The sequence below is a fragment of the Duganella sp. 1411 genome, from assembly GCF_017833525.1.
Taxonomy (GTDB): Bacteria; Pseudomonadota; Gammaproteobacteria; order Burkholderiales; family Burkholderiaceae_D; genus Rugamonas.
In genome coordinates this window covers 115343-171034 of sequence record NZ_JAFICD010000003.1, presented here as the reverse complement: position 1 = coordinate 171034, position 55692 = coordinate 115343, and the positions used below count along the sequence as shown (strand labels likewise).

54 protein-coding genes and 1 riboswitch (2 of these 55 only partly in view) are annotated in these 55692 nt (G+C 65.7%); of the genes, 30 read left to right on the top strand and 24 right to left on the bottom strand.

All coding sequences use genetic code 11. The annotated features are described in order from the left end of the window. The 5 genes from JOD97_RS17815 to petA form a co-directional block, all read right to left on the bottom strand. On the bottom strand, positions 1-7 hold the beginning of the coding sequence (locus JOD97_RS17815; protein WP_209720923.1) for a ClpXP protease specificity-enhancing factor. It extends 476 nt beyond the left edge of the window; 7 of the gene's 483 nt are visible here — the first part of the coding sequence; it begins with the start codon at positions 5-7; the stop codon falls past the left edge of the window. Positions 8-107: 100 nt separating this feature from the next. Continuing rightward, complete coding sequence (locus JOD97_RS17810; protein WP_017877976.1) at positions 108-719, bottom strand: glutathione S-transferase N-terminal domain-containing protein; 612 nt, start codon at positions 717-719, stop codon at positions 108-110. 118 nt (positions 720-837) lie between these two features. Beyond that, positions 838-1602 carry a cytochrome c1 gene (locus tag JOD97_RS17805; RefSeq protein ID WP_209720920.1) on the bottom strand — a complete coding sequence of 255 codons (765 nt, stop codon included), beginning with the start codon at positions 1600-1602 and terminating at the stop codon, positions 838-840. A gap of 36 nt (positions 1603-1638) precedes the next feature. After that, complete coding sequence (locus tag JOD97_RS17800; RefSeq protein WP_209720918.1) at positions 1639-3051, bottom strand: cytochrome bc complex cytochrome b subunit; 1413 nt, start codon at positions 3049-3051, stop codon at positions 1639-1641. Positions 3052-3054: 3 nt separating this feature from the next. Continuing rightward, on the bottom strand, positions 3055-3663 hold the full coding sequence (petA, locus tag JOD97_RS17795; protein ID WP_209720915.1) for a ubiquinol-cytochrome c reductase iron-sulfur subunit: 609 nt from the start codon (positions 3661-3663) through the stop codon (positions 3055-3057). Positions 3664-4033: 370 nt separating this feature from the next. On the opposite strand from petA, the gene mscL reads away from it, so the two are divergent. From mscL to JOD97_RS17780, 3 genes are read left to right on the top strand one after another with little or no spacing between them, the layout of a single operon-like run. Further along, positions 4034-4456, top strand: a complete 423-nt coding sequence (gene mscL / locus JOD97_RS17790) for a large conductance mechanosensitive channel protein MscL (protein WP_209720912.1) — start codon at positions 4034-4036, stop codon at positions 4454-4456. A 40-nt stretch (positions 4457-4496) separates the two neighbouring features. Next, complete coding sequence (locus JOD97_RS17785; RefSeq protein ID WP_209720909.1) at positions 4497-5672, top strand: Do family serine endopeptidase; 1176 nt, start codon at positions 4497-4499, stop codon at positions 5670-5672. A gap of 10 nt (positions 5673-5682) precedes the next feature. Next, entirely contained in the window at positions 5683-6375 is a 693-nt protein-coding gene (locus tag JOD97_RS17780) for a DUF2461 domain-containing protein (RefSeq protein ID WP_209720906.1), read from the top strand. Positions 6376-6491: 116 nt separating this feature from the next. Here JOD97_RS17780 and JOD97_RS17775 read toward each other — a convergent pair whose 3' ends face one another. The 5 genes from JOD97_RS17775 to JOD97_RS17755 form a co-directional block, all read right to left on the bottom strand. Next, positions 6492-7535: an NAD(P)H-dependent glycerol-3-phosphate dehydrogenase gene (locus tag JOD97_RS17775; protein ID WP_209720903.1), complete on the bottom strand. Its 1044-nt coding sequence runs from the start codon at positions 7533-7535 to the stop codon at positions 6492-6494. A gap of 32 nt (positions 7536-7567) precedes the next feature. After that, positions 7568-8011: an SH3 domain-containing protein gene (locus tag JOD97_RS17770; RefSeq protein ID WP_209720900.1), complete on the bottom strand. Its 444-nt coding sequence runs from the start codon at positions 8009-8011 to the stop codon at positions 7568-7570. A gap of 107 nt (positions 8012-8118) precedes the next feature. Continuing rightward, complete coding sequence (gene secB / locus JOD97_RS17765) at positions 8119-8598, bottom strand: protein-export chaperone SecB (protein ID WP_209720897.1); 480 nt, start codon at positions 8596-8598, stop codon at positions 8119-8121. A 158-nt stretch (positions 8599-8756) separates the two neighbouring features. Continuing rightward, the gene (grxC, locus tag JOD97_RS17760) at positions 8757-9017 is read right to left on the bottom strand and encodes a glutaredoxin 3 (protein ID WP_209720894.1); all 261 of its coding nucleotides are present in this window, start codon (positions 9015-9017) and stop codon (positions 8757-8759) included. A gap of 15 nt (positions 9018-9032) precedes the next feature. Continuing rightward, complete coding sequence (locus JOD97_RS17755) at positions 9033-9467, bottom strand: rhodanese-like domain-containing protein (RefSeq protein WP_209720891.1); 435 nt, start codon at positions 9465-9467, stop codon at positions 9033-9035. A gap of 108 nt (positions 9468-9575) precedes the next feature. Between JOD97_RS17755 and gpmA the strand changes: the two genes are divergently transcribed. The 20 genes from gpmA to JOD97_RS17655 all read left to right on the top strand — a co-directional run bounded on the left by gpmA (position 9576) and on the right by JOD97_RS17655 (position 34773). Further along, positions 9576-10322 (top strand): 2,3-diphosphoglycerate-dependent phosphoglycerate mutase, encoded by a 747-nt coding sequence (gene gpmA, locus JOD97_RS17750; RefSeq protein ID WP_209720888.1) that lies wholly within the window; start codon positions 9576-9578, stop codon positions 10320-10322. 61 nt (positions 10323-10383) lie between these two features. After that, a complete protein-coding gene (locus JOD97_RS17745) occupies positions 10384-11868 on the top strand; it encodes a murein hydrolase activator EnvC (RefSeq protein ID WP_373999902.1) in 1485 nt (494 codons plus the stop codon). A gap of 14 nt (positions 11869-11882) precedes the next feature. After that, positions 11883-13493 carry a S41 family peptidase gene (locus JOD97_RS17740; protein ID WP_209720886.1) on the top strand — a complete coding sequence of 537 codons (1611 nt, stop codon included), beginning with the start codon at positions 11883-11885 and terminating at the stop codon, positions 13491-13493. 43 nt (positions 13494-13536) lie between these two features. Continuing rightward, on the top strand, positions 13537-14286 hold the full coding sequence (locus JOD97_RS17735) for a HesA/MoeB/ThiF family protein (RefSeq protein ID WP_209720883.1): 750 nt from the start codon (positions 13537-13539) through the stop codon (positions 14284-14286). 36 nt (positions 14287-14322) lie between these two features. Then, complete coding sequence (locus JOD97_RS17730; RefSeq protein ID WP_209720880.1) at positions 14323-16443, top strand: amidohydrolase family protein; 2121 nt, start codon at positions 14323-14325, stop codon at positions 16441-16443. A 198-nt stretch (positions 16444-16641) separates the two neighbouring features. Then, positions 16642-17085, top strand: coding sequence for a type II secretion system major pseudopilin GspG (gspG, locus tag JOD97_RS17725; protein WP_209720876.1), 444 nt, complete (start codon positions 16642-16644; stop codon positions 17083-17085). 20 nt (positions 17086-17105) lie between these two features. Continuing rightward, a complete protein-coding gene (locus JOD97_RS17720; RefSeq protein WP_209720873.1) occupies positions 17106-17579 on the top strand; it encodes a GspH/FimT family pseudopilin in 474 nt (157 codons plus the stop codon). Between the two features lie 11 nt (positions 17580-17590). Next, a complete protein-coding gene (gspI, locus tag JOD97_RS17715; RefSeq protein ID WP_209720870.1) occupies positions 17591-17962 on the top strand; it encodes a type II secretion system minor pseudopilin GspI in 372 nt (123 codons plus the stop codon). Beyond that, a complete protein-coding gene (locus tag JOD97_RS17710) occupies positions 17959-18585 on the top strand; it encodes a type II secretion system protein J (RefSeq protein WP_209720868.1) in 627 nt (208 codons plus the stop codon). Before gspI ends, JOD97_RS17710 begins: the two co-directional genes overlap by 4 nt. Beyond that, the gene (gene gspK, locus JOD97_RS17705) at positions 18582-19670 is read left to right on the top strand and encodes a type II secretion system minor pseudopilin GspK (RefSeq protein ID WP_209720865.1); all 1089 of its coding nucleotides are present in this window, start codon (positions 18582-18584) and stop codon (positions 19668-19670) included. The genes JOD97_RS17710 and gspK overlap by 4 nt, the downstream gene beginning before the upstream one ends. A gap of 47 nt (positions 19671-19717) precedes the next feature. After that, positions 19718-20962, top strand: a complete 1245-nt coding sequence (gene gspL, locus JOD97_RS17700; protein WP_209720862.1) for a type II secretion system protein GspL — start codon at positions 19718-19720, stop codon at positions 20960-20962. 34 nt (positions 20963-20996) lie between these two features. Then, complete coding sequence (gspM, locus tag JOD97_RS17695) at positions 20997-21509, top strand: type II secretion system protein GspM (protein WP_209720859.1); 513 nt, start codon at positions 20997-20999, stop codon at positions 21507-21509. 28 nt (positions 21510-21537) lie between these two features. After that, complete coding sequence (locus tag JOD97_RS17690) at positions 21538-22311, top strand: type II secretion system protein N (RefSeq protein ID WP_209720857.1); 774 nt, start codon at positions 21538-21540, stop codon at positions 22309-22311. 165 nt (positions 22312-22476) lie between these two features. Beyond that, complete coding sequence (gene gspD / locus JOD97_RS17685) at positions 22477-24756, top strand: type II secretion system secretin GspD (protein ID WP_209720855.1); 2280 nt, start codon at positions 22477-22479, stop codon at positions 24754-24756. Between the two features lie 22 nt (positions 24757-24778). Further along, positions 24779-26200: a type II secretion system ATPase GspE gene (gene gspE, locus JOD97_RS17680; protein ID WP_209720853.1), complete on the top strand. Its 1422-nt coding sequence runs from the start codon at positions 24779-24781 to the stop codon at positions 26198-26200. Positions 26201-26210: 10 nt separating this feature from the next. After that, positions 26211-27431: a type II secretion system inner membrane protein GspF gene (gene gspF / locus JOD97_RS17675; protein WP_209720852.1), complete on the top strand. Its 1221-nt coding sequence runs from the start codon at positions 26211-26213 to the stop codon at positions 27429-27431. Between the two features lie 26 nt (positions 27432-27457). Next, positions 27458-28093: a type II secretion system protein N gene (locus tag JOD97_RS17670; protein WP_209720849.1), complete on the top strand. Its 636-nt coding sequence runs from the start codon at positions 27458-27460 to the stop codon at positions 28091-28093. A 9-nt stretch (positions 28094-28102) separates the two neighbouring features. After that, positions 28103-30376 (top strand): patatin-like phospholipase family protein, encoded by a 2274-nt coding sequence (locus JOD97_RS17665; protein WP_209720846.1) that lies wholly within the window; start codon positions 28103-28105, stop codon positions 30374-30376. A gap of 420 nt (positions 30377-30796) precedes the next feature. Further along, positions 30797-31723 carry an alpha/beta hydrolase gene (locus JOD97_RS17660; RefSeq protein ID WP_209720843.1) on the top strand — a complete coding sequence of 309 codons (927 nt, stop codon included), beginning with the start codon at positions 30797-30799 and terminating at the stop codon, positions 31721-31723. Positions 31724-31812: 89 nt separating this feature from the next. Next, positions 31813-34773: a TonB-dependent receptor gene (locus tag JOD97_RS17655; protein ID WP_209720840.1), complete on the top strand. Its 2961-nt coding sequence runs from the start codon at positions 31813-31815 to the stop codon at positions 34771-34773. A 49-nt stretch (positions 34774-34822) separates the two neighbouring features. On the opposite strand, the gene JOD97_RS17650 is transcribed toward JOD97_RS17655, so the two are convergent. Further along, a complete protein-coding gene (locus tag JOD97_RS17650; RefSeq protein WP_209720837.1) occupies positions 34823-35569 on the bottom strand; it encodes a helix-turn-helix transcriptional regulator in 747 nt (248 codons plus the stop codon). Between the two features lie 167 nt (positions 35570-35736). On the opposite strand from JOD97_RS17650, the gene JOD97_RS17645 reads away from it, so the two are divergent. Continuing rightward, positions 35737-36342 carry an outer membrane beta-barrel protein gene (locus JOD97_RS17645; RefSeq protein WP_209720835.1) on the top strand — a complete coding sequence of 202 codons (606 nt, stop codon included), beginning with the start codon at positions 35737-35739 and terminating at the stop codon, positions 36340-36342. A 44-nt stretch (positions 36343-36386) separates the two neighbouring features. Here JOD97_RS17645 and JOD97_RS17640 read toward each other — a convergent pair whose 3' ends face one another. From JOD97_RS17640 to JOD97_RS17600, 9 genes are all read right to left on the bottom strand, one after another. After that, on the bottom strand, positions 36387-36593 hold the full coding sequence (locus JOD97_RS17640) for a hypothetical protein (protein WP_209720833.1): 207 nt from the start codon (positions 36591-36593) through the stop codon (positions 36387-36389). Positions 36594-36620: 27 nt separating this feature from the next. Beyond that, on the bottom strand, positions 36621-37961 hold the full coding sequence (hslU, locus tag JOD97_RS17635; protein WP_209720830.1) for an ATP-dependent protease ATPase subunit HslU: 1341 nt from the start codon (positions 37959-37961) through the stop codon (positions 36621-36623). Further along, complete coding sequence (gene hslV / locus JOD97_RS17630; RefSeq protein ID WP_209720826.1) at positions 37958-38500, bottom strand: ATP-dependent protease subunit HslV; 543 nt, start codon at positions 38498-38500, stop codon at positions 37958-37960. Before hslV ends, hslU begins: the two co-directional genes overlap by 4 nt. Before the next feature lie 80 nt (positions 38501-38580). After that, positions 38581-39903 carry a hypothetical protein gene (locus JOD97_RS17625; RefSeq protein ID WP_209720823.1) on the bottom strand — a complete coding sequence of 441 codons (1323 nt, stop codon included), beginning with the start codon at positions 39901-39903 and terminating at the stop codon, positions 38581-38583. Positions 39904-40074: 171 nt separating this feature from the next. Continuing rightward, positions 40075-40521 carry an RNA polymerase-binding protein DksA gene (gene dksA / locus JOD97_RS17620; RefSeq protein WP_209720820.1) on the bottom strand — a complete coding sequence of 149 codons (447 nt, stop codon included), beginning with the start codon at positions 40519-40521 and terminating at the stop codon, positions 40075-40077. 124 nt (positions 40522-40645) lie between these two features. Further along, positions 40646-41710 (bottom strand): GTP-binding protein, encoded by a 1065-nt coding sequence (locus tag JOD97_RS17615; RefSeq protein ID WP_209720816.1) that lies wholly within the window; start codon positions 41708-41710, stop codon positions 40646-40648. A gap of 164 nt (positions 41711-41874) precedes the next feature. After that, positions 41875-42810, bottom strand: a complete 936-nt coding sequence (locus JOD97_RS17610; protein WP_209720813.1) for a tyrosine recombinase XerC — start codon at positions 42808-42810, stop codon at positions 41875-41877. A 10-nt stretch (positions 42811-42820) separates the two neighbouring features. Beyond that, entirely contained in the window at positions 42821-43489 is a 669-nt protein-coding gene (locus tag JOD97_RS17605) for a DUF484 family protein (protein WP_209720810.1), read from the bottom strand. A gap of 165 nt (positions 43490-43654) precedes the next feature. Continuing rightward, positions 43655-44713 (bottom strand): porin, encoded by a 1059-nt coding sequence (locus JOD97_RS17600; protein WP_209722620.1) that lies wholly within the window; start codon positions 44711-44713, stop codon positions 43655-43657. 456 nt (positions 44714-45169) lie between these two features. Here JOD97_RS17600 and JOD97_RS17595 point away from each other — a divergent pair, with 456 nt between their 5' ends. Continuing rightward, on the top strand, positions 45170-46759 hold the full coding sequence (locus JOD97_RS17595) for a tetratricopeptide repeat protein (protein ID WP_209720806.1): 1590 nt from the start codon (positions 45170-45172) through the stop codon (positions 46757-46759). Between the two features lie 151 nt (positions 46760-46910). On the opposite strand, the gene dapF is transcribed toward JOD97_RS17595, so the two are convergent. Genes dapF through JOD97_RS17580 form a run of 3 tightly spaced genes read right to left on the bottom strand, consistent with a single transcriptional unit; the run spans position 46911 to position 49514 of the window. Further along, positions 46911-47774: a diaminopimelate epimerase gene (dapF, locus tag JOD97_RS17590; protein ID WP_209720803.1), complete on the bottom strand. Its 864-nt coding sequence runs from the start codon at positions 47772-47774 to the stop codon at positions 46911-46913. A gap of 10 nt (positions 47775-47784) precedes the next feature. Further along, complete coding sequence (locus JOD97_RS17585) at positions 47785-48663, bottom strand: lipid A biosynthesis acyltransferase (protein ID WP_209720800.1); 879 nt, start codon at positions 48661-48663, stop codon at positions 47785-47787. Then, entirely contained in the window at positions 48660-49514 is an 855-nt protein-coding gene (locus JOD97_RS17580) for a lysophospholipid acyltransferase family protein (protein WP_209720797.1), read from the bottom strand. Before JOD97_RS17580 ends, JOD97_RS17585 begins: the two co-directional genes overlap by 4 nt. A gap of 199 nt (positions 49515-49713) precedes the next feature. On the opposite strand from JOD97_RS17580, the gene metK reads away from it, so the two are divergent. The 4 genes from metK (at position 49714) to metF (ending at position 53835) form a co-directional block, all read left to right on the top strand. Then, positions 49714-50880: a methionine adenosyltransferase gene (gene metK / locus JOD97_RS17575; RefSeq protein ID WP_209720794.1), complete on the top strand. Its 1167-nt coding sequence runs from the start codon at positions 49714-49716 to the stop codon at positions 50878-50880. Between the two features lie 181 nt (positions 50881-51061). Next, positions 51062-51131: riboswitch (S-adenosyl-L-homocysteine riboswitch) on the top strand. 27 nt (positions 51132-51158) lie between these two features. Beyond that, positions 51159-52586, top strand: coding sequence for an adenosylhomocysteinase (ahcY, locus tag JOD97_RS17570; protein ID WP_209720791.1), 1428 nt, complete (start codon positions 51159-51161; stop codon positions 52584-52586). Between the two features lie 78 nt (positions 52587-52664). Continuing rightward, positions 52665-53015, top strand: coding sequence for a phage holin family protein (locus tag JOD97_RS17565; RefSeq protein ID WP_209720788.1), 351 nt, complete (start codon positions 52665-52667; stop codon positions 53013-53015). After that, the gene (gene metF / locus JOD97_RS17560) at positions 53008-53835 is read left to right on the top strand and encodes a methylenetetrahydrofolate reductase [NAD(P)H] (protein ID WP_209720784.1); all 828 of its coding nucleotides are present in this window, start codon (positions 53008-53010) and stop codon (positions 53833-53835) included. The genes JOD97_RS17565 and metF overlap by 8 nt, the downstream gene beginning before the upstream one ends. A gap of 82 nt (positions 53836-53917) precedes the next feature. Here metF and JOD97_RS17555 read toward each other — a convergent pair whose 3' ends face one another. Further along, complete coding sequence (locus JOD97_RS17555) at positions 53918-54487, bottom strand: 5-formyltetrahydrofolate cyclo-ligase (protein ID WP_209720781.1); 570 nt, start codon at positions 54485-54487, stop codon at positions 53918-53920. Between the two features lie 66 nt (positions 54488-54553). Here JOD97_RS17555 and JOD97_RS17550 point away from each other — a divergent pair, with 66 nt between their 5' ends. Beyond that, positions 54554-55692, top strand: the 5' portion of a protein-coding gene (locus JOD97_RS17550; RefSeq protein WP_209720778.1) for a lytic transglycosylase domain-containing protein. It continues 856 nt past the right edge of the window; the window shows 1139 of its 1995 coding nt (coding positions 1-1139); its start codon is at positions 54554-54556; its stop codon lies beyond the right edge, outside the window.

Below are 55692 nucleotides of genomic sequence, written 5' to 3'. Positions count from 1 at the left end.
CGGACATGGTATTCCAGACTACGGTAAAACACGGCACGCCCCCGCTTCAGAACGGTGGGCGCGCCGATAATTTCAACTAAACATCGGCGTTTCCGCGATCGAACCGATCAGCGGCGCATGACCTTTTCCGACGGCGTCAGCGCTTCGATGTAGGCCGGGCGCGAGAAGATGCGCTCGGCGTACTTCATCAGCGGGGCGGCGGTCTTCGACAGTTCGATGCCGTAGTGGTCCAGGCGCCACAGCAGCGGCGCGACGGCCACGTCGAGCATCGAGAATTCGTCGCCCAGCATGTACTTGTTCTTCAGGAACAGCGGCGCCAGCGTCGTCAGGCGGTCGCGGATTTCCGCGCGCGCCTTGTCGTGGCTCTTGTCGTTGCCCTTGGCGCGCTCGCTTTCGAGCACGTGCACGTGGACGAACAATTCCTTCTCGAAATTGAACAGCATCAGCCGCGCGCGCGCGCGCATCAGCGGGTCGGCCGGCATCAGTTGCGGATGCGGGAAGCGCTCGTCGATGTATTCGTTGATGATATTCGATTCGTACAGAATCAATTCACGCTCGACCAGAATCGGCACCTGACCATACGGATTCATGGTCGAGATATCTTCCGGCTTGTTGAACAAGTCGACGTCGCGCACTTCAAAGTCCATGCCTTTTTCGAACAGAACCAGACGGCAGCGCTGCGAAAATGGGCAGGTTGTACCCGAGTAGAGAACCATCATTTTTTGTAGTTCCTTAAAAACTAAGGGGGTGACGCCGCGAACGGATCACCCCGGATCGATCGCCCGCCGCTGACGGCGGGCATCGCAAAACAAGCGCCGGGCCAGCCGGCGCTCTCGATTATTTAACTTCTTTCCAGAACGACGCGTTCAGGCGCCATGCCAGCAAAGCGAACAGGGCCATGAACAATACCACCGCCACGCCCAGTTTTTTGCGGGTTTGCGCCGCCGGTTCCGCCATCCACTCCATGTAACCGACCAGGTCGGCCACGGCGGTGTCGAATTCCAGCTTGCTCATGGTGCCCGGCTTGACCTGCTCGAAGCCGGCGAACTGGTGCGTCATCTTGCCGTGTTCGTGCGGATCTTCCACCTCGACCGTCTTGATCGTCTGGATGCCCTGCAACTCCCACAGCACATGCGGCATGGCCACGTTTTCCAGCACGCGGTTGTTCCAGCCGGTCGGGCGGGTGTCGTCCTTGTAGAAGTTACGCAGGTAAGTATACAGGTAGTCGCCGCCGGTGCCGGCGCCCGACGATTTGGCGCGCGAAATGACCGACAGATCCGGCGGCACCACCCCGAACCAGGCCTTGGCGTCGGCCGGGCGCATGGTGGTGGTCATCATCTCGCCAACCTTTTCGCCGGTGAACAGCAGGTTGCTTTTGATCTGCTCCTCGGTCAGGCCCAGGTCCTTGAGGCGGTTGTAGCGCATCGACGAGGCGTTGTGGCAGTTCAGGCAATAGTTGACGAACAGCTTGGCGCCGTGTTGCAGCGCCGCCATGTTGTTCGACCGGTCCGGCGCCTTGTCGAGGGCGACACCGCCTTCGTTGGCGAACGCCAGGGCCGGCAGCAGGGCCAGCGCGGCAAGCAGTTTCTTTGCAAAATTCATGTCATGTCCTTTATCTACTTTAGCCAAGGTACGTAATCAGTGCGCGTGGAAGACGACGCGGTCGGGCACTTTTTTGAACGTGCCCATCGCGCTCCACCATGGCATGAACAGGAAGAAGCTAAAGTACAGCAGGGTGCACACTTGCGACACCAGGGTGCGGCCGTCGGTCGGCGCCAGGGTGCCGAGGTAGCCGAGGGTCAGGAACGACAGGAAGAACACGGCGTAGACATACTTGTGCCAGCTCGGACGGTAGCGGATCGACTTGACCGGCGACTTGTCCAGCCACGGCATGAAGGCCAGGATCACCACCGAGCCGCCGAAGAACACCACGCCCCAGAACTTGGCGTCGAGGATCTGCGGCAGCATGCCGATGATGGCCACCAGCGCGATGACGGCGATGGCGATCTTGACGAGTTGCGGCAGCTTCGACTTGAGCCAGACGAACACCACGTAGGCGGCCACGAAGAACATCAGCACCCACATGAAGTCGGCCGTGGTGGCGCGCAGCACCGAGTAGAACGCGGTGAAGTACCAGGTCGGGGCGATGTGCAGCGGCGTCTTGAGCGAGTCGCCCGGCAGGAAGTTGTTGTACTCGAGGAAGTAGCCGCCCATTTCCGGCGCGAAGAACACCACCGCGCTGAAGATCAGCAGGAACACCGATACGCCGAACAGGTCGTGCACCGTGTAGTACGGGTGCGACGGGATCGAGTCGACCGGGTGGCCGTCCGGGCCCAGGTTTTCTTTGACTTCGATGCCGTCCGGGTTGCTCGAGCCCACTTCGTGCAGCGCGATCAGGTGCGCCGCGACCAGGCCCAGCAGCACGAGCGGGATGGCGATCACGTGGAACGCGAAGAAGCGGTTCAGGGTGGCGTCGGAGACGACGTAGTCGCCGCGGATCCACAGCGACAGGTCCGGCCCGATCAGCGGGATGGCGCCGAACAGGTTGACGATCACCTGCGCGCCCCAGTACGACATCTGGCCCCATGGCAGCAGGTAGCCGAAGAAGGCCTCGGCCATCAGGCACAGGAAGATGGCAAAGCCGAACAGCCAGATCAGCTCGCGCGGCTTGCGGTACGAGCCGTACAGCAGCCCGCGCGTCATGTGCAGGTAGACGATGATGAAGAAGGCCGACGCGCCGGTCGAGTGCATGTAGCGCACCAGCCAGCCCCACGGCACTTCGCGCATGATGTATTCGACCGAGCCGAAGGCCAGGTTGGCGTCCGGCTTGTAGTGCATCGTCAGGAAGATGCCGGTGACGATCTGCAGCACCAGCACCAGCATCGCCAGCGAGCCGAAGATGTACCAGAAGTTGAAGTTTTTCGGGGCGTAGTACTTGCCCCATTGGTCATTCCACAGCTTGGTCAGCGGGAAGCGGTCGTCGACCCAGCCGAGTGCTTTTTGTGCGGCCGGAGCATCGGCCGGGAATTTTGTCTCTTTGAAAGCCGCCATGATTTACGCCTCGCCTTTCTCGTCTTTGCCAATGACCAGCTTGTTGTCGCTCAGGAACATGTAGCGCGGCACCTGCAGATTGTCCGGCGCCGGCTTGTTTTTGAAGACGCGGCCGGCCATGTCGAAGGTCGAGCCGTGGCACGGGCACAGGAAGCCGCCTTCCCAGTCGTCCGGCAGCGACGGCTGCGGACCGGGGGCGAACTTGGACGAGGGCGAGCAGCCGAGGTGGGTACAGATGCCGACCGCGACGAGGATGTCGGGCTTGCGCGAGCGCCATTCGTTGCGGGCGTATTCGGGCGTGAATTCGTCGGGATTGCGTTTGGATTCGGCGTCGGCGACCTTGCCGTCGGTTTTCTTCAGCGACGCGATCATTTCCGGCGTGCGCTTGATGATCCAGACCGGCTTGCCGCGCCATTCCACGGTTTTCATTTCCCCGGGGTTCAGCGCCGAGATGTCCACCTCGACCGGCGCGCCGGCGGCTTTCGCCCGCTCCGACGGCTGGAAGGTGCTCACCAGCGCCCCCGCGGTTGCCAGACCCACTACACCACCCGCCGCCCCTGTTGCGACGAGCAAACCGCGACGGCCGGAATCGACCTGCTTTTCGTTACTCATACAAACCCCAATCAGTCAAAGTGCGAACAAAATCTGGAAACCGCGTACCAACCTGAAATCTGAAAACTTGATGAAGCACGAATGTAGCTTCTAGCAACCTTAAATTATAAGGTAACCGTCTAGCGAATTAAAGCAAAAACGTTGCCGTAACCCCAATTGGGGCGATTTGCGCACCGTTTTGGGCTTGATTTTTGGCGGACTCTGCCCTATGAGGGGAGACCCGGGTTTCGCTAATTGATATAGGTCAAACTTATAACGTAAATCGCTGTCCAAATGCGCGAACGGCAAGCGTGTTTGGAATCTAATTGAAAAAATAGTATGATCCACCCGCGGTTTTGTTCACAAATGACCACACGTCGAGGATATAAAAATGGCAATGATGCAAGAATTTAAAGAATTCGCGATGAAGGGCAACGTGGTCGACCTCGCCGTCGGCGTGATCATCGGCGGCGCCTTCGGCAAGATTGTCGATTCGCTGGTGACCGACATCATCATGCCGCCGATCGGCAAGCTGTTCGGCGGCCTGGACTTCGCCAACTACTACATCCCGCTCAACGGCCAGGCCGCCAACCTGAGCCTGGTGGAAGCGAAGAAGCTGGGCGCGGTGTTCGCCTACGGTAACTTCTTCACGATCCTGCTCAATTTCATCATCCTGGCCTTCGTCATCTTCCAGATGGTGCGGCTGATGAACAAGGCGCGCAACCTGCACGAGCATCCGGTGGTGACGCCGCCGGCGCCGCCGGCCGAGGACATCGTGTTGCTGCGTGAAATCCGTGACGCCCTGAAGAAATAAACAGAAATGGACGCCGTCCGCCGGACGGCATGCTCAAGCTATGCGACGACTGTGGTTATTGTTTGCGCAAACGGTGACCGTCGTTTTGGCGCTGTATTTCGTGTATGCGGCCGTGGGGCCGCACGGCGCGGCGCCGGTGCGCCTGCAGCAGATGGGCAGCCCGGAGCGGCCGGCCGTCATGCTCGAGGCCGGGCCGGGCAAGGCGCCGGCGTCGGCCATCGGCTCGTACCGGGCGGCGGCCGGGCGCGCGATGCCGGCCGTGGTCAACATCATCACCAGCAAAAAGCCCAAGCGCGGCAAGCATCCGCTGCTGCGCGACCCGTTCTTTAAGAAATTCTTCGGCGACCGCGATCGCGACGGCGAAGGCGACGACGACGAGGCCAGCCTCGGCTCGGGCGTCATCGTCTCGGCCGAGGGCTATATCCTGACCAACAACCACGTGGTCGAGGCCGCCGACGAGATCGAGGTGGTGCTGGCCGACGCCCGCAAGGCCGCCGCCAAGGTGGTCGGCACCGATCCGGAGACCGACCTGGCGGTCATCAAGATCTCGCTCGACAAGCTGCCGGTGATCGTGCTGGGGCAGGCCGAGCAGGCGCAGGTGGGCGACGTCGTGCTGGCCATCGGCAATCCGTTCGGCGTCGGCCAGACGGTAACGATGGGCATCATCTCCGCGCTGGGGCGCAACAACCTGCACATCAACCACTTCGAAAACTTCATCCAGACCGACGCCGCGATCAACTTCGGCAACTCCGGCGGCGCGCTGGTCGACGCCAACGGCAACCTGCTGGGCATCAATTCGGCGATCTATTCGCAAAGCGGCGGCTCGGTCGGCATCGGCTTCGCGATTCCGGTGTCGACCGCCAAATCGGTGATGGAAGCGATCATCAAGTCGGGCCACGTGGTGCGCGGCTGGATCGGCGTGGAAACGCAGGAGATCACGCCGGAGATGGCCAGCAGCTTCGGCCTGAAGCGCCAGAGCGGCGCCATCATCGCCGGCGTGGTGCGCCACGGCCCGGCCGACAAGGGCGGCATCAAGCCGGGCGACATCCTGCTGACGGTCGACGACAAGCCGGTCACCGACACCAACGGCATGCTCAACCTCATCGCCCAACTGACTCCGGGCGAAAAAGCTAAAATGACGGTCTTGCGCAAGAACCGCGAAACGACGATCGATGTCACGGTCGGCAAGCGTCCGGCCAGCGCCAAAATAAAGTAAACCCCAGCCCATGCATTTACGCGACCTGACTCAATTCCTCAAAGAACTCGCCGACAACAACAACCGTCCGTGGTTCATCATGAACAAGCCGCGCTACGACATCCTGCGCGAAGAATTCCTGCAGGTGGTGACGGAGATGATCGCCGGGCTGGGCAAGTTCGATCCGGCGGTCAAGTTCAGCAATCCGAAGAAGGCGATGTTCCGCATCAACCGCGACGTGCGTTTCGCGCATGACAAGAGCCCGTACAAGACGCGTTTCTCGGCGGCGGTGGCGCCGAACGATATGCGCCGGCCGAGCCAGACGGGCGGGCCGACCTACTACATGCAGATCGACGGCCACGGCAAATTGCTGTTCGGCGCCGGCGAGTACATGCCGCCGGCGGGGCGCCTGAAGGCGTTGCGCCAGCACATGGTCGACGACGCGGCCGGGTTCAAGAAGGTACTCAAGAACAAGAAGCTGCGCTTGACGTTTGGCGATATCCGGGACGAGGGCAAGCTGATGCGGCCGCCGAAGGGCTTCGACGCCGATCACGAGCACATCGAGTACATCAAGCTGAAGAGTTTCTTCGTGTGGACCGAGATCGACGTGCCGATGAACCAGCCGGAGTTGCTGGTGCCGCTGATCGTCGGCGGCTTGAAGGACGCGTTCCCGCTGGTGCAGTGGATGCGCGAGGCGCAAGAGGAAGAGCACGCCGAAGAGTGAATACTCCGGGGTCAGGTCCACCATTTCTACACGACCTCGGCCGTCGGCGCCCTGTCGATGGGCGCACGGTTAAGCCCGTGTAGAATTGGTGGACCTGACCCCGGAGTTGCTTTTGCTTAGCGTTTGACTTGTTCGTCGCGCGGGTCGCGCGACAGCAACTTCGCCACCATCGCCTGCGGCTGGTCGCCGTCGAACAGCACGCCCGCCACGGCGTTGGTGATCGGCATGTCGACGCCCACCCTGGCCGCCAGCTCGCGCACCGCCTTCGAGCACGGCACGCCCTCGGCCACGTGCCCCAGCTCCTGCACGATGGTGTCCAGTGCCTTGCCCTGCGCCAGCCCCAGCCCGACCCGCCGGTTGCGCGACAAGTCGCCGGTGCACGTCAAAATCAGGTCGCCCATGCCCGTCAGGCCCATGAACGTTTCGGTCTGCCCGCCCAGCTTGGTGCCCAGGCGCGTGATCTCGGCCAGCCCGCGCGTGATCAGCGCGGCGCGCGCGTTCAAGCCCAGCCCCAGGCCGTCGGCCACGCCGGTGGCGATCGCCAGCACGTTCTTGACCGCGCCACCGACCTCCACACCGACCAGGTCCTCGCTGGAATACACGCGGATGTTGCCGCCATGGACGGCCGCCACCACGCAGTCGCGCAGCGCCGCCGAAGCCGAGGCGATGGTCAGCGCGCACGGCAAGCCGCGCGCCACTTCCTGTGCGAACGACGGCCCCGACAACGCGCCGCCGGCCACGCCGTCGCCCAGCACTTCGCGCACGATTTGATGCGGCAACAGGCCGGTGCCGTATTCGAAGCCCTTGCACAGCCAGACCACGTGCGACACCCCGTGCGGCTTCAATTGCTGCAGCAGCGGACGCAGGCCGGCCACCGGGCAGGCGGCGATCAGCAGGCCGTCCTTGCCGGCCGCGTGCGCCAGCGCGGCGTCGAAATCGGCGGCCACGCGCAAACGCTCGGGGAAGGGATAGCCGGGCAGGTAGTCGGCGTTTTCGCGGGCGGCGCCCATCGCTTGCAGCGCGGCCCCGTTGCGGCCCCACAGCAGCACGTCGTGGCGCTGCGCCAGCGCGATGGCGACGGCGGTGCCCCAGGCGCCCGCGCCGAGCACGCTCACCTTGCGCGTGCCGGGCGCCGCTTGTTTGGTTTGATTATCTGGCATGGGACTCCGGGCCCGTGGTTCAGATGCTGGGATTATAGTCCCCAGATCTCGGCATTCTTGACGTAACCGACCAGGCCGTCGCGGTGACGCACCTTGACCCAGCCGCCGGCGGCCACCTCGGCCACCTCCAGCAGCACGCCTTTGTCGGCGGTAAATACGGGCGCGGCGGCGTCGTCCGGCGTGGCGCGGACCTTCAGGTTGGCGACGCGGGTGATGACGTTGCGCTTGGCCGTCAGGCCCTTGGCCTCGGTCCAGGCCATGTCGCCGTTGACGTCGCGCACCTTGAGCCATTCGCCGTAGGCCAGCACCACTTCGAGCGGCGCGCCGCGCGGCACGACAAACAATTTGCCGCCTTTGGTCGATGGGGCGTCGTACAGCACCACGGGCGCGGCGCCCACCGTTTTGAAGTCGAACGCGTGGCTGCTCGCGGCGGCCAGCATCAGGCTCAGACCTGCGATCAAACGGGGAAATGTCATGGCTTACCTTGCAGATGGACAGCGCGCGGGGCGCGGCTAGTCGGGTGAAACAGCCGCCGGACGAGCGTCCGGCGACGTTGCTACAGTATAACTCTTCTTAGTGCAGCTTAGTGCGTGGTGGCGCCGTCGGCCGCAGGAGCCGCCGCGGCGGCGTCGGCCACCGCTTGCAGACGCTGCTGGTAGAACACTTCGAAGTTGATCTCGGCCAGGTGCACTGGCGGGAAGCCGGCACGGGTGATCACGTCGGCGATGTTGGCGCGCAGGTAAGGGTAGACGATGTTCGGGCAGCCGATACCCAGCAGCGGATCGAGTTGATCGGCCGGGATGTTGCGCGCTTCGAAGATGCCGGCTTGCTTGCCTTCAACCAGGAACGCGACCTTGTCCTTGACCTTGGCGGTCACGGTGATGGTGACGGTCGACTCGAAGATGCCTTCGGCCAGCGGCTCGGCGCCCACGTCCAGGGCCACTTCGATGGTCGGGGCTTCCTGTTCCAGGAAGATCGATGGGGAATTTGGTTGTTCCAGCGACATGTCTTTCAGGTAGACGCGTTGGATTTGGAATACTGGTTGCAGGTTTTCGTCAGACATGGAACGCTTTCGTTATAGTGAAAACGAGCGGCACGGGCCGCTCAGATGATGTTGGCTTGGGATGGCCTTGTGGAAGCTCAAATCAAACGCGAGGGCAATTGTATCAAAACCACTATCGATGCAAAGGATTTCCGCCCGCGCGTTGTATTTGGTGGCAGTTAGCCATTTAACAAGGGTGACAGGCCGCCGGCTTGATCGAGCGCATACAAATCGTCGAAACCGCCGACATGGGTGTCGCCGATGTAGATTTGCGGCACGGTGCGGCGGCCGGTTTTTTGCATCATCAGCATCCGCTGCTCCGGGTCGAGGTCGACGCGGATTTTCTTCAGCCCGGTCACGCCCTTCGATTCGAGCAGGCGCTCGGCGCGGATGCAGTACGGGCACACGGCGGTGGTGTACATGATCACTTCGGTCGTCATGATGCGTCCTTCCAGTTATTTTGCCAACGGTTTGGAGAGCGTGACCGACGGCTTGGCCAGTGGCAGGCCGGCTTTTTGCCATGCGGCAATGCCACCTTCCAGGTTGACCACGTCGGTGAAGCCGGCTTTGGACAGTTTAGCCGCAGCCGAGGAAGCGCGTGCGCCGCTCTGGCAAACCACCACCACGCTCTTGCTCTTGAACTTGTCCAGTTCGCCGATGCGCTGGTCCAGTTCGGCCAGCGGGATGTGCTTGGCGTCCGGCAGCGAACCGGTGGCGAATTCTTTGGCGTCGCGTACGTCTACAATGATGGCTTTGCTGCGGTTGATCAACATCGTCACGTCTTGCGGGGTGGCCCGTTTGCCGCGCTGGGTCAGCAGGGGCCACAGCAGCGCGCCGCCGGAGAGCAGCACGATGGCGATGATCAAAATATTGTCAATGAAGAATTTCACGGGGTTCCAATGGTTTAACTTAATCCGCGCATTATAAAATAGAAGCTGGAAGAGTTCTTAAAGCACTGGTAATCCCTCCGATTCACTCCTTTTTTGAAGATTGTTCACATGTATAAAATCGTATTCATGCGCCATGGCGAATCCACCTGGAACCTGTCGAACCGTTTCACCGGCTGGACCGACGTCGATCTGACCGAAAAAGGCGTGGCCGAAGCCAAGGCCGCCGGCAAGGTGCTCAAGGAATCGGGCTACACCTTCGACCTGGCGTACACGTCGGTGCTGAAGCGCGCGATCCGCACCCTGTGGCTGTCGCTCGACGAGATGGATATGATGTACCTGCCGATCAAGAACGACTGGCGCCTGAACGAACGCCACTACGGCGCGCTGCAGGGCCTCGACAAGGGCGAGACCGCCGCCAAGTACGGCGACGAGCAAGTGCTGGTATGGCGCCGCAGCTACGACACGCCGCCGCCGCCGCTGGACGAGAACGACGACCGCGCCTCGTTCAACGATCCGCGCTACGCCGGCCTGGACAAGTCGCAGATCCCGCTCACCGAATGCCTGAAGGACACCGTGGCGCGCGTGATGCCGGCCTGGGACGAGGAAATCGCCCCGGCCATCCGCGCCGGCAAGAAGATCATCATCTCGGCCCACGGCAATAGCCTGCGCGCGCTGATTAAGATGCTCGACGGCATCAGCGACAACGACATCGTCGGCCTCAACATCCCCAATGGCCAGCCGCTGGTGTACGAGCTCGACGCCGACCTCAAGCCGATCCGCCACTACTACCTCGGCGACGCCGACGCCATCGCCGCGGCCCAGGCGGCCGTCGCCAACCAGGGCAAGGCCAAGTAATTTGTCTCATTCTTCATTTAGAGCTTGGCGCAAAGCCGCTGCCGTCACCGGCGCGGCCTTGCTGTTGATAACGTCTTTGGGCGCCCACGCCCAGGGCGCCCGTTCCGGCAAGCCCACCGAGCGCAGCAAGCAGAAGGCGCTGGCCGAGGCCGAGCGCGCCGGCCTGCAGCAAAAGCTGTCGGCGCTCAAGAAGGACATCAGCAAGACCGAAAGCGCCAAGGACGACGCGGCCGACACCTTGGCCGAGTCGGAACAGGCGATTTCGGACGCCAACCGCGCGCTGCGCGACCTGCAGCAGGAGCTGGGCGACACCCACACCAAGCTGCAGCAACTGACGGCCGAGCGCGAGCGCTTGACGGCCACGGTCGCGCTGCAGAAACAGCAGCTGGCCAAGCTGCTGCGCGAGCACTATGTCGCCGGCAATGAAGACCGCATCAAGTTATTGCTGTCCGGGGACAACCCCAACCGCATCAACCGCGACCTGCAGATGATGGCCTACGTGTCGCAGGCGCAGGCCCGGCTGCTCGACGCGCTGCGCGCCAACCTCAAGGCGGTCGAGGAAAACCAGGCCGAGGCGCAAAACGCCAACGACGAGCTGGCCGAGATCGCGCAGGAACAATTGCAGCAAAAAGCCAAGCTGGAACAGGAAAAGACGCGCCGCGCCGCCTTGCTGTCGACCTTGTCGCAAAAGCTGGTGGCCCAGCGCAAGGAAGCGGGCAACGTCGAGCGCGACGAGCAGCGCATCAGCGGCCTGGTCGACAAACTGAACAAACTGATCGAGGAGCAGGCGATCGCCGCCGCCGCCGAGAAGAAGCGCCAGGAACAACTGGCGGCCGCCCGCGCCGCCGCCAAGGCCAAGGCCGACGCCGAGAAAAAGGCGCAGCAGCTGGCCCAGGCGCAGGCGCGCGCCAAGGCCGCCGCCGCCGCGCAGGCCGAACGCGAGCGCCTGGCCAAGGCCAACGCCAACAAGTCCGGCACCATCAAGCCGGTGCCGCCGGCCAAGCCGCCGGTGCCGGCCAAGCCCGACCCGATCGACGCCGACGAACCCAAAGTGGCGCTCAAGCCCGAGCCGGCGCCGGCTCCAGTCGAGGAACCGGTGCGGCCGCCGGCCCGCGCGGCTGACATCGCGCTCGCCCCGGCGGCGCCGGCCGGCGCCTTCGCCAGCCTCAAGGGCCAGCTGCGGGCGCCGGTCAGTGGCCAGATCGCGGCCCGCTTCGGCACCAAGCGCGGCCAGGGCCCGAGCTGGAAAGGCGTCTTCATCCGCGCCGCCGAGGGCGCCGACGTGCGCGCCGTCGCCGGCGGACGGGTGGTGTTCGCCGAATGGCTGCGCGGCTTCGGCAACCTGATCATCGTCGACCACGGCGGCCAGTACATGAGTATTTACGGTAATAATCAATCCTTGCTCAAACGGGCCGGCGACATCGTCAAGGCGGGCGACCCGATAGCGAGCGCGGGCAATAGCGGCGGCAACGAGGAATCAGGGCTATACTTCGAGCTTCGCCATCAGGGCACGGCATTCGATCCGGCTGGTTGGGTCAAGTTTTAAGGTTCGCGGAGATAATGGGCAACAAGTTTAAGAGCATCGCTTTGATCGGACTCGGCGCCATCGCCGGCGTCACCGCCTCGTTGCAGTTCCCCGCCATCGCGCAGAAAGCCGGCGGCACCCCGTTGCCGCTGGAGGAATTGCGCCAGCTGTCGGACGTGTTCGGCCTGATCAAGACCGACTACGTTGAAAACGTCGACGACAAGAAACTCGTCACCGACGCCATTTCCGGCATGGTGTCCTCGCTCGACCCGCACTCGGTCTACCTGGACAAGAAAGCCTTCCGCGAAATGCGCGAGACGGTCGCCGGCAAGTTCGTCGGCATCGGCGTCGAGGTCGGCCTCGAGGACGGCTACATCAAGGTCGTCTCGCCGATCGAGGACACGCCCGCCTTCAAGGCCGGCATCAAGACCGGCGACCTGATCACCCGCATCGACGGCACGCCGATCAAGGGCATGTCGCTCGACGACAGCGTCAAGAAGATGCGCGGCGAACCCGGCTCCAAGGTGGCCGTCACCATCAGCCGCAAGGACGAGGACAAGCCGCTGGTCATGACCATCACACGCGAGGAAATCCGCGTGCAAAGCGTCAAGACCAAGATCGTCGAGCCGGGCTACGCCTGGGTGCGCATCTCGCAGTTCCAGGAACCGACCCTGGACGACATGGCCAGGCAGATCACCGCGCTGTACGCGCAAGACCCGCACATCAAGGGCCTGGTGCTGGACCTGCGCAACGATCCGGGCGGCCTGGTGCCGGGCGCGATCGGCGTCTCGGCCGCCTTCCTGCCCAAGGATTCGGTGATCGTCTCGACCAACGGCCAGCTGCCATCGTCCAAGGAAACCTTCTACGGCCGTCCCGAGTTCTACGCGCCGCGCGCCAAGTCCGACCCGCTGGCCAAGCTGCCGGCCGGCCTGAAGGACGTGCCGATGGTGGTGCTGGTCAACGCCGGTTCGGCCTCGGCGTCGGAAATCGTCGCCGGCGCGTTGCAGGATTACAAGCGCGCCACTATCATGGGCACGCAAACCTTCGGCAAGGGCTCGGTGCAGACCTTGCGCCAGCTCACCGCCGACACCGCCGTCAAGCTGACCACGGCGCGCTACTACACGCCGCAAAACCGCTCGATCCAGGCGCGCGGCATCGTGCCCGACCTGATGGTCGACGAAACCGCCGACGGCGACGGCTTGAACAGCCTGCGCATGCGCGAAGCCGACCTGCAAAAGCACCTGGGCAACGACAAGGACCCGGAAGGCGAGAGCATCGCGCAAAAAGCCCTGAACGCGCAGCGTGACGGCCTGGAGGACGCGCAGCGCATGGCCTCGCTGGCGAAGAAAGCCAAGCCGGTGGAATTCGGCACCAAGGACGACTTCCAGCTGGCGCAGGCGCTGAACCACTTCAAGGGTTTGCCGGTCAAACTGTCGAAGGTGGAGCCGGGAGCGACGGCCGGTGGCGACGCGGTCGGCGAGATCAAGTCCGATAGCGCCCCCGACGTCAAGCCGGACGTGAAGTCCGACGCCAAGCCCGCGGACGCCAAGCCATCCACCAAGCCGGTGCATCGGCCGCTGAACAAGCCCGAAGCCAAATCCAAGGCCGGCGACAAGCCAGCCGCGAAACAGCCAGCCGCCGAATAACTGAATAACCCCGAAAAAGGCGGCCGGGCCGCCGGTTGAGACCATGGACGATTCGCAACTGCTGCGCTACTCGCGCCACATCCTGCTCGACGAAATCGGCATCGAAGGCCAGCAAAAGCTGCTGGCCGCGCACGCGCTGGTGATCGGCGCCGGCGGCCTCGGCTCGCCGGCGGCGCTGTACCTGGCGTCGGCCGGCGTCGGCCACATCACCTTGGTCGACGACGACACCGTCGACCTGACCAACCTGCAGCGCCAGATCGCCCACACCACCGCGCGCGTCGGCCAGCCCAAGGCCGACTCGGCGCGCGTCACCTTGCAGCAGATCAATCCCGGCATCGTCGTCAGCGCGCTCACCGAGCGGGCCGACGACGCCCGCCTGGCCGAGCTGGTGGCCGCCGCCGACGTCGTGCTCGACTGCACCGACAACTTCGCCACCCGCCATGCCGTCAACCGCGCCTGCGTGGCGCTGGGCAAGCCGCTGGTGTCGGGCGCGGTGATCCGCTTCGACGGCCAGATCAGCGTGTTCGATCCGCGCGCGGCCGGCAATCCCTGCTACTCCTGCCTGTTTCCGCAGGACCAGAAATTCGAGGACGTCGCTTGCTCCACGATGGGTGTGTTCGCGCCGCTGGTGGGCGTGGTCGGCGCCATGCAGGCGGCCGAGGCGCTCAAGCTGCTGATGGGCGTGGGCCGCTCGCTGGCCGGACGCCTGCTGATGCTCGACGGCCTGAACATGGAATGGACCAGCATCGGCGTCGGCCGCAACGACGCCTGTCCGGTCTGCGCACCCAAATAAAACAAAAACATCACCGTCCACCACCAGGAGAAGACCTTGCTGAAGAAACGACTCGCCGTACTCCCGCTGGCACTGGCCGCCGCTTTCGGCGCGCAGGCCGCCACCACCACCAAGTATCTGATCTACACCGAAGCCGGCAAGCAGATGGGCGAGCAGGTGGTCGAGAAGCAGGACGACGGCCTGACCAAGGTGCGTTTCATCTACAAGAACAACGGCCGCGGCCCCGAGCTGACCGAACAATTCCGCGTCGGCGCCGACGGCACCATGACCGAGTACACGGTCAAGGGCAATTCCACCTTCGGCGCCGTGGTCGACGACCGCTTCGAGCGCAAGGGCGACCAGGCCGAGTGGAAATCGACCTCCGAGCAGGGCAAGAAAACCATCGCCGGCCCGGCCGCCTATGTGCCGCTCAACAGCTCCTTCGAGGTGATGTCCGCCGCCATCACCGCGCTGGCCGCGGCGCCGGACGCCAAACTGCCGCTGCTGCCGTCGGGCACCTTGTCGCAGACCAAGCTCGACACGCTGGACATCACCAGCGCCACCGGCCAGAAACAAACCGTGCAGCTGCTGGCGCAAACCGGCATCGGCCTGTCGCCGGCGTTCATGTGGGCCACCACCGGCGACAAGCCGCGCCTGTTCGCCGTCATCATTCCCGGCTTCATGAACGCGTTGGAGGAGGGCTGGGAAAACGTCATTCCGGAACTGGCCAAGCGCCAGAAGGTTGCCGAGAGCAAGATGTTGGCCGATGTCGCCGTCAAATTGCAGCATCCGCTGCCGGGCCTGACGTTGGTCAAGAACGCTCGCGTGTTCGACAGCGACAAGGCCACCGTCGGCGCGCCATCCGACATCTACATCCTGCGCGGCCGCATCACCTCGGTGCAGCCGGCCGGCTCGCCGGCGCGCGACGTCGCCAACACCATCGACGCCGGCGGCCGCATCGTGCTGCCGGGCCTGTTCGACATGCACGGCCACGTCGACCGCTGGTCCGGCGCGCTCAACATCTCGACCGGCGTCACCAGCGTGCGCGACATGGGCAACGACAACGCCCAGCTGCAGGCCATGCTCGACGAAACCACCGACGGCAAGCTGCTCGGACCGCAGGTGGTGCCGGCCGGCTTCCTCGAGGGCGAGAGCCAGTACAGCGCCAGCGGCGGCTTCACCGTCAAGGACTTGCGGGGCGCCAAGGACGCGATCGACTGGTACGCGCAGCGCGGCTATCCGCAGCTCAAGATCTACAACTCCTTCCCGAAAGACATCCTGAAGGACACCGTCGCCTACGCCCATGCGCGCGGCATGCGCGTCTCCGGCCACGTGCCGGCCGGCCTGCGCGCGCAGCAGGCGCTCGACGCCGGCTACGACGAGATCCAGCACATCAACCAGGTGCTGCTGAATTTCTTTGTCAAACCGGACACCGAAACGCGCAACCTGAACCGCTTCGTGCTGCCGGCCGAGAAGGTGGCCGATCTTGATTTCAACTCCAAGCCGGTCAAGGACTTCGTCGCCCAGCTGGCCAAGAAGCAAATCGCCATCGACCCGACGATGTCGGCGTTCGCCTTCCTCAAGCAGCGCGACGGCGACGTCAACGAGCCGTACGCCGACTTCGCCGCCAACATGCCGCCCGACGTGGCGCGCGGTTTCGCCGTCGGCACCATGAAGATCGACGGCGCCGAGCAGCTCAAGCGCTACGAGAAGTCGTACGCCAAGATGGTCCAGTTCGTCGGCGTCATGTACCGCGCCGGCGTGCCGATCGTCGCCGGCACCGACGACATCGCCGGCTTCACCTTGCACTCGGAGCTGGCGCTGCTGGTCAAGGCCGGGCTGACGCCGGCCCAGGCGCTGCAGGTGGCCACGCGCAACGGCGCCCGCTACACCCGCACCAGCAACGACCGCGGCAGCATCACGCCGGGCAAGCTGGCCGACCTGGTGCTGGTGGACGGCGATCCGACCAAGGACATCAAGGATGTGCGCAAGGTGTCGGCGGTGGTCACGCGCGGCTATGTGGTCTACCCGAGCGAGATCGACGCCGCGCTGGGCATCGCGCCGTTCATCAAGGAGGCGCCGCAAGTGGCGAAGGCCTTGCAGTCGGTGGCCGAGGCCGGCGGCGGCAACGACGGCGCCCGCAACCGCGTCGAGGCCAGCGCGCGCAAGCACGACTGAACGCCGCCGGCATGACAAGCTGATGACCATTAGGTTACAAGCAAATTACAAGCCGGTGACGCGCGGTAAAGATATGGTAAAGAGCGCCGGTTATTAAGGCGCGTTTAAGCCCGAAGGCGCAAAAATCACTGCCTTGCTCGCTCTGATTGCGCACTTTCGGCCTTATACTCTGCTCTCACTTTAATTTGGTAGTAAATTATGAAAAACGCAACACCTCAACGTCGCGCCGCGCGCGGTTTCACGCTGATCGAAATCATGGTGGTGGTGGTCATCATGGGTGTGCTGGCGGCGCTGGTCGTGCCCAAGCTGCTGAGCCGCACCGGTGAATCGAAAGTGGCGGCCGCCAAGGTCGACATCGCCACCGTCATGCAGGCGCTCAAGCTCTACAAGCTGGACAACCAGCGCTATCCGACCACGGAGCAGGGCCTGCAGGCGCTGTTGACCAAGCCGACCAGCGGCCCCGCCGCCAACGGCTGGAAGACCGGCGGCTATCTGGAAAAGATGCCGAAAGACCCGTGGGGCGCGCCTTACCAATACCTGTCGCCAGGCATCAAAGGCGAGATCGACGTGTACTCGCTGGGCGCCGACGGCGCCCCCGGCGGCACCGGCGACGACGCCGACATCGGCTCCTGGGACAACTGACCGCACGGAGATCGCCGAACATGCGCGCCGCGCGCCGGCCGGGCCAGGGCTTCACGCTGATTGAATTGCTGGTGGTGATGGTCATCCTGGGCATCACGCTGGGCATCGTCTCGCTCAGCGCCATGCCCGGCCAGAAGCAATCGATGCTGCAGGACGCCCAGCGTATCGCGCTGCTGCTGCAGCTGGCGCGCGACGAGGCCATCGTGCGCAACCGCCAGATCGCCTTCGAGGCCGGCTCGGACGGCTACCGCTTCCTGATCCGCAACGACAAGCAATGGGATCTGGCGGTGCAGGACGACCTGCTGCGCGAGCGCGAGTTCAAGCACGGCCCGGTGACGTTGATGCTCGACCCGCCGCCCAACGTGCAGAACGAGAACCTGCGCATCATCTTCGGCCGCGAACCGGTCGACAAGCCGTTCGTGCTGACCATGACCGGCGGCGGCAGCAGCGTCGCCATCCGCGCCGACGGCATCGGCCATTTCACGGTGGATTGATGAAGACCGCCATGCGCCCACAAAAAACCCAAGGCTTCACCCTGCTCGAAGTGCTGGTGGCGCTGGTCATCGTCGGCACCGCGCTGGGCGCCTCCTTGCGCGCGGTCGGCAGCCTGACCCAGAACAGCAACGGCCTGCGCGGCGCCATGATGGCGACCTGGTCGGCCGAGAACCGGCTGGTGCAACTGCGTTTGTCCAAGACATTCCCGGCGGTCGGCAAGCAAACCTACGAATGCCCGCAAGGCGACATGAAACTGATGTGCCAGGAAGAAGTCATCGCCAGCCCGAATCCGCGCTTCCGCCGGGTCGAGGTCAGCGTCTACGACCAGGCGCAGCCGGAACGCCGCATCATCAAGCTGGTCCAACTGGTGTTGAATTCATGACGCGCATGCGGGCCGGGCGCCGCCGCGGCGGCTTTACGCTGATCGAACTGCTGGTGGCCATTTCCATCCTGGCCATCGTCGCCGTGCTGGGCTGGCGCGGCCTGGACGGCATCATCCGTTCGCGCGCCTCGCTGACCGAAAAGATGGAGCAGACGCGCGGCCTGCAGCTGGCGTTCGCGCAGTTGCAGAGCGATTGCGCCAACCTGGCCCCGACCACGCTGCTCAACAACCGTCCCTACATGCTGGCCGATAACGACCGCCTGACCATCGTGCGCGTGGTGATGGCGGAAAACGAGCCGACCCGGCTGCAGGTGGTGACCTACCGCGTGCGCGACGGCGTGCTGACGCGGCGCGAATCGAACGCCACGCGCGATCTGCTGCAACTCGATACGCTGTGGCAGGCCGCGCTCAACGACACCGACACCGCCGCCAGCGTGGCGCTGCAATCGGACGTGCTGGCGATGAACGCGCGTTACTGGATCAATACCGAATGGCGCCCGGCGGCCGGCCTGACGACCGGCGGCGCGACCAACTCGCCGACGCCGACCGGGCTGGAAGTGTCGCTGGCATTGCAGGGCCAGGAAGTGCCGATGGTTAAATCTTTCCTGCTGGGGGCGCTGTGACGCGGCCGGGCCGCAAGCCGGGCCGGCAACCGCGCCGCCGCCAGCGCGGCGTGGCGGTCATCACGGCGCTGTTGCTGACCACGTTGGCGGTGACCATCGTCGCCAGCCTGTTCTGGCAGCAGCAGGTGCAGGTGCGCTCGATGGAAAACCAGCGGCTGCAACTGCAAACGCGCTGGATCGTGCGCGGCGCGCTCGATTTGAGCCGCCTGATCCTGTTCCAGGACTTCCTCGATTCGCAGCTGTACACGCGCCTGAACGGCATCTGGTCGACGCCGCTGGAAGAAACGCGGCTCGACGATTACGTCGAACGCGAGCGCCAGGAGGGCGAGGATTTCAACGCCACCTTGTCGGGCAAGATCGTCGATGCGCAGTCGCGCTACAATCTCACGAACCTGGCCACGGGCCGGGTTCCCGACAAGGCGCAGATCGGTGTATTACAGCGCCTCTTGACAAATCTGCAATTAGATACGAATCTGGCGCAGCAGGTGGCGATGCAGGTGGCGATGACGCAACCGGTCCAGCAGCCCGGGGTCGCACCCGGGACCGGCACCGGCACTGGTTCAGGCACTGGTGCCACCACCGGCACGGGCGGCACGGGCAGCGGCACCGGAACCGGCACCGGCACCGGCACCGGCGCGCCGCCGGGCGCCGTGCCGGCGGCGGGCAGCGTCGAGCCGATGGGTTTCATCCGGGTGGAGGATTTGCTGGCGGTCAGCGGCTTTACGCCGCGGGCGATCGAGCGGCTGCGCGAGTTCATCATCGTGCTGCCGCAGCCGACCAAGGTCAACGTCAACACCGCGCCGGCCGAGCTGATCGCGGCGCTGGTGCCCGGCCTGTCGCTGGGCGACGCGGCGGCCATGGTCAATACCCGCAAGGGCGCGTTTTATCGGCAGATGGCCGATTTCACGCAGCAGCCGCAGATGGGCGCGGCGCAGCGCCAGACGGCGGTGCCGGTGGATGTGCGCAGCGACTATTTCCTGGCCTTCAGCCAGGTCAAGCTGGACCGCGCGGCGCTGGACACGGTGTCGCTGCTGTCGCGCGCGCCCACCGGCCTGACCACGGTGGTGTGGATACGGGAAAACTAGCGCAGCAGGAAAACGAGCAAAGCAGTGATCAACGAAAGCGAGACCTTTTGAGTACATTATTTATCCGCTATCCGGCCAAGGCCAGCGTCGACAGCGGCGCGGCCCAGACCTGCCCGTTCGCGCTGGTGGGCGACGGCGGCCATCTGGAGCGGCAGGGCACGTCGCCGCTGGGCAACCTGGCCGAGCTGATCGCCGCCGCGCGCCGCGTGGTGCTGATGCTGGCCGCGTCGGACACGACCTTGCTGCGCGTGACGGCGCCGCCGCTGTCGGCCGCGCGCCTGAAGGCGGCGCTGCCGTCGCTGGTCGAGGAACAAGTGCTGGGCGACACCGCCGACTGCGTGCTGGCCGCCGGCGCGCCCGACGCCGACGGCGTGCGCACCGTGGCCGTGGTGCAGCGCGCCTGGCTCGAGGTGCTGGTCAAGGCGCTGCTGGCGCAGGGCGCGCACAGCGTCTCGGTGCTGCCGATGCAGCTGTGCCTGCCGTTCCAGCCGGGATCGGTGTCGGCCGCGCTCAGCCTGGGCGACGCCGGCTACGAGCTGATCCTGCGCCGCTCGCAGTACGACGGCATGGGCCTGGCGCTGCCGGGCGAGCCGCTGGCGGCGTTGCAGACCTTGCGCGCGATGGCCGGCGACGAGCCGGTCACCTTGTATTTGTCGCCGGAGCAAACGAAGCAATTCGAGCCGCTGATGGCCGGCCCCGCCGCGCCGCACGGCATCAGCCTGGCCGAGGACCATTGGCAGCACTGGGTGGCGGCGTCGCGCTCGGCCGGCCTGGACCTGGCGCCGGCGCTGGGCGCGGCCGGCGCCTCGGCGCGCGAATGGCGGCGCTGGCGCTGGCCGCTGCGCATCGCCGCGCTGGCGCTGCTGGTCAACGTGGTCGGCCTCAACGTCGAGTGGATGCGCCTCAAGCGCGAAGCCAACGAGGTGCGCCTGGCCATGATGCAAACCTTCAAGGCGGCCTATCCGAAAGAAACCGTGATCCTCGATCCGGCCGCGCAGATGCGCAAGAACATTTCGCTGGCCAAGGCCGACGACGGCCAGGCCGCGCCGGACGGCTTCCTGGCCATGAGCGCCAACCTGGCCGAGGCGCTCAGCGTGTTGCCGCAGCGCGAAGTGATCGCCTCGCTCGATTATAGGGAACGCGCTCTTCAGGTCAAGGTCAAACCTAATACCGTCGACGCCGCCGCGATGGCGCAGATCCGCGCCGCGCTGCAGGCGCGCCGGCTCGAATTGTCGGAGGCCAATCCCGGCACCTGGCAAATCCGCGTCGCCGCCGGCGCGCCGAAACCATGAATGGAACACTGAGCACAATGATGGGCACACCGGCATGAGCAAACTCGATCAAACGATACAGGACTACCGCGCCCGCGCGTCCGCCTTCTGGCTGGCGCGCACCGAGCAGGAGCGCCGGCTGCTGGCCATCGGCGGCGCCGTCGTCGCGCTGGGCCTGTTCTACGGCGTGCTGCTGTCGCCGGCGCTCGAGGGCCGCGAGAAACTCGGCAAGGAGCTGCCGGTGCTGCGCCAGCAAGCCGCCGAGCTGCAGGCGATGGCGCTGGAGGCGGCCGCGCTGCGCGGCCAGAACACCATCGAGCCGACGCCGATGACGCGCGACAGCCTGAGCGCCGGCCTGACCGCGCGCGGCCTGACGCCGCAGTCGATCAACATCACCGGCGAATACGCCAAGGTGCAGTTCAACAACGTGCCGTTCGCCGGCATCGTCGTCTGGCTCGACGCCGTGCGCAACGAAAGCCGCATCGCCGTCCAGGATGCCAATTTCACCGCGCAGGACACGGCCGGCATGGTCAACGCCACCCTGACCTTGCGCCAGGGCGCGCGATGACGGCGCGGGCGGCGCAAAAAGGCCATGCATGAAGCGCGCCGTGCTATGGTTGCTGACCATCGCGCTGAGCGTGCTCGTGACCCTGGCGGTGTTCTTTCCGGCCACCTGGCTGGGGGCGATCGTCGAGCAGCGCACCGGCGGCCGTTTGACCTTGGGCGACGCGCAGGGTACGCTGTGGCGCGGTTCGGCCTTCATCGGCGGCGCGGCCGGCGGCAACAAGCCGGTCACGCCGTTGCTGCCGGGGCGTTTCAGCTGGCGCATCTCGCCGCTGGCGCTGGTCGGCATGGTCGACCTGCAACTGGACAACAGCGAGGCGCTGGCGCAGCCGGTGACCTTCCGCGGCGGCTGGTCGCAATGGCAATTGAGCCCGTCGGCGCTGCTGCTGCCGGCGCAGGGACTGGCCGGGCTGGGCGCGCCGCTCAACACGCTGGCGCCGAGCGGCATCCTGCGCCTGTCGTGGACCGCGCTGGAGCTGGCGCTGCGCGACGGCCAGGTCGCCGTCAACGGCCGCACCACGCTGGAGATGACGGACATGGCGTCGCGGCTGGCGCCGATCCGGCCGCTGGGCAGCTACACCTTGGCGCTGGACTGGCGCGGCCAGCAGGCGGCGTTGACGCTCGACTCGGTCAAGGGGCCGCTGCTGCTGAGCGGGCGCGGCAACCTGAACAACGGCCGCCTGCAGTTTTCCGGGCAGGCGGAGGCGGCCAAGGGGTACGAGGACACACTGGCCAACCTGCTCAATTTGCTGGGCCAGCGCCGGCCCGGCAGCGACCGCAACGTCATCGCGTTGGAGGTGCATTAGAAGTGTTTATCGATAGAGGTGCTTTTCGTAGGGCGGATTAGCGCGCAGCGCGTAATCCGCCATGAGCCGCCGACGGAGCCTGGCGGATGACGCTGCGCTAATCCGACCCACGGGGTCATATTTAGTTTCAATCGTGGTTACAACACTAGATACAAAGTTCAGACAATGAAAAAACAGTCCGTGAGCAAATCCAATCTTCCCGCGCTGCGCCGCCTGAGCGCGGGTGCGATGCTGTGCTGCGCGCTCGGCGCCGTGCCGACCGCCGGGCTGCTGTGGCCGGCCCAGGCGCGCGCCGCCACCGATGACGCCGCGCTGAACTTTGTCGGCGCCGACATCGAGTCGGTGATCAAGGCCGTCGGCCACTACACCAACATCACCTTCGTCATCGATCCGCGCGTCAAGGGCACGCTGACCCTGGTGTCGGAAAAATCGATCAGCAAGTCGCAGGCGTTCAGCCTGCTCACGTCGGCGCTGCGGCTGCAGGGTTACGCCGTCGTCAGCGGCGACGGCTACGCCAAGGTGGTGCCGGAGGCGGACGCCAAGCTGCAGTCGGGCCCGACGCAGATCGGCTCGGCGCCGACGCAGATCAAGGGCGACCAGATCGTCAGCCAGATCTTCCACCTGAACTACGAGTCGGCCGGCAACGTCGTCACCGTGCTGCGCCCGCTGATCTCGCCGAACAACACCATCAACGCCAACCCCGGCAACAACACGGTGGTGATCACCGACTACGCCGACAACCTCAAGCGGCTGGCCAAGATCATCTCGGCGCTCGATTCGCCGGCCGTGGCCGACCTCGACGTCATTCCGGTGCGCTACGCCATCGCCAGCGACCTGGCCTCGATGGTCAACAAGCTGATGGACGCGAGCGGCGGCGGTGGCGCGCCGGGCGCCGGCGCCGACGCCGGGCGCGTCAGCGTGCTGGCCGATCCGCGCACCAACTCGCTGATCCTGCGCGCGCCGTCGGCGGCCCGCTCCAACCTGGCCAAGTCGCTCATCGCCAAGCTCGACCAGCCGACCCAGGAGCTGGGCAACGTCCACGTGGTCTACCTGAAAAACGCCGAGGCCACCAAGCTGGCGCAGACCCTGCGCGCGCTGGTGTCGGGCGACACCTCGTCGACCAGCCAGCAGGGCGGCACCGGCACCGGCCAGACCGGCCAGACCGGCCAGGGCATGGGCGGCCAGAGCAGCAACACCGGCGGCTTCGGCGGCGCCAGCAGCGGCAGCTCGGCCAGCGGCGGCAGCACCGGCCCGACCAATCCGCTGCTGACCGGCGGCGGCTCGCAGCAACAACAGCAGGGCGGCGGCCAGGCCGGCTACATCCAGGCCGACGCCACCACCAACACGCTGATCATCACCGCGCCCGAGGCGATCTACCGCAACCTGCGCGCCGTCATCGACCAGCTCGACGTGCGCCGGGCCCAGGTCTACATCGAATCGCTGATCGTCGAGGTGACCTCCGACAAGGCGTCCGAATTCGGCGTGCAGTGGCTGGGCGCCACCGGCGACGCCAACAGCAAGTACCGGGTCGGCGGCCTGCAGCAGTCCTCGGTCGGCGGCAGCAACAACAACATCGGCAACGTCGCCCTGTCCCTGCTCAACGGCACGTCGTCGACCACCACCCCGACCTTGCCGGGCTCGGGCCTGACGGTGGGCCTGTTCAAGCAGGTCGCCGGCGGCCTCGGCCTGGGTCTGCTGGCGCGCTCGCTGGAGTCCGACGGCAACGCCAACGTGCTGTCGACGCCGAACATGATCACCCTCGACAACGAGCTGGCGACGATCTCGGTCGGCCAGAACGTGCCGATCCTGACCGGCCAGTTCACCACCACGTCCGGCACCAACAGCAACCCGTTCCAGACCATCGACCGCAAGGAGGTGGGCCTGACGCTGAAGGTGCGTCCGCAGATCTCCGAGGGCGGCACCATCAAGCTGGCGATCTACCACGAGACCTCGAGCGTGGACAAATCGACGCTGGGGGCCACCGCCGGCATCACCATCAACAAGCGCGTGATCGAGAACAACGTCATCGCCGACGACGGCCAGATCATCGTGCTCGGCGGCCTGATCGAGGACACCGAGGGCGACAGCACCGACAAGACGCGCGGCCTGGGCGACATCCCCGTCATCGGCAACCTGTTCAAGTACCAGACCCGCAGCCGCAAGAAGACCAACCTGATGGTGTTCCTGCGCCCGGTCGTGATCCGCAACCAGGAGCAGAGCACCACCCTGGCGACCGACCGCTACGACTACATGCGCACGTCGCAGGAGGCGATCAAGCCGCCGCAAAGCGTGCTGGTCCAGGATCTGGGCCAGCCGGTGCTGCCGGCGCTGCAAAACGGCGTGCTGACCGGCGGCGGCACCGTCGCCAAGCCGATCCCGCAGGCGCCGATCCCGCGCGTGCCGGGCCGCGCCGAGAACATCCAGCCGCAACAACCCGCGCAGTGACGCAGTGAGATAAGCCACAGCCATGAGCAACCTTTTACCTTACGCCTTCGCCCGCGACTTCGTCGTGCTGGCGCAGCACAGCGACGCCGCCGAGCACACGGTCGACGTCATGGTGTGCGGCGCCACGGCGCCGGCCGCCATCGCCGAGGTGTCGCGCCGCTTCGGCCGCATCCAGCTCAAGAACATGACGCGCGCCGACCTCGAGACGGCCATCGCCACCGCCTACGCCAGCGCCGGCGGCAACGCCTCGATGGTGGCCGACGAGTTCGACGCCGAGCTCGACCTGACCAAGCTGCTGCAGGACGTGCCGGCCATCGAGGACTTGCTCGAATCGTCCGACGACGCCCCGGTGATCCGCATGATCAACGCGCTGCTGACGCAAGCGCTGCGCGACAGCGCCTCCGACATCCACATCGAGCCGTTCGAGCAGACCTCGGTGGTGCGCTTCCGCGTCGACGGCTCGCTGCGCGACATCGTGCGCCCGCGCAAGGCGATCCACGGCTCCTTGATCTCGCGCATCAAGATCATGGCGCAGCTCGACATCGCCGAAAAGCGCCTGCCGCAGGACGGCCGCATCACCTTGCGCATCGGCGGCAAGCCGGTCGACGTGCGGGTGTCGACCCTGCCGACCGGCCACGGCGAACGAGCCGTGCTGCGTCTGCTCGACAAGGAGGCCGGCCGGCTCGACCTGAACCACCTGGGCATGAGCGAGACCATGCTGCCCAAGTTCGACGCGCTGATCAACCAGCCGCACGGCATCGTGCTGGTGACCGGGCCGACCGGCTCGGGCAAGACCACCACCCTGTACGCGGCGCTGTCGCTGCTCAACGCGGCCACCACCAACATCATGACGGTGGAGGACCCGATCGAGTACGACCTGAACGGCGTCGGCCAGACCCAGGTCAACCCGCGCATCGACATGACGTTCGCCAAGGCGCTGCGGGCGATCCTGCGCCAGGACCCGGACGTCATCATGATCGGCGAGATCCGCGACCTGGAAACGGCGCAGATCGCCGTGCAGGCGTCGCTAACGGGCCACCTGGTGTTGGCGACCCTGCACACCAACGACGCCGCCGCCGCCGTCACCCGCCTGCTCGACATGGGGATCGAACCGTTCCTGCTGTCGTCGTCGCTGCTGGGCGTGCTGGCGCAGCGGCTGGTGCGCAAGCTGTGCGGCCACTGCAAGAGCTTCGACGGCCAGCTGTGGCACGCGGTCGGTTGCGAACACTGCGGCCACACCGGCTACCAGGGCCGGGTCGGCGTCTACGAGTTCCTCGAGACCACCGAGCAGATCCGCGCGCAGATCCACAACCGCGCCTCCGAGGCCGAAGTGAAAGCGGCGGCCATCGCCAGCGGCATGCAGACCATGCGCGACGACGGCGAGCGCTGGCTGGCGGCCGGCATCACCACGCAGGCCGAGTTGCTGCGCGTGACCAAAGACTAGGCCGACAACTATGCCCGCATTCCGCTATGAAGCCGTCGACGCCGGCGGCGCCACCAAAAAAGGGGTGCTCAATTCCGACAGCGCCCGTTCGGCGCGCTCCGAGCTGCGCACCCTGGGACTGGTGCCGCTCAAGGTCGACGCCATCGCCGCCCAGGTCGACGCCGCCGGCGTGGCCAAGAGCCGCGGCTTCGGCGAGCGCCTGTCGACCACCGAGCTGGCGCTGTTCACGCGCCAGCTGGCCAGCCTGCTCGAGGCCGGCCTGCCGCTGGAGCAAGCCTTCACCGCGCTGCTGGAGCAGGCCGAGCGCGCCTACATGCGCGACCTGATCGCCTCGATCCGCTCGGAGGTCATCGGCGGCGCCGCGCTGTCGGACGTGCTGGGCCGCCATCCGCGCGACTTCGCCGAGATCTACCGGGCGCTGGTGGCCTCGGGCGAGCAGATCGGCCAGCTGTCGCGCGTGCTCTCGCGCCTGGCCGACTACATCGAGCGCCGCAACGCGCTGGTGCAAAAGGTGCGGCTGGCGTTCACCTATCCGGCCATCGTCACCGTGGTGGCGTTCTCGATCGTCATCTTCCTGCTGACCTACGTGGTGCCGCAGATCGTCTCGGTGTTCGCCAACACCAAGCAGAAGCTGCCGGTGCTGACCATCGTCATGCTGGCCGTGTCCGACTTCGTGCGCAACTACGGCATCGTGGTGGCGATCCTGCTGGTGGGCGCGTGGTTCATGTGGCGCCGGGCGCTGCAAAATCCCGCGCTCAAGCGGCGCTGGCACACCTGGCTGCTGACGGCGCCGCTGTACGGCAAGTTCGAGCGCAGCCTGAACACGGCGCGCTTCGCCAGCACCCTGGCGATCACCACCGGCTCGGGCGTGCCCATCCTGCGCGCGCTGGAAACCAGCCGCGATACCTTGTCCAATGTCGCCATGAAGGAGCTGGTCGGCGAGGCCAGCGACGCCGTGCGCGAGGGCGTGAGCCTGGCGCGCTCGCTGTCGGCGCAGAAGCACTTTCCGCCGATGCTGATCCACATGATCCGCGCCGGCGAGATCACCGGCGAGCTGCCGGCCATGCTCGACCGCGCGGCCGCCGCGCAGGAGGCCGACCTGGAGCGGCGCACGCTGACCATCGCCGGCCTGCTGGAGCCGGCGCTGATCCTGGCGATGGGCGTGGTGGTGTTGCTGATCGTGCTGGCCGTGCTGATGCCTATCATCGAAATCAATCAGCTGGTACGCTGACAAGGGAAGTTATGAAGCATGAATCTATGAAGCGTTTGCCCCTGGTCGGCAGCGTGCTGGCCGTGGTGTTGTTGTCGGCGTCGCTGGCGTATTGGGGACTGCAGCTGTTCAAGCCGCCGCAGCGGGCGATCGCCGCGCCGCCGCCACCGCCGCCGGTGGCGCTCAACCTGGACGCCGCCAAGGGCTTGTTCGGCGGCCAGATCTCGGTCGCCGCCGCCAGCAACTACCAGCTCAAGGGCGTGGTGGCCTCGCAGGGCGCCGGCAGCGCCGCCATCCTGGCGGTCGACAACAAGCCGGCGCTGGCGCTGGGCATCGGCAAGGAGGTGGTGCCGGGCGTGACCGTCAAGGAAGTGCATCCGAAATACGTGCTGCTGTCCGAGGGCGGCGCCGTCAAGCGCATCGATTTGCCGAGCGACGCCGGCGCCTCCAGCGCGCCCGCTCCCGGCGGCGCCCAGCCGTATCAACCGCCGCCACCAATGCCGCAGCCGCCCGCGATGCAGCCGGCGCCGGCCATGCAACCGCAACCTGCCATGCAGCCGCAGCAACAGCAGCCGCAACAGCAGCAGCCGCCGCCGCAACAGCAGCAACATTCGACTTCGCCGCGCTCCAGCACGTCGCCGACCACCATCGCGCCCGTTCCCGGCTTCGACCGCCAACAATAAGTGAGGTATATGTTGATTGCCCGCTCCCTGGCCGCAGCTGTTTGCTGCGGCTTTTTCTTGTGCGCCACCGTCGCCACGGCGGCGGCGCAGACGCCGGTCCACCCCAACGCCGCCTCGGTGGCGCCGGTCGTCGCAGCGCCGGCGGCCGACGTCGACGCCAAGCCGCGGCCGAAAATCGCGCTGGTGCTGTCCGGCGGCGGCGCGCGCGGCTTCGCCCACATCGGCGTGCTGCGGGCGTTGCAGGAGTTGCGCATCCCGGTCGATTTCGTCGTCGGCACCAGCATGGGCAGCGTGGTCGGCGGCGCCTTCGCCGCCGGCAGCTCGGTCGAGCAGCTCGAGCAACTGGTGCGCCGCACCGACTGGAACGCCGTGGTGGCCGACCGGCCGCCGCGCGACCAGCTGGCCTACCGCCGCCGCGAGGAGGATTTGCTGCTGCCGTCGCGCATCGAGCTGGGCGCCAGCATGGACGGCGTGACCTTGCCGCCGGCCGCCGCCGGCAACGAGGCGCTGGAACTGGCGCTGACCCAGGTGCTGCCGCACGGCGCGCGCGACAAGCCGGTCGACCTGCTGCAGCTGCCGTTCCGCTCGGTCGCCTCGGACCTGGTCACCGGCGAGCTGGTGGAGCTGCGCGACACGCCGCTGTTCCTGGCGATGCGCGCCTCGCTGGCGGTGCCGGGCGTGTTCGCGCCGGTGCGGGTCGGCCAGCGGCTGCTGGTGGACGGCGGCCTGGTGCGCAACCTGCCGGTCGACGTGGCGCGCGAGATGGGCGCCGACATCATCATCGCCGTCAACGTCGGCACCCCGCTGGCGCAGGAGAAGGAGCTGGTCAGCGCGGTCAGCGTGGCGCAGCAGATGCTGCAGATCCTGACCGAGCAGAACGTCCAGCGCTCGCTCAAGGAGCTGCGGCCCGGCGACATCCTGCTGGCGCCGGACCTGGGCGGCATCGGCTTCCTCGACTTCGGCCGGCACGACCGCGCGATGAAGGAGGGCGAGGCGGCGGTGCGCGCCATGAGCGCCAGGCTGGTGCAGCTGGCGCTGCCGGAGGCGCAGTACGCCGCCTACGAGACCAACCGGCTGTCGGCGCCGGTGCCGAGCGACCAGCCGGTGCGGCTGGCCAAGCTGGAGGTGGCGCCGAGCGGGCGCATCAACCCGCAGGCGCTGGCCGTGCAATCGGGGCTCAAGGTGGGCCAGATGGTCACCAGCGAGCAGGCGCAGCGCGCCGGCAACCAGCTGTTCGGGCGCGGCGACCTGGCGCGGGTGGAGACCGAGATCCGCGACGACCAGGACGGCCGCAGCGTGCTGATCAAGCCGACCGAGGCCGATTGGGCGCGCAGCCGCTTGCGCGTGGGGCTGGAATTGAACAGCGACTTCACCGACAACAACGCCTTCGAGCTGAAGGTCATGCATGTGCTGTCGTCGCTCAACGACTGGGGCGCGGAGCTGCGCACGGTCGCGCGCGTGGGCACCGAGCGCGTCATCGGCACCCAGTGGTGGCAGCCGCTCGGCGCCGGTTCGCCGTGGTATGTGGCGCCCGAGCTGCAGTACGGCTCGTCGGCGTTCGACGCCTTCAACCCGTCCGGCTTCCGCCAGGCGCGCTACGGCTACAAGGCCAAGACCGTGTCGCTGGCGCTGGGCCGTCAGTTCGGCAACTGGGGCGATTTGCGGTATTCGGTGATGCGGCAGTCGGTGACGTCGCAGCAAACCATTCCGCACGATCCGCTCCAGACCAGCCAGGCGCAAAACGTCGGCGTGCTGTCGTTCAATATCGACAGCCTGGACACGGTGGCGTTTCCAACCCGCGGCACCTTGTTCACGATGGACTTGCGGCGCCTGATGACCAGCGGACGCGACGGCCCGGTGCCGGCGCGCCAGAGCGTGCAGGGCTTGAAGGCGTTCAGCTTCGGCAGCTGGGCCGGCCATGTGTATGGCGAATGGGCGCGCAACCAGGGCGGCGCGTCGCAATCGGCGCTGGGCGGCTTCCTGCGGCTGTCGGGCACCACCACCGATTCGGTCATGGGCAGCCGCACCGTGCTCGGGCGCATGGTCATGGCGAAACGGATCGGCGTCATGCCGACCGCGCTGGGCGGCGACGTGCGGCTGGGCTTTTCGCTGGAGTCGGGCGCCGCCTACGGGCCGGACAAGCCGCTCAAATTCGGATCGCTGAAGCAGGCCGCCAGCGGCTTCGTCGCCGTCGACACGCGCTTCGGCCCGCTGTATTTCGGCTCCGGCGCCACCCGGTCCGGCGACAGCAGCCTGTATCTGTTCCTCGGCCCGATCTGGTGACCCGCCCGGGCACCAAAATCCAACACTTGCAACACGGTAGCCTGGCGCTCTTTCCCGCCCTTTCGGCGGCACCGCCAGGCCACCGGCCGCAAGAAAAATCCTCCCCGCCGCACGCCCGGACCGCCCGCTCCGCATAGCTGAAATGGGCTGGCGGGCCGCCATGCCGCGCCGCCGCATGCGGCCACCTGCTGGCGCTGAAGCATATCGATTTCGGTATCGATACGCCTGAAAAAGTTATTGGTTTCCTGCTAATTGCGGCGCTACATTTGCTACGGCAGCAAAATGTTACCGCAATCATTTTTCAGCGCGCGAACATGGAAACTAACATCGACAGCAACAAGACCGCCGCGAGGGCGCGCGGCGGCGGGCGGCGGCTGAGCTGTCACCGGCACCATCCAACCAAAAAAACAAGGAGACAGAATGAACAAAACCCGATTGCTGGCACTGGCGCTGGCCTGCGCACTGGGTGCGCCCGCCATGGCGCAGAGCGACAAGATGGTGCCGATGGCCGCCCCGGCGCAGCCGGCCGCGATCACGCTGAACAGCGGCGCGCTGCCCGGCGCCACGGCGCAGGAGTCGTGGCACAGCCAGTACAACAGCGTGTTTGCCCGCAACGTGACGGTCGCCACGCTGACGCCGTTCCTGCCGGTGGCCGGCAAGGGCAGCGGCGCCGCTGTCATCGTTGCGCCCGGCGGCGGCTTCCGCACGCTGTCGATGGAAAACGAAGGCTGGCAGGTGGCGAAGGCGCTGGCCGACAAGGGCGTGGCCGCGTTCGTGCTCAAGTACCGGCTCAACCAGACGCCGGCCGACATGGCCGGCTTCGAACGGTCGATGGCGGAGATGTTCTCGGCTACCGCCAAACGCCCGCCGGCGCCGCCGGACGCGGCCACCGCTTATGCGCCGCAGATCGCCGACGCCCGCGCCGCCTTCGCGCTGGTGCGCAGCCGCGCCGGCGAATGGCGTGTCGATCCCGACCGCGTCGGCATGCTGGGCTTTTCGGCCGGCGCCATGCTGACGATGGCGACCGCGCTGCACGGTCAGGATGCCAAGCCCGCCTTTATCGGCAACATCTACGGGCCGCTGTCGGCGATGAAGGCGCCGGCCGACGCGCCGCCGCTGTTCATCGCGCTGGCCGCCGACGATCCGTTCTTCGGCAACGCCGGCTATGGCCTGGTCGACAGCTGGCGCGGCGCCAAGCGGCCGGTGGAGTTCCACCTGTTCGAGCAGGGCGGACACGGTTTCGGCATGTACCCCAAAGCGACCACCAGCACCGGCTGGTTCGATAGCTATGTGCGCTGGCTGGACATGCACGGCTACCTGGCCGCCGCCACGGCCAAGGCCAAGTAAATCACGTCAACCATCACAGGGAGAATACCGACCGATACCGCCGCCGCAGTGAGCAAAAGCTAGCCTAGACATATAACAACGGAGACTTTATGCAGACACCATTTCAGCGCAATCTGATGTACCTGGCCGTCGCCAGCGCCTGCGGCGTCCTGGCCATGCCCGGCCACGCGCAGCAGGCCGGCGCCGCCGACACCGAGGCCCCGCGCGTGATCGTCACCGGCATCCGCGCCAGCATGCAATCGACGATGAACATGAAGCGCAACGCCGACGGCATCGTCGACGGCATCGTCGCCGAAGACATGGGGAAATTCCCCGACACCAACCTGGCCGAATCGCTGCAACGCATTTCCGGCGTCTCGATCGACCGCAGCAACGGCGAGGGACAGAAGGTCACCGTGCGCGGCCTGGGTCCGGATTTCAACCTGGTGCTGTTGAACGGCCGGCAGATGCCGACCACCGACCTGAGCGACCTGTCCGGCCGCTCGTTCGACTTTTCCAACCTGGCGTCGGAATCGATTTCGCAGCTGCAGGTGTACAAGACCGGCCGCGCCGACAGCCCCACCGGCGGCATCGGCGCCACCATCAACGTGATCACCGGCCGGCCGTTCGACAATCCCGGCATGCATTCGAGCATAGGCCTGAAGGCGGTCAAGGACACCTCCAACGACCACGTCGCCGACTCGATGAAGGGCAAGCGCGTCACGCCCGAGCTGTCCGGCATCTATTCGAACACCAGCGCCGACGGCCGCTTCGGCATCGCGCTGAGCGCCAGCTACCAGTCGCGCGACTCCGGCTTCAACCGCGCCGGCCTGTTCAACGGCTACCAGGGCCCCTACCTGGGCTCGGCGGTGGTCGATGGCCAGACCCTGCCGCAACCGGGCCAGCCCGGCGCGCAGAACATCACCAATCGTCCGGCGCAGGACGCGCTGTATTCGATTCCGCAAAACATGAACTACAACATCGCCGCCGTCCAGCGGCAGCGCACCAACGGGCAGCTGACGTTCCAGTTCCGCCCGGTCAAGGAATTGACCACGACGGTCGACTACACCTATTCGGAAAACAAGTTGCAGACCAAGCGCAATGAGCTCAGCGTCTGGTTCGCGCAGACGCCGACGTCGACCAGCAGCTGGCCGAGCGGCCACGTGGTCAGCCCGCTGACCTATGCCGAGGTGTATCCGACGCCGCAGGATATCTCGGTGGTGGGCAGCGACTTCGCCACCAAGACCAAGAACCAGTCGGCGGGCGTCAACGTCGCCTGGAAAGCCAGCCGCGATCTGAAGCTGGAGTTCGACGCCCATCACTCGACCGCCGAGTCGGGCGCGGACAGCCCGTTCGGCAGCGACAACGCGCTGTCGAACGCCAGCTTCAGCCGTGGCCCGGTCAAGCTCGACTTCACGCACGAGCTGCCGGTGCTGAGCATGCCGGCCGCCAACCTGGCCGCCGCGCCCATCCAGGCGGCCGGTTCGTGGTTCCACAACAGCTACCAGAAATCGACCATCAAGCAGGCGCAGGCGAAGGGCAACCTGAAGCTGCTCGAGGCATCTGAGCTGAACTTCGGCGTCGGCTACACCGACACCAGCAACCGCTCGACCTACTCGAATGTGCAGAACAACACGTGGGGCGGCGCGACCAAGGCGTCGGACTACCCGGCCAGCCTGTTCCAGGCCAATTCGCTGCCGTCGTTCTTCAACAAGCTGGGCGGCCACAACGCGCCCGAGCTGTTCGGCACGCTCTACACCTTCGACTTCGCCACCGTGCGCCAGGTCACGGCCAACGCCGTCGGCAACCAGGCCGCCTACCTGCCCAACTTCACCAACCCCGACACCGACCGCACGTTGCAGGAAAAAACCAGCTCCGCTTACCTGTCGTTCAACACCGATTGGGACACGGCGATTCCGTTCCACTCGTCGCTTGGCGTGCGGGTCGAACGCACCCGGGTCGATTCGGTCGCCCAGGTGTTGCCGGGCAGGGCGGTCGTGTGGGTGGCGCAGAACGAATTGCCGATCACGTTCGGCGGCCAAGCCTTCAGCAACACCGACGCCTCGTACACCAACGTGCTGCCGGCCATCAATCTCGACGCCGACCTGCGCAGCGACATGAAGTTGCGCGCCAGCGTGGGCGCCACCATCGGCCGCGCGCGCTACGACCAGCTGCAGGGCGGCCTGACGCTGGGCACGATCGCCAACGTGTTCACCGGCGGCACCGCCGCGGTCGGCAATCCGGCCCTCAAGCCGGTCAAGTCGAAGAACCTGGACCTGTCGTGGGAATGGTATTACGACAAGCAGAGCGTGCTGTCGCTGGCCTACTTCCGCAAAAAGCTGGACAACTACGCCGGCCAGACCTTGATCTCGCAGTCGCTGTACGACCTGCATACGCCGATCGGCGGCGCCTACTACAAGGCGGCGCTGGCGAACGGCTGCACCGCCGCCGATACCAATTGCATCCGCAACTACATCCTGGCCAACTACGACGGCCAGCCGGGCGTGAAGAAGACCGGCGTCAAGGGTGACGGCATGCTCGACGGAACCATCACCGGGCTGGCGAGCGATCCGATCCTCAACTTCCAGACGACCACCTACGCCAACCAGAAATCGGCCAACGTCAGCGGGGCCGAGGTCAACGTGCAGCATATGTTCGGCCAAAGCGGCTTTGGCGTGCAGGCCAACTACACGTATGTGCACTCGCCGCTGAAGTACAACGATGCCGATGTCAACGACCAGTTCGCGATTCTTGGGCTCAGCAATTCCGCCAACGTCGTGGGGATATTCGAGAACAAGGACTGGTCGGTGCGGGTGGCCTACAACTGGCGCGACGAATTCCTCGCCGGAACGGTCGATGGCAACGGCCGCGCGGCGCCGGTCTACACCGACGCCTACGGCCAGGTCGACGTCAGCATCGGCTACAACTACAACCAGAACCTGAGCTTCCAGCTTGAGGCGATCAACCTCAACGATGCGACCCAGCGCCAGCATGGCCGCACGGCGGCATCGACGCTGAACGTGACGCAGGCCGGACCGCGTTACATGATCGGCGCGCGCTACAAGTTCTGATTGTCTGTGGAGCGGCGGGCCGCGCCGGCGGCTGGCCGCTGCCGGCGGCTCAGGCTTTTTGCGGCGCCCGCCGCAGCGCCGTGAAGGCGGCGAACTCCCACGAGCGGAATCCCACCAGCAGGGTGAAGCCGTCGCGCTCGTGCGGCGCCAGCTTGCGGTCGCCCTGGTGCAAGCGCGCCAGCTCGCCGGCCAGCTGCTGGATGCGGCCCACCAGTTCCTGCGCGCTCGGCAGCGATAGCCGCGCGGGCAGGCACAGCAAGGTTTCGCCGGCGCCGGCGAAGCTGCCGCCGAAATAGTCGTTGACCGCGTGCTCGCGGAAGAATTGCTGCACCGGGCCGTCCGGCAGCCAGCGGAACGCGTTCGACACGCGCAGCCGGTAGCGGTTCATCGGCTTGAGCTCGATCACGCCAAGGCGGTCCAGTTCGGCCAGCAGCATGATGCATTCGGGTTCGGTCAGGTCGTAGGTTTCGAGCACCTGCTCCAGGGTCCAGTGGCCCAGGCAGCAGATCGCCATCAGCAGCAAATGCGGCTGCGCCAGCAGCGATTTTTCCTGCGTCAAGGTCAGCGCGTCGGCCTGCGGCGTGGCGTCGGCGGCGCCGCGCAGCACGTCCTCCATCGCCACCCCGGCCGCCTTGCAGATCTGCGCCAGCCGCGACAGCGACATGTCTTGCTGGCCGAACATGCGCTTGACGCTGGACTCGCTCATGGCGATGCGCTCGGCGAGCATTTTGTAGGTGACGCCGGCGGTCCGCATCTGGGTCCGCAATACCTGCAACAGCAATTCCGGTGAACTCATGGATGCCCTTGGTAAAAAAACAAAGGTATCGTAGCACGGTACTTGCTGTGCTGAAAAGTGGTTCCTGGAACATTCAAATAGGACAACAAGCGGATGTGGGCCACACTGGCGTCCGCTGTCCCTCGTGGAAGGGACGGCGCCCCGAACCACTTCAAGCCAGGAAACCTATGTCCACCATGATCAAAACGCTGTGCGCGGGCATGATAGCCGCCTTCGCCAGCCTCTCCAACGCCCAGGCAGCCGATGCCGGCACCGTCTCTCCCGGCTATATCGGTGCCGACATCGGCGCCGTCACCTATAGCGGCAACACCAGCGCGCTCTCCCGCGTATACGGCGGCCTCTCGATCGGCAGCGGCACGGCGTTCGGCCTGCAGCAGGTCCACGCGTTGGAATTGATGTTGTTCACAACCAAGCTCAAAGAAGACGGTTATGGCGCCGATGCCGACTATCGCATTCCCGGTCTCAAGACGCGCGCCAACGGCGCGGCCGTGAGCTGGACCACCGCATTGAAGCTTAATGACGACTGGTCGCTGACGAGCAGGCTGGGGGCGACCTACACGCACACCAAGAATAGCTATGACACCGGCGGCGCCTATCTTGCTTACAGCTGGAGCCGCGACACCGCCGGTGTCATCGCCGGCGTCGGCGCGGCCTACAAGCTCAGCCCCAACGTCTCGGCCACGCTGGACATCAACTACATGCCGATCAAGCTCGATAGTTATCGAAAGAGCGATCCGGCGACCGTCAGCGCCGGCTTGAAATACCACTTCTGAGATTACCCGAGAGCGGGCGCCACCACCGGCGCCCGCCGACGGTTTCACTGCTCGTCCGGGTCCGGCTTCAGCTTTGCCTTGGCCAGCAGGCGCTTGGCGGCCTGGCGCTCGGCCGCCGCCGGCTTGGCGTGCGGACCGGCGCCGCCGGAGCGCGCCTTGGCCGCCAGCGCCACCGGGTTGCGCGGCGGCTTTTGCGACGGTTCGACGCGGATCGTCATCTTCTGCCGCGTGGACAAGGCCTTGTTCGCCATCGCTGCGCCCCCTTTTACAACACCGAATTACAGCACATAACGCGACAGGTCTTCGTTGACCGCCAGCGCGTCCAGACGCTCGTTGACGTAGGCCGCGTCGATCGTGATGACCTTGCCGCCGTCCTCGCTGGCGGTGAACGACAATTCCTCCAGCAGCTTTTCCATCACCGTGTACAGGCGCCGCGCGCCGATGTTCTCGGTGCGCTCGTTGACCGAGTAGGCGATCTCCGCCAGGCGCGTGATGCCCTCCGGCGCGAACTCGATCTTGACGTTCTCGGTCGCCAGCAGCGCCTCGTACTGCTTGGTCAGGCAGGCGTCGGTGCTGGTGAGGATGCGCTCGAAATCGGCGATCGACAGCGATTCGAGTTCGACCCGGATCGGGAAGCGGCCCTGCAGCTCGGGGATCAGGTCGGACGGCTTGGCCAGGTGGAAGGCGCCCGACGCGATGAACAGGATGTGGTCGGTCTTGATCATGCCGTACTTGGTGTTGACGGTGGTGCCCTCGACCAGCGGCAGCAGGTCGCGCTGCACGCCGGCGCGCGAGACGTCGGCGCCGCCGACCTCCGAGCGCGAGGCGATCTTGTCGATCTCGTCGAGGAACACGATGCCGTTCTGCTCGACGTTCTGGATCGCCTTTTGTTTCATCTCGTCGTCGTTGACCAGCTTGGCCGCCTCCTCGTCGATGAGGAACTTCATCGCCTCCTTGATCTTGACCTTGCGCGCCTTTTTACGCGCGCCGCCGATGCCGGAAAACATCGACTTGATCTGTTCGGTCATTTCCTCCATGCCGGGCGGCGCCATGATTTCCATCTGCGGGCCCGTCTCGGCCAGCTCGAGCTCGATCTCCTTGTCGTCCAGCTCGCCCTGGCGCAGACGCTTGCGGAAGGTCTGGCGCGTGGCGTCGCCGGCCTGCGGCGCGTCGGCCGGCGTGCTCTGGTGGAAGCCGAAGTCGCGCGCCGGCGGCAGCAGGATGTCGATCACGCGGTCCTCGGCGGCGTCCTCGGCGCGCGCGCGGACCTTGGCCATCTCGGCCGAGCGGGTTTGCTTGACGCCGATGTCGATCAGGTCGCGGATGATGGTGTCGACGTCGCGCCCCACGTAGCCGACCTCGGTGAACTTGGTGGCCTCGATCTTGATGAACGGCGCGTCGGCCAGCTTGGCCAGGCGGCGCGCGATCTCGGTCTTGCCGACCCCGGTCGGGCCGATCATCAGGATGTTTTTCGGCGTGATCTCGTGGCGCAGCGGCTCCTCGACCTGCTGGCGGCGCCAGCGGTTGCGCAGCGCGATGGCGACCGCCTTCTTGGCTTTGCCCTGGCCGACCACGTGTTTATCGAGTTCGCCGACGATTTCATGGGGGGTCATGTTCATGCTGGTTCCAGTGTTTCAACGATGTGGTTCAAGTTGGTGTAGATGCACAACTCGCCGGCGATGGTCAGTGACTTTTTGACGATTTCGGCGGGCGACAGTTCCGTGTTTTCCACCAAAGCCTTGGCGGCGGACTGGGCGTAGGTGCCGCCCGAGCCGATGGCGCCGACGCCGTCCTCGGGCTCGAGCACGTCGCCGTTGCCGGTGATGACCAGGGTCGATTCGTGGTCGGCCACCAGCAGCATCGCCTCGAGCCGGCGCAGCACGCGGTCGGTGCGCCAGTCCTTGGCCAGCTCGACGGAGGCGCGCAGCAGGTTGCCCTGGTGTTTTTCCAGCTTGCCCTCGAAACGGTCGAGCAGGGTGAAGGCGTCGGCGGTGCCGCCGGCGAAGCCGACCAGCACCTTGCCCTGGTGGATCTTGCGCACCTTGCGGGCCGTGCCCTTCATGACGATGTTGCCCAGCGTGACCTGGCCGTCGCCGCCGAGGGCGACCTCTTTGCCGCGGCGCACGCACAGGATGGTGGTACCGTGAAATTGTTCCATATTGACCTCAGAGTAATGACGCAGACTGCTTCAAGACTTGAAAAGTGGGGCTGGAATTGGGAATTGCAAGTTAGTACAAATTAGTACTTGTGCGGGTAGAGCCGGGCGATGTCGCCGTAGCCGAGTAATCTTAACAGGGCCGTGACCAGATGGTTCACGTCGCGGAACTCGATTTTGCGGCCGGCGGCGGCCAGCGGCTGCAGGCAGGCGTGCAGGCCGATGGCGGCCGGGTAATCGATGCGCAGCAGCCGCGAGCAGTCGAACACCAGCGCCTGGTATTGGCCGGCGTAGGCCTCGATCGCCGCCAGCAGCGGGCCGGGCGGGCCTTCCATGACCGGCGGCAACATGAAGCGGTCCGGCGACGCCGGCAGCCGTTGCGCCGGCGCCATCGCCACCTTGTGCGGCGCCGCGAACGACGGCGGCGACACCTCGAAGGTGACGCAGTAGTCCATCGCGGTTTCCTCGAATTCCTTTTCGCGGTTGAGCAGTTGCAACAGTTCCAGCAGCAGCAGCCACGGCGCCTCGGTGTCGTCGGGGCGGCCGATGGCGATACCGGCGCGGATCTGCGCGGCCAGCTCGGCCGCGCCCACCAGGATCAGCTCGCGCTGGCGCGCCTGCAGCCGGCGCAAGGTGTCGAGCAGCAGCCAGCAGGCCGGCGCCTCGAGGTCGGTGACGCGGTGGAATTCGAGCCGCAGCACCGGGTGCGCGTCGGCCAGGCGCAGCAGGTGCTCGAGGCGGTCCCCGATCCCCGCGTCGAGCACGCCGCTGAAGGTGGTGCTCGGCGCCACCCCGGCCCAGCCGGGCGCGGCGGACGCCGGCGGGTTCCACGCCGGCGGCGAGGTTTCAAAGGTGCTGACGTAGTCGATCGCCAGGTTGTCGAAGCGCTCGCGCTGGCCGCCGATCTGGTACAGGTCGAACAACATCCACCAGACGGTGCGGTCCTGGTCGGCGCCGGCGGCGACGCTGTCGGTCAGCAGTTGTTCGGCCGCCGCGTCCTGGCCGTTGGCGTAGAGGATGGCGATCTCCTCGACCGCCGGCGCGGTTTGCGCCGCCACGGCCGCCTGCGGCAGCTCGTCGTCGCCCAGCAGCACGGTGGTGGGCAGGCCGGCCAGCGCCTCGGTGTCGGGGCCGCCGTCGTGGTGATGGCCGTTGCGTGGCGGGCGCTGGCGCTGGCTGCCCCAGGCCGGTTCCGGCTGGTTGAAGATGTCGAACGCCATCGCCGATTCGATGGCGTCGATTTTCATGGCGGTGGCGCGGGCGATCTCGCGCTGGCGCGCCTGCTGGTGCTGGCGCGCGGTCTCGCTGTTGGCGGCCAGCCGCGCCGCGGCGTCGTCGCTGAGCGGGTCCGGCGCCTGGTCCGGGCGCGCTTGATCGGTCTTTTTGAATAGCGAAAACAGGCCCACGCTTTCCTCGTCGTCGTCGGCGCCGGTGCGTGCGCCGTCAGCGTAGTGTAGCGGAAGGGAAAGCGGTTTTCGTGTTACGGATAGGAAGGGTGTGCAAAAGCACGTAAAAAAGCACGCGGCGCGCGCGTGCCCTGTACATGGGGCGGGCCGCCGGCGGCCCGCGTCGGCGCATCAGTCGCCGTACAGTTTTTGTTTCAGTTCGCGGCGCTGCTGCGCTTCGAGCGACAAGGTGGCGGTCGGACGGGCGATCAGGCGCGGAATGCCGATCGGCTCGCCGGTTTCCTCGCACCAGCCATAGTCGCCGCCGTCGATGGCGACGATCGACTGCTGGACTTTCTTCAGCAGTTTGCGTTCGCGGTCGCGGGTGCGCAGTTCCAGCGCGTGTTCCTCTTCGATCGTGGCGCGGTCGGCCGGGTCCGGCACGAGCACGGTCTCGCGCAGGTGTTCGGTGGTTTCGCCGGCGTTTTTCAGCAGCTCTTTCTCAAGGGCTTGCAGCTTTGCTTTGAAAAATGCCATTTGCGCCGGATTCATGTAATCCTTTTCATCCATCTTCAGAATTTCTTCTTCGGTCAGGATGCGGTCGGTGGCGGCGGGGGTCGATTTATTAGTTTTGGTCATAACTTCGCTTACCTTCGATACGACAGAGTTTTCAAATTAATCAGCCCGGATTTCGTGGCAATCACCGTGGCAATCAGCGTGGTAACTTAGTGACAAATTGCCATCCCCACAAAACCCGGATAGTTTATACCAGACATTGTTCTAAACCGCTAATAAAGATGTCTTTCGGCAGATTTTTACCGATAAACACCATTTTGCTGCCGCGAACGTCGTTTTCTCCCCATTTCGCGCCCAGGTCGCTGCCCATGATCTGGTGTACGCCCTGGAACACCACCTTGCGATCGGCGTCCTGCATCAACAATACGCCTTTGTAGCGCAGCATGCGAGGACCATAGACATTTACCAGCCCGCCGAGGAATTCGTCGAGCTTGGCGGTGTCGAACGGGCGTGTGCTTTTGAACACAAACGCGGCGATATCGTCGCTGTGGTGGCCGTGGTGGTGGTTGTGGTCGTGGCCGTCGTGGCCGTGATGATGGCCATGCTCGTGGCCGCAGTGCTCGTCGTGCACGTGGTCGTCGTCGTGGGCCTGGTCGGTGGCGAGGAAATCGGGGTCGAGCTCGAGCTTGTCGTTGAGGTTGAAGCCTTTGAGGTCGAGCACGTCGCTGAGCGGGGCGCGGCCGAAATCGGCCTTGCCGATCGGCGCGCGCGGATTGATGCGCTTGAGGCGGGCGGTCAGGGCCGCCAGCTCGTCCTCGCCGACCAGGTCGGTTTTGGACAGCAGCATCTTGTCGGCGAACCCGACCTGGCGCTGCGCCTCCTCGTGCTGGTCCAGCTGCTCCATCGCGTGGCGGGCGTCGACCACGGTGACCACGGCGTCCAGCATATAGTGAGTGCCCACTTCCTCGTCGACGAAGAAGGTCTGCGCCACCGGGCCCGGATTGGCCAGGCCGGTGGTCTCGATGACCACGCGGTCGAACTGCAGCTCGCCGGCGGCGCGCTTTTGCGCCAGGCCCGTCAGCGCCACGATCAAGTCGCCCCGCACGGTGCAGCAGATGCAGCCGTTGTTCATTTCCACGATCTGTTCGCCGCTATCCTGGACCAGGATTTCGTTGTCGATGTTTTCCTGGCCGAACTCGTTTTCGATGACGGCGATGCGCATGCCGTGCTGTTCCTGCAGGATACGGTTGAGCAACGTGGTCTTGCCGGCGCCTAGGAAGCCGGTCAGGATGGTGGTGGGGATCAATTCCATGTCGTAGCAGCCTGAGTCTGGTGGTCGGGAACCCCATATGGGGCTCAACGGCGAAATTACAATCGGCCGATTATGCCGGAATTTCAATCGTGCCCGCAATTGGCCCGATTGAGCAAACTCAGTACGGGCCGGATTTTGGCTGGTTTTGCCCGCTATCGCCGGCTTTATTTGACTTTCGCGCGCGGGTGGGCCTGGTCGTAGACCTCGGCCAGATGCTGGAAGTCGAGCGCGGTGTAGACCTGCGTCGAGCTGATGCTCGAGTGGCCCAGCATTTCCTGCACCGCGCGCAAGTCGCCCGACGATTGCAGCACGTGCGAGGCGAACGAGTGGCGCAGCATGTGCGGATGCACCCGCACCGGCGCGCCGTTGGCCACGCCGTGGGCCCGCAAGCGCTGCTGGATCACGCGCGGCGACACGCGCGTGCCGCGGGTGCTGACGAACAGCGCGTCGCCGCCGTCGCTGGGCGCCGGACGCACCGCGATCCACGCCGCCAGCGCCGCCAGCGCGGCGGCGCCGACCGGCACCACGCGCCGCTTGTTGCCCTTGCCGGTGACGACCACTTCGCCGTTGTCGAGGTCGACCCAGCCCAGCGCCGCCTTGCCGGCCGTCAGATCCAGGCCGGCCAGTTCGGACACGCGCAGCCCGCTCGAATACAGCAGCTCGAACATGGCGCGGTTGCACAGCTCGGCCGGTTCGGCGCCGTTGCCGGCGCGCGGCGCGGGCGGCGCCACCAGCCGCACCGCGTCGTCGACCGACAACGCGCGCGGCAAGGTCTTGGCGCGTTTGGGCGCGCGCACGCCCTGGACCGGGTTGGCCGGCAACGCCACGCGCTCGCCGAGCCAGCCGAAGAAGCCGCGCCAGCTGGATAATTTACGCGCGATAGAGCGCGGATCGAGGTCTTTTGCGTGCAGTTTGGCGGCCAGCCGGCGGACCAGGAAATGGTCGACCTGCGGCCAGTCGTGGCCGTCCGACAGCGTGGCCAGTTCGCCGAGGTCGCGCGCGTAGGCCGCCAGCGTATGCGCCGACAGCTTGCGCTCGGTGCGCAAATGGCCGAGATAGGCGTCGATCCAGGCCAGCTTGCCGTCCGGTTCGGCGCCCATGGCTTGCCGCTCAGGCCAGCAGCCAGGCCAGCGCGGTGCTGGACGTCTCGCCGATGTGGACCAGGAAGTCGGTCGCCATCAGCGAGGTGAAGCGGGCCGGATCGGCCGAGCCCAGGATCAGCAGGCCGAAGGCGTTCTTGTTGCCCGGCTTGCGCAGCGGGATGATGACGGTGGAGGTGATGCCGGCGGCGTCGTCGAGCCAGCGCACCGCCTCGAAGTCCTTGTTGGTGCCGCAATACGGCGCCATCAGGCTGTTGGCGAACAGGCGCGCGTCCTCGGACACGCCCTTGACGAACCATTCGCCGTCGTACTCGGGCGCGGTGTCCCAGATGCGCAAGGTGACTTGCGGCACGTCGAAGGCCGACTTCAGGCCGCTGACCACCGAGTGTGGCATCGAACCCACATCCTCGGACTCCAGTAGCACCTTGGTCCAGCGGTGGAACTTGTTGGCGATGGCTTCGTTTTCGGAGGCCAGGCGCATCAGGTTGCTCATGCGCAGTTCCAGCGTTTTGTATTTGTCGCGCATCACTTCCATCTGCCGCTCCTGCAGCGAGACGGCGCGGCCGGTGATGGGGCTGGCCAGTTTGATTTCACCGAGCAAGTCAGCGTGTTCTTCGAAGAAGTGCGGGTGTTCGGTGAGGTACTGCGCGACAAGCGTGGAATCCAAAGGGACGGTCATGGCTACTCTATCTGCAAGGTTGGGACTGGTGACCACATTTTAACCGACGCGGGCGTTTGTACTGAACCAAAAACGACACGGCGGCGCGGCGCGAAAAAAAACGGACAAGGTCGCCCTTGTCCGTATCCCCAACGTCGATCCGGCAGTTCTTGCCGACTGCGCGGTTTAGAAATTGTGGTGGATGCCCAGACTGTAGAAGTTGAACGTGGTGGTCGGCGTGATCTTCTTGCGGGCCGCGTCGACGTACAGATAGGTGCGCGCCGACAGGTTGTAGTCGTAGCCGACCGACACCTGCTTGGTCTTGGCGATGGTCGGGCTGCCGAGCGCGTTGTCCGGCGTTTTCTGGCCGTAGCCGGCGCGGATCAGGCCCGGGCCGATGGTGTAGTTGGCGCCGATCAGCCAGGCCTTGGTGTCAGGATTGATCAGCACGCTTTCTTCCTGGTCCTGCTTTTGGTACGAGCCCATCAGCTTGAGGTCGGGAATCGGCTTGAACGACGCGCCGACCGACCACAGCTTGGTGTCGACGGCGTTGCGCTCGTAGGCGGCGTACGCGGCGAACGGGCCGGTGGTGGCGGTGGCGCTGAGCGAGTACGGCACCACGGCGGCGGTGCTGTTGGCGGCGAACTGCGGCGCCAGCGTGGTGCCGCGGCCGACGATGGCCGGGCCGTTGTTGGCTTCCTTGGACGCCACGGTGGCGTTCAGTTGGAAGATGCCGGCGATCACGGGCGTGTTGTAGAACACGGCGTTGGAGAAGCGGTTGGCCGAGTTGCCGGCCGGGCTCAGCGGATCGCTGGTGTAGCCGGCCACCTGCAGGTCGGTCTGGTAGCCGGCGGCCGCCGGCATGCCGGCCCACGGTTCGAACGCGGTGCTGGTTTCCTGGAACGCGGTCAGGCCGCGGCCGATGCGCACGGTGCCGAAGCCGCCCTGCAGGCCGACCCGGCTCTGGCCCTGGAACAGCGGACGCGTGGTGTTTTCGATCACGCCGGTGTCCGGCTCGTAACGGATTTCAAGTTGAAAGATGGCCTTGAGGCCGCTGCCCAGGTCTTCGACGCCGCGGAAACCCAGCTTGTTGTTGTCGCGCTTGCCAACCAGGGTGGAGGTGTTGCCCGAGTTGGTGCGCTTGGAAAGACCCGCATCCAGAGTGCCATAAATGGACACGGACGATTGCGCGGATGCAGCGCCGAACACGCCCATGAGTGCCACGGCGACTAAAGATTTTTTAATCATTTGAGTTATTCCTTTTAGAGTAATTTGGTACAAAGGTCTAATGCCGTCCTGCCGTTTGTTGATCCCCCGGTTGGATCGAACCTTAAAGGCTCGCCGCCGCAAACGCGTCGGAATGGTCGGCTATGGCGCCATGTTTGTGTCAAAAGCGGGCGAATCGCGGCTTCTTGTTGTATTTTCGAAACGCTTGCCAGGCGCTCCATGCGGTGCTTGCTTGGCCTGTCGCGCGACTGCGTCTAACCTGCAGTTGTTGCATTATTTCTTTTCATGGAAGCATCAAAACAGTTCCAGCGTACAGGGGCGGCAGGGGGTTGGAGCTTGTGGCAGATCAAGCGGCCGCGCATTTTGTTTAGGGTGTGGCGCCGATGGCACGCTACACTTGGAGTCTCATGGTCATCCGGCCCGCGTGGCACCGATGCACTGCCCGCTTCGATAAATCACATTCATAGTGAGACGATGGCAAATCGAGAAGAGTTAGGGATCATCCGGGGCGCCCGCGCGGGAGACGCGGTCTGCCAGTTAGCGTTGGGGAAGCTATACCTGTTTGGCGGCGCCAGTCTGCCGTTGAGCTTGCCGACCGCGCTGCACTGGCTCAACCGCGCCGCGCTGCAGGACCAGGATGAAGCCTGGATGCTGATCGGCAGCTACGTCCCCTTCGAACACGCGCAACATTGTTTACCGTCGGTGCTGTCGTGGTACGACCGCGCCTACGACGCCGGCGTCCAGCAGGCCGGTGTGGTGTTGGCGCAACTGGTGCTGAACCAGTCGGCGCGCCCCGACGCCACCGAGCCTCCCCTCAATGCCCGGCTGCGCGACAAGGCGCTGCAGGCGCTCGACACGGCCGCCCGTTCCGGTTCGGCCGAGGCGCAATGGCTGTTGGCGCAGCAGGGCGGCGCGGCGGCGCCGGCCCGGCCGGCGGCTTCGGCCGCAGCGCCGTCGGTGCGCGCGCGCGGCCCGCGCCCGCCGGCCAGTCGCGGCCGTCAGCCATGGCCGGCGCGCGCGGCCGACCACGGCATCGGCGCCGCCCAGTATGCGATGCTCGAGGAAGCCTGGCACGGCGCGCGTGACGCGTTTTTACAACGCGCGATGCCGCTGCTGCGCAAGCTGCTGGCAGGCGCGCCGTGCGACGCCGAGGCCGCGCGGGCGGCCGACTGGCCGTTCGGCCCGGACCAGCTGACTTTGCTTTCGCGCTGCGCCGGCCTGCTCGGCGGCGCGCCCGAGTACGAGGCCGAGCTGCGCCAATGCCGCGAGCTGGCCGCCCATGGCGGCGACCGCTGCGCGCAGCTGGCGCTGGGGCTGTGGTTCGCGCGCATGGACAGCGGCGGCAAGCGGCAAACCAAGGGCATCGCCGCCGTCAACTTCAAGCGGGCGATCCGCTGGCTGACCTTGGCCGGCGAGCAGGGCCTGGCCGAGGCCTGGTTTGCGCTGTCGCGCATCTATCTGAAACCGGAGTTCTCGCAGCGTTGCGTGGCCGAGGCCCAAAGCTATCTGGAGCGGGCGGCCGAGATGGGCCACTGCGGCGCCCAGCTCGAATGCGGCATGTACGCGTGGCGCAACCGCCGCAACGACGAAAGCAGCGACGTGCGCGCCGTCTACTGGCTGCAGAAGGCGGCCGCGCAGGGCTGCGACGAGGCCGAGGCGGCGCTGGAGCGTATCGTCCAGGCGCCCAAGGAGTCGGGCTGGACGGAGAGCATCGCCGGCGGCGTCACGCGCGAGCTGACGGCCAGCCAGCCGTTGCTGGCGGCGCGGCTGGAGTTGGCCGAGCTGTTCGGCTTGAGCCGGGCCGAGGCGCTGCTGCTCGATGTGAAGGCGGCCGACCAGGGGCATTGCCTGGTGGTCGATATCCGCGCCAGTTACGGGCGCAGCAAGCGGCGTTTGATTTTGCTGCGCACCGCGCGCGAGCGGCAGGCGCTGGACCGCATCAGCCGCCTGTTCGACGCGATCGACGGCGGGCCGGACGGACCGGAGGGCAATTATCGCCAGCGCTTGTACCGGCTCAAGACGTGGCTGCCGGCGGCGGGCGGGGATGATTTGCTGGCCGCGTAAGCGGCGACCGTGGAATCGAAAAACCAAGGAACCACGGAAACACGTAGGGCGGATTAGCGCAGCGTAATCCGCCATGCATGCGTGTCGGCGGCTCATCGATGGCGGATTACGGCGTTCCGCCTAATCCGCCCTGCGTGTTTCCGCGATCATCTTAAATTTCCATCTCGCCTTCGAACACCGTCACGGCCGGGCCCGTCAACAGCACCGGCTGCCCCACGCCCGCCCAGCTGATCGACAACTGGCCGCCGCGCGCGTCGACCCGCACCGGGCTGTCGAGCAGGCCGCGCGATATGCCGGCCACCACCGCCGCGCAGGCGCCGGTGCCGCAGGCCAGCGTCTCGCCGACGCCGCGCTCGAACACCCGCAACTTGATGTGGCGCCGGTCGACGATCTGCATGAAGCCGGCGTTGACCCGGTTCGGAAAGCGCGGATGATGCTCGATCAGCGGACCGGTCAATTCCACCGGCGCCGCGTCGACGTCGTCGACCACCTGCACCGCGTGCGGATTGCCCATCGACACCGCCGAGATCAGCACGCTTTCCTTGGCGCCCGCCAGCTCCAGCACCAGCGGCCACAAGGTGGCGTCGCCCTGGCGCTCGCCGTGCAGGCCCTCGGCGTCGAACGGCACGCGCGCGGCGTCGAGCACCGGCGGGCCCATGTCCACGGTGATGCTGCCGTCGGCCTCCAGCCGCGGTTCGATGACGCCGGCCTTGGTTTCGACGGTGATGCTGCGGCGGTCGGTCAAGCCTTTTTCGGAGACGAACTTGACGAAGGCGCGCGAGCCGTTGCCGCACTGTTCGACTTCGCCGCCGTCGGCGTTGAAGATGCGGTAGCGGAAATCGCAGCCCGGCTGGGTCGGCTTTTCCACCAGCAGGATCTGGTCGGCGCCGACGCCGAAGCGGCGGTCGCCCAGCAGCTTCCATTGCGACGCCGTCAGCGCGATGTCCTGGTTGATGCCGTCGATGACCACGAAGTCATTGCCGGCGCCGTGCATTTTGGTGAATTTGAGTTTCATCGTCTGTCTTCTACTTGGAACGTTGGTACAGCGAAGGCTCGCCGTTGGGGCGCGTCTTGAACCGTTTGTGGGTCCAGAAATACTCGGCCGGCGCCTCGCGCACGCGCTCCTCGATGAAGGCGTTCATGCGGCGGGTGGCGGCAACCATGTCGGGACCCGGGTAATTGTCCCACACCGGATAGAACTTCACACGATAACCCTGGTAATCGGGCAGGAAGGTGGCGATCACCGGCATCACCTGGGCGCCGGTGGTGGCGGCGATGCGCGCCGTGGCCGTCAAGGTGGCCGCCTCGATGCCGAAGAACGGCACGAATTCGGCGTCCTTCTCGCCGAAGTCCATGTCCGGCAGCATGAAGTAGGGCAGCTTGTCGCGCAGCGCCCGCAGGATGGGCTTGATGCCGTCCTGGCGCGTGAACAGCTTGACCGGCTTGAAGCGGGCGCGGCCGGCGCGCAGCACCTTGTCGAAGGTGGTGTTCTTTTGCTGCACGTACATCGACGAGGCGCTGGCCACCATCGCGATCGACGCGCCGGCCACGTCCAGGCAGACGAAGTGCGGACACAGCAGGATGGTCGGCTGGGCCGTCATCTCTTCCACCGGCACCGGGCCCGGCTCGACGCGGATCAGGCGGCGCAGGCGCGCCTCCGAGCCCCACCACAGGATGCCGCGCTCCCACACGCTGCGCGAGTACGCCTGGAAGTGGCCGCGGGCGATGGCGACCCGTTCGGCCTCGGACAGCTCCGGCATGCACAGGCGCAGATTGGTCAGCGCGATGTGGCGGCGCGAGCGCAGGGTCAGGAACAGCAGGCTGCCGGTCAGCTTGCCGACGCGGCCGAGCAAAGGCAGCGGCAGCCAGTGGAGCAGCCACATCAATCCGAGCAGCAGCTTCATGCCCGTTCCTCCGCCGCCACCGGCGCCTCGATGCCGGCCGGCACCTTGTAGCGGTTGTAGCTCCAATAATATTGCGCCGGATTGCGGGCGATCAGGCGTTCCATGGCGGCGTTGATGGCGCGCGCCTGGTCGGCCGTGTCGCCGTCGAGCGTGCCGTCGAACGGCACGAAGCGGACGATGAAACCCTTGCCGCCCGGCAGCCGCTCGGCGTAGGTGATGATGACGGTGGCGTCGCCCATGCGCGCCAGCTTGGCCGGCAAGGTCATCGTGTAGGCGCTGCGGCCGAAGAAGTCGGCCCACACGCCTTCGCCCTCCTGCGGCACCTGGTCGGGTAGCAAACCGATAGGCTGGCCTTTCTTGAGGAACTTGGCCAGCATGCGCACGCCGGACATGTTGGCCGGCGCCAGCAGCAGGTTCTTGCGCGCGCGCGCGCCCTCGACCAGCGGCTTGAGCGCCTCCTGTTTGGGCGGCCGGTACATCACCATCAGCTCGGTGCGCAGCGCGATTTCCTGCGCGACGATCTCAAAACAGCCCAAGTGTGGCGTCAGGAACACGATCCCGCGTCCGGCGTCGAGCGCGGTTTGCACCAGTTCCCAGTTCTCGGCGTTGGCCAGGCGCGACACCCGTTGCGGCGACGCGCACCAGATGAAGGGCAGTTCGACGATGCTTTTTCCGGCCTCGGCGATCGCCGCCGACAGATGCTGTGTATAGCCGGCAAGGGCCATATTCGTGCGCATATGGCGGCGGTGGGAGGCGGAGCACAGATACACCAGCCAGCCCAAAGCGGCGCCCGCCGCGTGCAGCAGCGGCAGCGGAAAAATCGACAAAAAGCGGAAAAGATAAACAAGCATGAAGTTAAATCGTCAATATGAAGGAGTGTTCGGCTGCTGTTGCTCTAGCCAAAAATTTTTTAAGAAGCGTAAAATACCACGTATGCACTATCCGCTGAGTTAACAGACAACTTGCGAGGCGGAATATAAATATCGCTAAAGCGTCGCAAGCCGTATTGGGTGAGCGACAACCATTCTCAACCAGTATCAGGAGCTTGCGATGTCAAACGATTATCTTTTCACTTCCGAATCCGTCTCGGAAGGCCACCCGGACAAGGTCGCCGACCAAATCTCCGACGCCATTCTGGACGCCATCCTCGAGCAAGACCCGAAGGCGCGCGTCGCCGCCGAAACGCTGTGCAACACCGGTCTGGTGGTGCTGGCCGGCGAGATCACCACGCACGCCAACGTTGATTATATTCAAGTCGCGCGCGAAACCATCAAGCGCATCGGCTACGACAACACCGACTACGGCATCGACTACCGCGGTTGCGCGGTGCTGGTGGCCTACGACAAGCAGTCGCCGGACATCGCCCAGGGCGTCGACGAGGGCGCCGGCATCGACCTCGACCAGGGCGCCGGCGACCAGGGCCTGATGTTCGGCTACGCCTGCGACGAGACGGCCGAGCTGATGCCGGCCGCCATCCACTACGCGCACCGCCTGGTCGAGCGCCAGTCGCAGCTGCGCAAGGACGGCCGCCTGCCGTGGCTGCGTCCGGATGCCAAATCGCAAGTCACGCTGCGTTACGTCAACGGCCGTCCGGTCGCGGTCGACACGGTCGTGCTGTCGACGCAACACGCGCCGGAAATGCAGCACAAGCAGATCGAGGAAGCGGTGATCGAGGAGATCATCAAGCAGGTGCTGCCGCGCGAATGGCTCAACGAGACCAAATACCTGGTCAACCCGACCGGGCGCTTCGTCATCGGCGGCCCGCAGGGCGATTGCGGCCTGACGGGCCGCAAGATCATCGTCGACACCTACGGCGGCGCCAGCCCGCACGGCGGCGGCGCGTTCTCCGGCAAGGATCCAACCAAGGTCGACCGTTCGGCCGCGTACGCCGCGCGTTACGTCGCCAAGAACGTGGTGGCGGCCGGCCTGGCGCGCCAATGCCAGGTGCAGGTCAGCTATGCGATCGGCGTGGCGCGTCCGATCAACATCACGGTGTACACCGAAGGCACGGGCGTGATCCCGGACGACAAGATCGCCGCGTTGGTGATGGAGCACTTCGACCTGCGTCCGAAGGGCATCGTGCAGATGCTTGACTTGCTGCGTCCGATCTACGCCAAGACCGCCGCCTACGGCCACTTCGGCCGCGAAGAACCGGAGTTCAGCTGGGAGCGCACCGACAAGGCCGCGATCCTGCGCGCCGCCGCCGGCCTGAACTAAAAGCAACTCCGGGGTCAGGTCCACCATTTCTACACGGCCTCTGCCGTAGAAGCCCTCTACGGCAGAGGCCGTGTAGAAATGGTGGACCTGACCCCGGAGTGAGGTGTTGCTTGAACATCCGCTGACCCGGCTTATTTGCCGAGTTGTATGGCGAGGCGCGCCAAGGTGGTGCTAAAATGCACCTTCCGAGGAGCGTTGCGACGAATGCACCCATTCGCCAGGCTCGGAATCTGCAACCGCGCTCACGTTACTTTTTTCTAACATGAAAGGAGGGCGTGATGAACGCCGTACTCAAATCCGCACCAGACTACCTCGTCGCCGATATCTCCCTGGCTTCCTGGGGTGACAAAGAAATCCGCATCGCCGAAACCGAAATGCCCGGCCTGATGGCCATCCGCGAGGAATTCGCCGCGGCGCAGCCGCTCAAGGGCGCGCGCATCACCGGTTCGCTGCACATGACCATCCAGACCGCCGTGCTGATCCAGACCCTCGAGGCGCTGGGCGCCAAGGTCCGCTGGGCCTCGTGCAACATCTATTCGACCCAGGACCACGCCGCCGCCGCCATCGCCGCCGCCGGCACCCCGGTGTTCGCCATCAAGGGCGAGACCCTGGACGAATACTGGGACTACACCCACCGCATCTTCGAATGGCCCGCCGACGCCGCCGGCAACCCGGTCTACTCGAACATGATCCTCGACGACGGCGGCGACGCCACCTTGCTGCTGCACCTGGGCGCGCGCGCCGAAAAAGATATCTCGGTGCTGGCCGCGCCAGGCTCGGAAGAGGAGATCTGCCTGTTCAACGCCATCAAGGCCCACCTGGCGATCGACCCGGCCTGGTACTCCAAGCGTCTGCCGCAGATCATGGGCGTGACCGAGGAAACCACCACCGGCGTGCACCGCCTGTACCAGATGCATAAAGAAGGCAAGCTGGCCTTCCCGGCGATTAACGTCAACGACTCCGTCACCAAGTCCAAGTTCGACAACCTGTACGGTTGCCGCGAGTCGCTGGTCGACGGCATCAAGCGCGCCACCGACGTCATGATCGCCGGCAAGGTCGCCGTCATCGCCGGCTACGGCGACGTCGGCAAGGGCTCGGCCCAGGCCATGCGCGCGCTGTCGGCCCAGGTGTGGGTCACCGAAATCGATCCGATCTGCGCGCTGCAGGCGGCGATGGAAGGCTACCGCGTCGTCACCATGGACTACGCCGCCGAACACGGCGACATCTTCGTCACCTGCACCGGCAACTATCACATCCTGACCGAGCAGCACATGCTGGCCATGAAGGACCAGGCCATCGTCTGCAACATCGGCCACTTCGACAACGAGATCGACGTCGCCGCGCTCAAGAAGTACACCTGGGAAAATATCAAGCCGCAAGTCGACCACGTGATCTTCCCGTCGGGCAAGCGCATCATCCTGTTGGCCGAAGGCCGCCTGGTGAACCTGGGTTGCGGCACCGGCCATCCGTCGTACGTGATGAGCTCGTCGTTCGCGAACCAGACCATCGCCCAGATCGAGCTGTTCGCCAACACCGACAAGTATCCGGTCGGCGTCTACGTGCTGCCGAAGCACCTGGACGAGAAAGTGGCGCGCCTGCAGTTGAAGAAACTGAACGCCCAGCTGACCGTGCTGACCGAAGAGCAAGCGGCCTACATCGGCGTGTCGCAAGCCGGTCCGTACAAGCCGGACCACTACCGTTATTAATGTGACGGTCTGAGGCGGGGCCGGCGTCTGTTGCCGGCCCTGTTTTTATCTAGCCACTTTTTGCAGCGAGTCTTAGTCATGCGTTTGGTCCTTACCTGGTTAATCAATGCGGTTGCCCTGCTGGCAATTCCGTACCTCATGCATTCCGTCGATGTCACAAGCATAGGCGCAGCCCTCGTCGCGGCTCTTGTATTGGGCCTGGTAAATACGCTGATCCGCCCCGTGCTGTTGTTGTTGACCTTGCCCGTGACCATGCTGTCGCTGGGACTGTTTATTTTCATCATCAACGGTTTCATGTTCTGGCTGGTGGCGCAGTGGGTCGACGGCTTTCACGTCGATAGCTTCCTGTCGGCGATCGGCGGCGCACTGTTGTACAGCGTGATTTCCTGGGCTCTGTCTACCTTACTTTTGAAGAACTCAGATGGCTAATCATAATTTCAGTATCGAATTCTTTCCGCCGAAGACGGCGGAGGGCGCGGAAAAGCTGCGCGTCACGCGCGCCAAGCTGTCCGAACTGAAACCCAAATATTTTTCCGTGACCTTCGGCGCCGGCGGCAGCACCCAGCGCGGCACCCTGGACACGGTGGTCGAGATCCTGGCCGCCGGCGAGGACGCCGCGCCGCACCTGTCGTGCGTGGGCGGCACGCGCGAGTCGATCCGCGCCATCCTCGACGAATTCAAGTCGCACAACATCAAGCGCGTCGTCGCGTTGCGCGGCGACCTGCCCAGCGGCTACGGCGCGGCCGGCGAATTCCGTTACGCTAATGAGCTGGTGGAGTTCATCCGCCAGGAGACCGGCGACTGGTTCCACATCGAGGTGGCGGCTTACCCGGAGGTGCACCCGCAGGCCAAGTCGCCGCAGGACGACCTGCTGGCGTTCGAGCGCAAGGTGAAGGCCGGCGCCAACGCCGCCATCACGCAGTACTTCTACAACGCCGACGCCTACTTCCAGTTCGTCGAGCAGACCCGCAAGATGGGGATCGACGTGCCGATCGTGGCCGGTGTCATGCCGATCACGAACTACACGCAGCTGATGCGCTTTTCCGACATGTGCGGCGCCGAGATCCCGCGCTGGGTGCGATTGAAGCTGGCCAGCTTCGGCGACGACACGGCGTCGATCAAGGCGTTCGGGCTCGATGTGGTCACGCAGTTGTGCGAGCGCCTGCTGGCCGGCGGCGCGCCGGGGCTGCACTTCTACAGCATGAACCAGGCCGCGGCGACCACCGCGCTGTGGCAACGGCTGGTGTGACGGCCGGCGCGCCGCCGCCACCCGCAAATCGATGCGGGGTCGTACCCCGTACGGGGTACGACCCCTGTGGCCGCGGTGCGGGTTAAACGCCGCCGATCTCGGTGACGATGCGGTCCAGCGCCACATCGTGCGCATCACCATCGAACCTCACCTCCAAACAGCCGTAGGCGATGCCCAGCGTTTCCGGACGCGGCGCGCGCGCCAGGGTGCGGTCGTAAAACCCTCCCCCGTAGCCCAAGCGATACCCCTGCGCGTTGAATCCCAGGCACGGCACCAGCAGCGCCGGCGGATAATCCGCCTGCAAGCGCAAATCGGCCGGCACCGCCACCCCCATCGCATCCTTGACCATCGCCTCGCCGACGCGCCAGTCCGCGAACGCCAGTGCCGCGTGTTTTTCCACCACCACCGGCAGCAGCAGCCGCGCGCCGAGCGCCTCCAGCGCCACATAGGCGGTGCGCAGATCCGGCTCGTCGCGCAGCGGCCAGTACACGCCCAGCGCCGCCGGCCGCGCCGCGCGCCACCACGCGATCACCTGCTCGCCGATGGCGTGGTCCCACGCCGCCCGCGTGGCCGCGTCGAGCGCGCGTCGCGCCGTCAGCAACTGCTTGCGCAAATCGGCCTTGCCCGGTGCGGTCGGGGCTATTCGTTCCATCTCGGCACGTGGTATTCTAGGGTCGCTGGTCATAGAGTCGTTTTTACTGCCTAAGAGAGTTGCACATTGATTTCCGCTTCGAAATGGATTGCCGGCGTCGCCGTCGTGGCCTGGGTTGCGCTCAACCCGGTTTATATGTCGCAGGCCAGGGCGGAGGTGATCGGCGCCGAGACGCGCCGCGAGGACGATGCCTTCCTGCTGCTGCGCGACGCGGTGCGCCAGGACGACGCGGCCAAGGTGGATTTCTACGCCGCCCGCCTTGCCAATTATTCCATTCCTTCGTATGTCGATTATTATCGGCTCAAATCGCGCCTGAAGGACGCCTCGTACGCCGAAATCCGCGATTTCATGAAGCGCTACGATGGCCAGGCCATCGTCGACCGCCTGCGCAACGACTGGCTGCTGGACCTGGGCCGCAAGCGCGACTGGGCCACCTTCGACGAGCAGCTGCCGCTGTTTGTGCTCAACGACGACACCCAGGTCAAATGCTACGCGCTGCAATCGCGCGCGCTCAAGGGGCAGCGGGTGGCCGACGAGGCGCGCGCGCTGCTCACGTCCCCGTCGGTCTACGGCGAGCCATGCGCGGGCCTGATCGCCACGCTGTTCCAGGGCGGCCAGTTCAACGCCGACGATTTGTACGAACAACTGCGCCTGGCCGGCGAATTCAACGCCACCGGACAGGCGCGCCGCATCGTCGCCCTGCTGGGCGGGCCGGAAAAGAAAGCGGTGCAGGCGGTCGACACGCCGGCCCTGGCGCTGGCCAAGGGGCCGGGCGCCGGCCGCACCGAACATGAAATCTACGTGGTGGCCATCGGCCGCATGGCCAAGACCAGCGTCAAGCTGGCGGCGCTGGCGCTGGAGAAGGCCGCCTCGCAACTGAGTCCGCAGGAGCGCCAGGAGGGCTGGGCGGCGATCGCGCTGCAGTCGTCCTATTCGCTGGCCGACGACACCGCCGATTACTGGCGGCGCTCGAACGGCGCCAAGCTGTCGATCGACCAGATCCAGTGGAAAACCCGCATCGCGCTGCGCGCCGGCGACTGGCGCCAGGTCAAGGCCAATATCCAGACGATGCCGGCGTCGCTGCGCGACGATCCGGCGTGGATCTACTGGCTTGGCCGCGCGCTGATGGCCGAAGCCGGCGCGACCAACCACCCGAGCGGCGAGGCGGAGCGGCTGTTCCGCGGCATCTCGGACCAGCCCAATTT

What these genes read in the sequence shown, in the direction of transcription:
- JOD97_RS17645 (WP_209720835.1), top strand. Translation starts at nt 35,737, where the DNA reads ATGTCCACCATGATCAAAACGCTGTGCGCGGGCATGATAGCCGCCTTC.
- JOD97_RS17605 (WP_209720810.1), bottom strand. Translation starts at nt 43,489, where the DNA reads ATGACCGTCCCTTTGGATTCCACGCTTGTCGCGCAGTACCTCACCGAA.
- gspM (WP_209720859.1), top strand. Translation starts at nt 20,997, where the DNA reads ATGAGCAAACTCGATCAAACGATACAGGACTACCGCGCCCGCGCGTCC.
- gspF (WP_209720852.1), top strand. Translation starts at nt 26,211, where the DNA reads ATGCCCGCATTCCGCTATGAAGCCGTCGACGCCGGCGGCGCCACCAAA.
- dksA (WP_209720820.1), bottom strand. Translation starts at nt 40,521, where the DNA reads ATGACCAAAACTAATAAATCGACCCCCGCCGCCACCGACCGCATCCTG.
- JOD97_RS17595 (WP_209720806.1), top strand. Translation starts at nt 45,170, where the DNA reads ATGGCAAATCGAGAAGAGTTAGGGATCATCCGGGGCGCCCGCGCGGGA.
- gspI (WP_209720870.1), top strand. Translation starts at nt 17,591, where the DNA reads ATGCGCCCACAAAAAACCCAAGGCTTCACCCTGCTCGAAGTGCTGGTG.
- JOD97_RS17780 (WP_209720906.1), top strand. Translation starts at nt 5,683, where the DNA reads ATGCATTTACGCGACCTGACTCAATTCCTCAAAGAACTCGCCGACAAC.
- JOD97_RS17800 (WP_209720918.1), bottom strand. Translation starts at nt 3,051, where the DNA reads ATGGCGGCTTTCAAAGAGACAAAATTCCCGGCCGATGCTCCGGCCGCA.
- metF (WP_209720784.1), top strand. Translation starts at nt 53,008, where the DNA reads ATGGCTAATCATAATTTCAGTATCGAATTCTTTCCGCCGAAGACGGCG.
- JOD97_RS17615 (WP_209720816.1), bottom strand. Translation starts at nt 41,710, where the DNA reads ATGGAATTGATCCCCACCACCATCCTGACCGGCTTCCTAGGCGCCGGC.
- grxC (WP_209720894.1), bottom strand. Translation starts at nt 9,017, where the DNA reads ATGACGACCGAAGTGATCATGTACACCACCGCCGTGTGCCCGTACTGC.
- JOD97_RS17660 (WP_209720843.1), top strand. Translation starts at nt 30,797, where the DNA reads ATGAACAAAACCCGATTGCTGGCACTGGCGCTGGCCTGCGCACTGGGT.
- JOD97_RS17690 (WP_209720857.1), top strand. Translation starts at nt 21,538, where the DNA reads ATGAAGCGCGCCGTGCTATGGTTGCTGACCATCGCGCTGAGCGTGCTC.
- JOD97_RS17785 (WP_209720909.1), top strand. Translation starts at nt 4,497, where the DNA reads ATGCGACGACTGTGGTTATTGTTTGCGCAAACGGTGACCGTCGTTTTG.
- metK (WP_209720794.1), top strand. Translation starts at nt 49,714, where the DNA reads ATGTCAAACGATTATCTTTTCACTTCCGAATCCGTCTCGGAAGGCCAC.
- hslV (WP_209720826.1), bottom strand. Translation starts at nt 38,500, where the DNA reads ATGGAACAATTTCACGGTACCACCATCCTGTGCGTGCGCCGCGGCAAA.
- hslU (WP_209720830.1), bottom strand. Translation starts at nt 37,961, where the DNA reads ATGAACATGACCCCCCATGAAATCGTCGGCGAACTCGATAAACACGTG.
- JOD97_RS17810 (WP_017877976.1), bottom strand. Translation starts at nt 719, where the DNA reads ATGATGGTTCTCTACTCGGGTACAACCTGCCCATTTTCGCAGCGCTGC.
- JOD97_RS17735 (WP_209720883.1), top strand. Translation starts at nt 13,537, where the DNA reads ATGGACGATTCGCAACTGCTGCGCTACTCGCGCCACATCCTGCTCGAC.
- JOD97_RS17565 (WP_209720788.1), top strand. Translation starts at nt 52,665, where the DNA reads ATGCGTTTGGTCCTTACCTGGTTAATCAATGCGGTTGCCCTGCTGGCA.
- gspE (WP_209720853.1), top strand. Translation starts at nt 24,779, where the DNA reads ATGAGCAACCTTTTACCTTACGCCTTCGCCCGCGACTTCGTCGTGCTG.
- JOD97_RS17775 (WP_209720903.1), bottom strand. Translation starts at nt 7,535, where the DNA reads ATGCCAGATAATCAAACCAAACAAGCGGCGCCCGGCACGCGCAAGGTG.
- mscL (WP_209720912.1), top strand. Translation starts at nt 4,034, where the DNA reads ATGGCAATGATGCAAGAATTTAAAGAATTCGCGATGAAGGGCAACGTG.
- gspG (WP_209720876.1), top strand. Translation starts at nt 16,642, where the DNA reads ATGAAAAACGCAACACCTCAACGTCGCGCCGCGCGCGGTTTCACGCTG.
- JOD97_RS17665 (WP_209720846.1), top strand. Translation starts at nt 28,103, where the DNA reads ATGTTGATTGCCCGCTCCCTGGCCGCAGCTGTTTGCTGCGGCTTTTTC.
- JOD97_RS17555 (WP_209720781.1), bottom strand. Translation starts at nt 54,487, where the DNA reads ATGGAACGAATAGCCCCGACCGCACCGGGCAAGGCCGATTTGCGCAAG.
- JOD97_RS17710 (WP_209720868.1), top strand. Translation starts at nt 17,959, where the DNA reads ATGACGCGCATGCGGGCCGGGCGCCGCCGCGGCGGCTTTACGCTGATC.
- gpmA (WP_209720888.1), top strand. Translation starts at nt 9,576, where the DNA reads ATGTATAAAATCGTATTCATGCGCCATGGCGAATCCACCTGGAACCTG.
- petA (WP_209720915.1), bottom strand. Translation starts at nt 3,663, where the DNA reads ATGAGTAACGAAAAGCAGGTCGATTCCGGCCGTCGCGGTTTGCTCGTC.
- JOD97_RS17650 (WP_209720837.1), bottom strand. Translation starts at nt 35,569, where the DNA reads ATGAGTTCACCGGAATTGCTGTTGCAGGTATTGCGGACCCAGATGCGG.
- JOD97_RS17580 (WP_209720797.1), bottom strand. Translation starts at nt 49,514, where the DNA reads ATGCTTGTTTATCTTTTCCGCTTTTTGTCGATTTTTCCGCTGCCGCTG.
- JOD97_RS17670 (WP_209720849.1), top strand. Translation starts at nt 27,458, where the DNA reads ATGAAGCGTTTGCCCCTGGTCGGCAGCGTGCTGGCCGTGGTGTTGTTG.
- JOD97_RS17740 (WP_209720886.1), top strand. Translation starts at nt 11,883, where the DNA reads ATGGGCAACAAGTTTAAGAGCATCGCTTTGATCGGACTCGGCGCCATC.
- gspD (WP_209720855.1), top strand. Translation starts at nt 22,477, where the DNA reads ATGAAAAAACAGTCCGTGAGCAAATCCAATCTTCCCGCGCTGCGCCGC.
- JOD97_RS17720 (WP_209720873.1), top strand. Translation starts at nt 17,106, where the DNA reads ATGCGCGCCGCGCGCCGGCCGGGCCAGGGCTTCACGCTGATTGAATTG.
- JOD97_RS17640 (WP_209720833.1), bottom strand. Translation starts at nt 36,593, where the DNA reads ATGGCGAACAAGGCCTTGTCCACGCGGCAGAAGATGACGATCCGCGTC.
- secB (WP_209720897.1), bottom strand. Translation starts at nt 8,598, where the DNA reads ATGTCTGACGAAAACCTGCAACCAGTATTCCAAATCCAACGCGTCTAC.
- JOD97_RS17805 (WP_209720920.1), bottom strand. Translation starts at nt 1,602, where the DNA reads ATGAATTTTGCAAAGAAACTGCTTGCCGCGCTGGCCCTGCTGCCGGCC.
- JOD97_RS17610 (WP_209720813.1), bottom strand. Translation starts at nt 42,810, where the DNA reads ATGGGCGCCGAACCGGACGGCAAGCTGGCCTGGATCGACGCCTATCTC.
- JOD97_RS17655 (WP_209720840.1), top strand. Translation starts at nt 31,813, where the DNA reads ATGCAGACACCATTTCAGCGCAATCTGATGTACCTGGCCGTCGCCAGC.
- JOD97_RS17770 (WP_209720900.1), bottom strand. Translation starts at nt 8,011, where the DNA reads ATGACATTTCCCCGTTTGATCGCAGGTCTGAGCCTGATGCTGGCCGCC.
- dapF (WP_209720803.1), bottom strand. Translation starts at nt 47,774, where the DNA reads ATGAAACTCAAATTCACCAAAATGCACGGCGCCGGCAATGACTTCGTG.
- ahcY (WP_209720791.1), top strand. Translation starts at nt 51,159, where the DNA reads ATGAACGCCGTACTCAAATCCGCACCAGACTACCTCGTCGCCGATATC.
- JOD97_RS17585 (WP_209720800.1), bottom strand. Translation starts at nt 48,663, where the DNA reads ATGAAGCTGCTGCTCGGATTGATGTGGCTGCTCCACTGGCTGCCGCTG.